At 37.6% G+C, this 57,671-nt stretch carries 46 protein-coding genes (2 of these 46 only partly in view); 29 read left to right on the top strand and 17 right to left on the bottom strand.

Translation table 11 applies throughout. From position 1 onward, the window contains the following. From O0V13_RS05955 to O0V13_RS05920, 8 genes are all read right to left on the bottom strand, one after another. A protein-coding gene (locus O0V13_RS05955) for an efflux RND transporter permease subunit (protein ID WP_268034077.1) crosses the window boundary here: on the bottom strand, positions 1–1,936 show its 5' portion. The gene continues 1,097 nt to the left of window position 1, outside the view; the window shows 1,936 of its 3,033 coding nt (coding positions 1–1,936); it begins with the start codon at positions 1,934–1,936; its stop codon lies off the left edge, out of view. A gap of 3 nt (positions 1,937–1,939) precedes the next feature. After that, entirely contained in the window at positions 1,940–2,989 is a 1,050-nt protein-coding gene (locus O0V13_RS05950) for an efflux RND transporter periplasmic adaptor subunit (protein WP_268034076.1), read from the bottom strand. A gap of 2 nt (positions 2,990–2,991) precedes the next feature. Continuing rightward, positions 2,992–4,344 carry a TolC family protein gene (locus O0V13_RS05945; protein ID WP_268034075.1) on the bottom strand — a complete coding sequence of 451 codons (1,353 nt, stop codon included), beginning with the start codon at positions 4,342–4,344 and terminating at the stop codon, positions 2,992–2,994. A gap of 54 nt (positions 4,345–4,398) precedes the next feature. Then, the gene (locus O0V13_RS05940) at positions 4,399–5,016 is read right to left on the bottom strand and encodes a TetR/AcrR family transcriptional regulator (RefSeq protein ID WP_268034074.1); all 618 of its coding nucleotides are present in this window, start codon (positions 5,014–5,016) and stop codon (positions 4,399–4,401) included. A gap of 132 nt (positions 5,017–5,148) precedes the next feature. Beyond that, positions 5,149–5,643, bottom strand: a complete 495-nt coding sequence (locus tag O0V13_RS05935; protein ID WP_268034073.1) for a hypothetical protein — start codon at positions 5,641–5,643, stop codon at positions 5,149–5,151. Positions 5,644–5,698: 55 nt separating this feature from the next. Then, positions 5,699–6,046: a hypothetical protein gene (locus O0V13_RS05930; protein WP_268034072.1), complete on the bottom strand. Its 348-nt coding sequence runs from the start codon at positions 6,044–6,046 to the stop codon at positions 5,699–5,701. A gap of 60 nt (positions 6,047–6,106) precedes the next feature. Next, on the bottom strand, positions 6,107–7,615 hold the full coding sequence (locus O0V13_RS05925; protein ID WP_268034071.1) for a glycoside hydrolase family 32 protein: 1,509 nt from the start codon (positions 7,613–7,615) through the stop codon (positions 6,107–6,109). Continuing rightward, positions 7,612–8,874: a glycosyltransferase gene (locus O0V13_RS05920; protein WP_268034070.1), complete on the bottom strand. Its 1,263-nt coding sequence runs from the start codon at positions 8,872–8,874 to the stop codon at positions 7,612–7,614. The genes O0V13_RS05925 and O0V13_RS05920 overlap by 4 nt, the downstream gene beginning before the upstream one ends. Positions 8,875–8,988: 114 nt before the next feature. On the opposite strand from O0V13_RS05920, the gene rfbA reads away from it, so the two are divergent. Next, positions 8,989–9,849 carry a glucose-1-phosphate thymidylyltransferase RfbA gene (gene rfbA / locus O0V13_RS05915; protein ID WP_268034069.1) on the top strand — a complete coding sequence of 287 codons (861 nt, stop codon included), beginning with the start codon at positions 8,989–8,991 and terminating at the stop codon, positions 9,847–9,849. A 62-nt stretch (positions 9,850–9,911) separates the two neighbouring features. Here the strand turns inward: rfbA and O0V13_RS05910 are convergent, their stop codons facing one another. The 3 genes from O0V13_RS05910 to O0V13_RS05900 form a co-directional block, all read right to left on the bottom strand. Continuing rightward, entirely contained in the window at positions 9,912–10,586 is a 675-nt protein-coding gene (locus tag O0V13_RS05910) for an ROK family protein (RefSeq protein ID WP_268034068.1), read from the bottom strand. A 150-nt stretch (positions 10,587–10,736) separates the two neighbouring features. Next, on the bottom strand, positions 10,737–11,354 hold the full coding sequence (locus O0V13_RS05905; protein WP_268034067.1) for an NADPH-dependent F420 reductase: 618 nt from the start codon (positions 11,352–11,354) through the stop codon (positions 10,737–10,739). 288 nt (positions 11,355–11,642) lie between these two features. Beyond that, complete coding sequence (locus O0V13_RS05900; protein ID WP_268034066.1) at positions 11,643–12,677, bottom strand: bestrophin family protein; 1,035 nt, start codon at positions 12,675–12,677, stop codon at positions 11,643–11,645. 126 nt (positions 12,678–12,803) lie between these two features. On the opposite strand from O0V13_RS05900, the gene O0V13_RS05895 reads away from it, so the two are divergent. Both O0V13_RS05895 and O0V13_RS05890 read left to right on the top strand, forming a co-directional pair. Then, complete coding sequence (locus O0V13_RS05895; protein ID WP_268034065.1) at positions 12,804–13,895, top strand: SGNH/GDSL hydrolase family protein; 1,092 nt, start codon at positions 12,804–12,806, stop codon at positions 13,893–13,895. Between the two features lie 209 nt (positions 13,896–14,104). Next, complete coding sequence (locus tag O0V13_RS05890; RefSeq protein ID WP_268034064.1) at positions 14,105–15,172, top strand: alkaline phosphatase; 1,068 nt, start codon at positions 14,105–14,107, stop codon at positions 15,170–15,172. An 81-nt stretch (positions 15,173–15,253) separates the two neighbouring features. Here the strand turns inward: O0V13_RS05890 and O0V13_RS05885 are convergent, their stop codons facing one another. Both O0V13_RS05885 and O0V13_RS05880 read right to left on the bottom strand, forming a co-directional pair. Next, on the bottom strand, positions 15,254–16,135 hold the full coding sequence (locus tag O0V13_RS05885) for an AraC family transcriptional regulator (RefSeq protein WP_268034063.1): 882 nt from the start codon (positions 16,133–16,135) through the stop codon (positions 15,254–15,256). Positions 16,136–16,192: 57 nt separating this feature from the next. Then, positions 16,193–16,513, bottom strand: a complete 321-nt coding sequence (locus O0V13_RS05880; RefSeq protein ID WP_268034062.1) for a DUF983 domain-containing protein — start codon at positions 16,511–16,513, stop codon at positions 16,193–16,195. A 312-nt stretch (positions 16,514–16,825) separates the two neighbouring features. On the opposite strand from O0V13_RS05880, the gene O0V13_RS05875 reads away from it, so the two are divergent. The 4 genes from O0V13_RS05875 to O0V13_RS05860 all read left to right on the top strand — a co-directional run bounded on the left by O0V13_RS05875 (position 16,826) and on the right by O0V13_RS05860 (position 23,017). Further along, positions 16,826–17,212, top strand: coding sequence for a hypothetical protein (locus O0V13_RS05875; RefSeq protein WP_268034061.1), 387 nt, complete (start codon positions 16,826–16,828; stop codon positions 17,210–17,212). Between the two features lie 215 nt (positions 17,213–17,427). Then, positions 17,428–18,246 carry a PAS domain S-box protein gene (locus O0V13_RS05870; protein WP_268034060.1) on the top strand — a complete coding sequence of 273 codons (819 nt, stop codon included), beginning with the start codon at positions 17,428–17,430 and terminating at the stop codon, positions 18,244–18,246. A gap of 114 nt (positions 18,247–18,360) precedes the next feature. After that, entirely contained in the window at positions 18,361–19,830 is a 1,470-nt protein-coding gene (locus O0V13_RS05865; RefSeq protein ID WP_268034059.1) for a BNR-4 repeat-containing protein, read from the top strand. Positions 19,831–19,906: 76 nt separating this feature from the next. Beyond that, entirely contained in the window at positions 19,907–23,017 is a 3,111-nt protein-coding gene (locus O0V13_RS05860; RefSeq protein ID WP_268034058.1) for a VPS10 domain-containing protein, read from the top strand. A 149-nt stretch (positions 23,018–23,166) separates the two neighbouring features. Here O0V13_RS05860 and O0V13_RS05855 read toward each other — a convergent pair whose 3' ends face one another. Next, on the bottom strand, positions 23,167–23,820 hold the full coding sequence (locus O0V13_RS05855) for a YiiX/YebB-like N1pC/P60 family cysteine hydrolase (RefSeq protein WP_268034057.1): 654 nt from the start codon (positions 23,818–23,820) through the stop codon (positions 23,167–23,169). Between the two features lie 176 nt (positions 23,821–23,996). Between O0V13_RS05855 and O0V13_RS05850 the strand changes: the two genes are divergently transcribed. The 3 genes from O0V13_RS05850 to O0V13_RS05840 all read left to right on the top strand — a co-directional run bounded on the left by O0V13_RS05850 (position 23,997) and on the right by O0V13_RS05840 (position 28,913). After that, a complete protein-coding gene (locus tag O0V13_RS05850) occupies positions 23,997–25,883 on the top strand; it encodes a sulfatase-like hydrolase/transferase (RefSeq protein WP_268034056.1) in 1,887 nt (628 codons plus the stop codon). 79 nt (positions 25,884–25,962) lie between these two features. Continuing rightward, the gene (locus tag O0V13_RS05845) at positions 25,963–27,453 is read left to right on the top strand and encodes an arylsulfatase (protein WP_268034055.1); all 1,491 of its coding nucleotides are present in this window, start codon (positions 25,963–25,965) and stop codon (positions 27,451–27,453) included. A gap of 104 nt (positions 27,454–27,557) precedes the next feature. After that, positions 27,558–28,913, top strand: coding sequence for an ATP-binding protein (locus O0V13_RS05840; RefSeq protein ID WP_268034054.1), 1,356 nt, complete (start codon positions 27,558–27,560; stop codon positions 28,911–28,913). Here the strand turns inward: O0V13_RS05840 and O0V13_RS05835 are convergent, their stop codons facing one another. After that, a complete protein-coding gene (locus tag O0V13_RS05835) occupies positions 28,914–29,270 on the bottom strand; it encodes a hypothetical protein (protein ID WP_268034053.1) in 357 nt (118 codons plus the stop codon). It abuts the gene before it with no gap. 161 nt (positions 29,271–29,431) lie between these two features. Here O0V13_RS05835 and O0V13_RS05830 point away from each other — a divergent pair, with 161 nt between their 5' ends. The 18 genes from O0V13_RS05830 (at position 29,432) to O0V13_RS05745 (ending at position 54,291) form a co-directional block, all read left to right on the top strand. Beyond that, complete coding sequence (locus O0V13_RS05830; protein WP_268034052.1) at positions 29,432–30,007, top strand: DUF4255 domain-containing protein; 576 nt, start codon at positions 29,432–29,434, stop codon at positions 30,005–30,007. A gap of 1 nt (position 30,008) precedes the next feature. Next, a complete protein-coding gene (locus O0V13_RS05825; RefSeq protein ID WP_268034051.1) occupies positions 30,009–30,980 on the top strand; it encodes a hypothetical protein in 972 nt (323 codons plus the stop codon). Positions 30,981–31,010: 30 nt separating this feature from the next. Then, positions 31,011–32,597, top strand: a complete 1,587-nt coding sequence (locus O0V13_RS05820) for a phage tail sheath family protein (protein WP_268034050.1) — start codon at positions 31,011–31,013, stop codon at positions 32,595–32,597. A gap of 46 nt (positions 32,598–32,643) precedes the next feature. After that, positions 32,644–33,096, top strand: coding sequence for a phage tail protein (locus O0V13_RS05815; protein ID WP_268034049.1), 453 nt, complete (start codon positions 32,644–32,646; stop codon positions 33,094–33,096). A gap of 5 nt (positions 33,097–33,101) precedes the next feature. Further along, positions 33,102–33,560, top strand: a complete 459-nt coding sequence (locus tag O0V13_RS05810; protein ID WP_268034048.1) for a phage tail protein — start codon at positions 33,102–33,104, stop codon at positions 33,558–33,560. Between the two features lies 1 nt (position 33,561). After that, the gene (locus tag O0V13_RS05805; protein ID WP_268034047.1) at positions 33,562–33,747 is read left to right on the top strand and encodes a DUF5908 family protein; all 186 of its coding nucleotides are present in this window, start codon (positions 33,562–33,564) and stop codon (positions 33,745–33,747) included. 2 nt (positions 33,748–33,749) lie between these two features. Next, the gene (locus O0V13_RS05800; RefSeq protein WP_268034046.1) at positions 33,750–34,412 is read left to right on the top strand and encodes a CIS tube protein; all 663 of its coding nucleotides are present in this window, start codon (positions 33,750–33,752) and stop codon (positions 34,410–34,412) included. A 7-nt stretch (positions 34,413–34,419) separates the two neighbouring features. After that, on the top strand, positions 34,420–36,219 hold the full coding sequence (locus O0V13_RS05795) for a phage baseplate assembly protein V (protein ID WP_268034045.1): 1,800 nt from the start codon (positions 34,420–34,422) through the stop codon (positions 36,217–36,219). Between the two features lie 7 nt (positions 36,220–36,226). Then, complete coding sequence (locus O0V13_RS05790) at positions 36,227–36,526, top strand: PAAR domain-containing protein (RefSeq protein ID WP_268034044.1); 300 nt, start codon at positions 36,227–36,229, stop codon at positions 36,524–36,526. A 1-nt stretch (position 36,527) separates the two neighbouring features. After that, positions 36,528–36,941 carry a GPW/gp25 family protein gene (locus O0V13_RS05785; protein ID WP_268034043.1) on the top strand — a complete coding sequence of 138 codons (414 nt, stop codon included), beginning with the start codon at positions 36,528–36,530 and terminating at the stop codon, positions 36,939–36,941. A 15-nt stretch (positions 36,942–36,956) separates the two neighbouring features. Next, complete coding sequence (locus tag O0V13_RS05780; RefSeq protein WP_268034042.1) at positions 36,957–40,574, top strand: hypothetical protein; 3,618 nt, start codon at positions 36,957–36,959, stop codon at positions 40,572–40,574. A 22-nt stretch (positions 40,575–40,596) separates the two neighbouring features. Then, a complete protein-coding gene (locus O0V13_RS05775; RefSeq protein WP_268034041.1) occupies positions 40,597–41,352 on the top strand; it encodes an adhesin in 756 nt (251 codons plus the stop codon). Positions 41,353–41,356: 4 nt separating this feature from the next. Then, positions 41,357–44,224: a hypothetical protein gene (locus tag O0V13_RS05770; RefSeq protein ID WP_268034040.1), complete on the top strand. Its 2,868-nt coding sequence runs from the start codon at positions 41,357–41,359 to the stop codon at positions 44,222–44,224. Next, positions 44,217–48,575, top strand: coding sequence for a contractile injection system tape measure protein (locus O0V13_RS05765; RefSeq protein WP_268034039.1), 4,359 nt, complete (start codon positions 44,217–44,219; stop codon positions 48,573–48,575). Before O0V13_RS05770 ends, O0V13_RS05765 begins: the two co-directional genes overlap by 8 nt. 1 nt (position 48,576) lies before the next feature. Next, positions 48,577–50,910: a glycosyl hydrolase family 18 protein gene (locus O0V13_RS05760; protein ID WP_268034038.1), complete on the top strand. Its 2,334-nt coding sequence runs from the start codon at positions 48,577–48,579 to the stop codon at positions 50,908–50,910. A gap of 28 nt (positions 50,911–50,938) precedes the next feature. Next, positions 50,939–53,119, top strand: coding sequence for an eCIS core domain-containing protein (locus O0V13_RS05755; RefSeq protein ID WP_268034037.1), 2,181 nt, complete (start codon positions 50,939–50,941; stop codon positions 53,117–53,119). Positions 53,120–53,128: 9 nt separating this feature from the next. Then, positions 53,129–54,004 carry an EndoU domain-containing protein gene (locus O0V13_RS05750; RefSeq protein ID WP_268034036.1) on the top strand — a complete coding sequence of 292 codons (876 nt, stop codon included), beginning with the start codon at positions 53,129–53,131 and terminating at the stop codon, positions 54,002–54,004. A gap of 68 nt (positions 54,005–54,072) precedes the next feature. Continuing rightward, positions 54,073–54,291, top strand: coding sequence for a DUF4287 domain-containing protein (locus O0V13_RS05745; protein WP_268034035.1), 219 nt, complete (start codon positions 54,073–54,075; stop codon positions 54,289–54,291). A 35-nt stretch (positions 54,292–54,326) separates the two neighbouring features. On the opposite strand, the gene O0V13_RS05740 is transcribed toward O0V13_RS05745, so the two are convergent. After that, positions 54,327–54,842 (bottom strand): DUF4943 family protein, encoded by a 516-nt coding sequence (locus O0V13_RS05740; protein WP_268034034.1) that lies wholly within the window; start codon positions 54,840–54,842, stop codon positions 54,327–54,329. Positions 54,843–55,074: 232 nt separating this feature from the next. On the opposite strand from O0V13_RS05740, the gene O0V13_RS05735 reads away from it, so the two are divergent. Beyond that, the gene (locus O0V13_RS05735) at positions 55,075–56,370 is read left to right on the top strand and encodes a serine hydrolase domain-containing protein (RefSeq protein ID WP_268034033.1); all 1,296 of its coding nucleotides are present in this window, start codon (positions 55,075–55,077) and stop codon (positions 56,368–56,370) included. Between the two features lie 6 nt (positions 56,371–56,376). Here O0V13_RS05735 and O0V13_RS05730 read toward each other — a convergent pair whose 3' ends face one another. Next, a protein-coding gene (locus tag O0V13_RS05730) for an alpha/beta hydrolase-fold protein (RefSeq protein ID WP_268034032.1) crosses the window boundary here: on the bottom strand, positions 56,377–57,671 show its 3' portion. It continues 541 nt past the right edge of the window; only the last 1,295 of its 1,836 coding nucleotides appear in the window; its start codon lies off the right edge, out of view; it ends in the stop codon at positions 56,377–56,379.

Genomic DNA, 57,671 nt, shown 5'->3' with positions numbered 1-57,671 from the left:
TAGCTCCCGGGTAGTTTGCAAACTTGGCCTGAAGCTGTGAAATGACATCCATTTTATCCGGTGGGGAAGTTTCGGGGTCTAGCTGGACATAAATCTGAGCATAGTCTGTACGTTCGTTCTCTGGATTTTCATTGTAATAGATTCGTGGATTCCCTTTACCGACATTGGTTGCGAAATTTTTCAACTGAGGCAATTCGATAATCTCTTTCTCTACTTCTTGGGTGACCAAATCCGTTGTCTTTAAGCTAGACTGAAGAGGAGTAGTGATGTTTACTAAAAACTGAGGTTTTTCTGAGGCTGGGAAAAGGCTAAATCCAATGATTGGAAATAGCATTAAGGAGGCTATGAAAATACCAAAGGCGATCAATAATGTTCTTTTTGGCATTTTTAGAGCTTTTTCCAATACAGGAGCATAGCTCATATGGATTCCTTTTTGGAAAATATCCAATACTTTGTTTCCATGTCCTGCGTGATCTTTGAGCAATCTAGAGGATAGGAATGGAATGATGGTCAAGGAGACTAACATGGAGGCCAAAACACTCATGATTACAGCAGTAGGAAGACTTCGGATAAAATCTCCTGATCCTTCAGGGAGGAACACCAATGGCAAAAAGGCGATGATCAAGGTAACGGTACATCCCACAACTGAAATAGAAATCTGTTTGGTTGCCTTTAGTGCCGCTTCCTGTTTGCTGTGTCCCTCTCTAATCCATCGCTCGATATTTTCAACTACCACAATACTATCATCCACCAAAAGACCAAGCGCTACCACCAACCCTACAATTGAAAGTTGGTTTAGACCGTAACCCAGCGCATTGAGTAAGACCAAGCCAATGGACAAGGAAAGTGGAATGGAGATCATCACAATCAGGGAAGCTCTATTTCCCAATGGAAGAAGCGTGATAAATACAAGGCCGATAGCTATGAGAAAATCAACTCCTAGGCCTCCCAAACGTCTATTTACATAATCACCCTGATCAAATGAGACAACAAAATCAATGTTCTGGGGCACTTCACTTTTGAATTCTTCCAAAGAGATCAAGTACTTTTCTTGTACCGAACTGATATTGTTTCCCTCTTTCATGGCTGCAGTCACAAATACAGATCGATAGCCGTTCAGCCTTGTCAAATGTTTGCTTTCATCAAAATCAGGATAAACTGAAGCTACATCTTTGAGAGCAACATTTTGGCCTGCAGCACTGAAAATAATAGTTTCACCGATTTCCTCGGCGCTGCTATAGTTTCCACTGGTTTTGATGTTGAAAGTTTTGGTTCCAGCATCGATGCTACCGCCTGGAATATTTGCCAATTCACTCTGAATATTTCCTATGATTGCATTGAGAGGAATTTTCATTTCCGCAATACGATCCAGTTTCAAATCAACTCTTACGATTTGATCCGGGATGCCGTGGATTTCAACTTTCTTGAGTTCAGTGATTTTTTCCAATTGATCCTGAAGCCTTTCCGCTTCTTCCATCAAGGCTTCTTCTGATGCATTTTCACTGATTAGGGCCAATTGGAGCACATTGACATCGGATGGGCTTACTTTGTTTACATCGATGGAATAGATATCCTCTGGTAGATCGGAGCGTAAAAGGTTGATTTCACGGACCAATTCCTGGTATTTTTCACTGACATCTTCCTCGTAATTGTATTCGACCATCATGACAGCTACTCCGTCTTTGATCTCAGTTTTGATTCGTTTGATGTCCTCGAGTTCATAGATGACTTTCTCCATGGGATCCACTACCAGTTCCTCCATATCTTCAGGACTGGCACCAGGATAAATGACGATAATGGGATACATGGGGGCTTCCAGCATAGGATCTTCCGATCTAGGCATACTGAAAAAGGTAGTAGTCCCCAAAGCCACAATCATCAAAAATATGATCAGCGTGAACTGATAGTTTTTGACTGAAAAATCTGAAATCTTCATAGCCTATTGAATTTGGATTGGAGAATTGTCAGATAAATAAGCAGAACCCGAAACGATCAATTGATCAAAGTTTTCCAAGCCAGAAAGTACTTGGACAGTTTGATTAGAGATTCTTCCTAATTGAACTGGAACTCGGCTTGCTTGATCATTTTTACCCACGACAAAGACATATCCTTGATCTCCTTGTGCATCAAATAGAGATGCGTAAGGGATTTCCCAGCCCTCTGATTGCTTAGATGGATATATTTCAGACCTTGCAAAAAGCCCGGAAGCCAAAACATTTTTTGGAGGGTTTTGGATTTGGATTTCCACCCACCAAGAACCAGAGTAGGGGTCAGCAGCTCTACTTTTACGAACGACCTCTCCGATGAAGGTTTGCTCAGAAGAAGTTTCTAAAAATACTTGAGAAGAGTCTCCCTCTTGAATCAATGCCCAATTGACATCATTGACATTTGCTTTGAAGATCCAGGGACTATCCTGTGCACCATTGATTTGGAATACAGGAGTTCCAGGTCCCACTTGCTGCCCATTATTGGCAAATTTTCTGAGAACATAGCCATTTTGATTGGCTCTGATTTGGGAATATTCCAGATTAAATTCTACAGAATTGTATTGTTCCTGAGCAATCTGTAGAGCTGTTTCACTGTTTTGAAATTGCTCTAAGGTTGCCACTGAGTCTGTATAAAGGCGATTAGCTCTGTCATGATCTCGTTTGGCTTTATCCAATGCTAGTTTTGCCTGATTGAGCCCTGCTTGAACTTCAGTCAAATCTAAAGAAGCTAAGAGTTGTCCTTTTCTAACTGGATCACCTTCTTGCACATAAGTTTTGGAAATAATACCTCCTGTTTTGAAGGAAAGGACTGTTTCGTCATTGGTGGTGAAGTTTCCACTTGCCGAAATAGGACTGGACAAATCCGATTTATTCAATTTTAAAACTGTAACCGGAACAGGGTTTCCTTTCTTTGGAATGCTGGTTTTTTCTTCACTGGAAGTACAGGAGATTCCAATCAAAAGGATAAAAAGAAATGGTAAAGTGTATGGGTATGTCTTCATGATCAGTAGTTATCAATCGTGAGTTGTCTTTCTAATTTAGTTTGGGAAATCAGCAAGCTGTAAGTGTTGATCGTTTGCTGTAGAGATGCCTGAGTGTATTGATTTCTGGCATCTATAAATTCAATTAAAGAATTGGCTCCTTCTCGGAATCCTCTATCCACCAATCGGAGGTAAGCTTCTGATGAACTCAATTTCTTTTCTGAGGATTTGAGAGCTGCTTGGCTACTGATGACGGCATTTTTTGCCATTCGTAGGTTCATGGAAAGCTTATTTTCCAATTGATTTTTCTGAAGATTACTTGCTTCCAAATTCAATTCAGATTGTCGGATTTGTTGTTGATTTCTTCCTCCGTGGAAAATTGGAAAGTTCAGATTCAGACCAAAAAATGCATAAGCAGAGCTTTGAGTGCTGAATTCAAAATTGAAAGCTTGACTACCTAAATCCGCAAATGTATTGATTCTCGGAACCCAATATCGTTTGCTTTGTAGGAGTGAGGTCTCCCGGATTTGTTGGTAGGTAGAAAATTGAATCAGTTCTGGACGAGTATCCAAATTGTCCTCAATCAAAAGTGCTTGTAAATGAGCTTGATCTATATCTTGTGATTCATAAATTACTTCTGAATCTAAAGGCTTATTGAGCAAGAAATTGAGATAATAAGATGCATTGAGCCTTCTGTTTTCAGCCTCTATCATCAATGCTCGGATGTTTTCCACTTCACTTTCTGCCCTTAGAACTGATGCTGGTAGCCCTTTTCCATTTTCCAGGAGTGACTGATTGTCTTTGAGGTTTCTTTGGACCAGTTCTTCCGAGCTTTCCAAGACCTCGATGGCCTTAAATGCTGTACAATAATTGTAATAGGCAGTTTTGATGTCCTCAATCAAGGTTGCTCGATAGATTTCCAAATCCAGTTCAGAAACGATTACCTGCTGTTCTCGAATTTCTTTTTGGAAATGCAGGTCAGGATTTACCACTGGGAGGGTAATTCGAAATCTTGCATCATAGAAATTATTGGGAAGAAACTGCTCGGAAACATTCTGAACCAGCGGGAATCGGTCCGAGGCTGTCAAATCATTCAATGTGGAATACACATCATTGAGCAGATCACCAATAGGGAGCTGGATACTTCTTCCACCTTTGGAAAGATTGTATGTTGCTCCAAAATCTACTGCAGGTAAGAAATACGATTTTGCGGTTTCCAAAGCGAGTAAGCTTTGCTCCAGAGAAATATTCTTCTCCTGCAAGCTGAGATTGTTCTCTATTCCTTCAGCAACATAAGTCTCCAACACATTTTGACTGAAAACGGAAAGGGGGAGGAGAGTGAAAAAAATAGAGGTTAAAATAAATTTTTGACTCATAATTATAACACCGTGATAAAATTAAACACTGTTTAATGACTGGTTAAAAAAATATTAGAGCTTGTCTAATATTTTAAATAGGGACTGTAGTCCTAGGTTTACTATTTGATCTTTGTCTTCAAAATCAATCACTTCGCATCTTTTACGGATATTCAAAGAAACCATCCCATGCACAGTTGACCAAATCATATAGGAGAGTGGCTCGACATCATGGCCTTTAAAGTATCCTTGATCAATGCATTGTAAAATCGTTTGCCGAAGTGTGTCAAATGCCCCGGCACCTTCTTTCCAATCACAATGTTCTTGGTCATAGATATGATCTATGGGAGCTTCTTTGATGAACATAAGATCATACATATCAGGGTTTTCCATAGCGAACCTTATATAAATACTTCCCATGGCTTTTAGCCTTTCCATTGGATTTTGGACTGAGCCAAGGACTTGCATTTTTTCTCCTAAAGCATGAAAACCTCCCTGATGTAAAGCATGGAAAATCTCATTTTTATCCCTGAAATAATGGTATATACTTCCAGGACTATATTCAATTAAATCTGCAATATTTCGAATAGAAGTTTTTTCAACACCTTTCTCCAAAAAAAGTTTTCTTGCTGCTTCGAGAATGGACGCTCTGAGTTCTTCTTTCTCTCTTTCTTTTCTATCAGCTATTCCCATGATAAATTTTGTGAACGGTCAAATTTAATTAAACACTGTTCAATAAAACAAATGGTTGTAAAAAAAATATATAAAAAGCTGAGAAATAATGGAATGGGTAAAAAAAAGAGGGGCAAGGCCCCCTCTTTAGAATTATGCAGTTAATTGAGATTCAATCAAACCTTTCCATTTTTTGGCCAGGACTCTTTCTCCTGCCAAATCGGAAAACATGTTTCCATCATATATTTCCAATGTTTTGGAAGGCTCTTTGGAATCCTTAGGGTGAAATTGAAGAGCTAGGTAATCCACAATGGTTCTTTTTTCTTTATTGACTTGAACATGGTGAAACTTCTCCTGTACGCTCACTTTATTATAATCTTCTAGATTTAGTACGGTTTGGGTTGGATAATGTCCATATCGGCAATACAGCAGCTTTTTATTTGTGCTGTCAATCCCAAGCTGATAATGGTTTCTCCAGCGTTCACTTTTTTCTGGATGTGTATGACTTTCTTCGCTGAGAGCTTCAAAATTCACATCCTGTTCATGTTTATAGTTTTTGATTTTATAGGAATGAATAGCAAATGGGGCTACAAAGCCACTGAAATAAAATGAGGACACGATCAGTGCCGCAGAATCAATAGTTATCATATATATACTTGTTAAATGGTTTAAATACTGTTTATCAAAAGATTAAACAGCCCATTTACCAGGTATAAAAAAATTGGATGAAAGTGATTTTGACATCAAAAAGCGCGTGGCTTTTTGGAGGAATTTGATTCCAAACAGATCCTAAAACTTGCTCTAGTGGATGAAATGACCAATTTGAATTCAATTTTCCAAAAGTATTCCAGTCAATTTTGAACTTAGGAATCTCCAACTCTGCATCTAAAACAAATGCCAAGGGATTGGAAATCGCAGTTGTCAGTGATTCATGCACTGAGGTTTCAATGTGATCTAATCCTTGTCCATTAACCGGATTAAAGGTAAGTAAAGCTACCAGACCAAAGATCCAGCTCAAGGAAAGAACAGAAATTGATAGCTTTTTATACATTTTAGAAAAGAAACCTTCTAGAATTTTCGTGATTATAAACGAAAATGTCAATAGGAAAGGTTATTTATTTTTTATGTCAAATACTTCAGACTTATCCAAGCCATGGAGATTCTCGATATTCTTCCAAGGAATTGAAGGAAAGGATATTACAGTCATGGTCAATTCTCCGTCATTGATAAATACTTCTGCGGAATGAGCGTCAAAGAAGACTCTTATACTTTTAGCTTCCCAATCCATTTTGGTTGATATTTTCTTCCCGAAGTCATCATTGAAATCAGTTATTCCTGATTGGGTCCTGTCTATGATAAACTCATCTCCATCTTTTGAGAAAGCCAGTTTTTCTCCCTTTTCATTGGTGACTTCAAATCCAAAATCTGTTGAATTGGATATTTCAGCATGAAATTCAAATGACTGAGAAGGCAAGGGAATTATTCCATCATTTGCTTGGATAGGGGCTGACCTGAGAGCTTTAAGCTCAGGAACTGGAATAGATTTCAACTTCAATCTACCATTTGCTTCAAATAGCTCTAATTCCCTTGGAATAGTCATCGCAGAGCGCCAGGATTCTGTTGGAACGACTTGAGCATATTGCCAATTGCTCATCCAGCCAATGAAAAGAGGATTGGTTCTATTCTCTGGTAAATTCGACCAAGTGACTCCAGCGTAATTGTCTGTCCCCCAATCTATCCATTGCTCTTGCTCCTCATCAGGAGTAAATGTTTTTCCATCAAAATCCCCAATAAAATATTGGGTTGCTGATCCTTTTTGTGGTCCACCAGGGTTGATGCTGACAAACAAAATCCACTTTTTATCTCCATTTGGAGCAGTCATCGGAATGAGGTCTGGACATTCCCAAACGCCTCCATGTGCGCCAATTGTTTGTCCAAACTCACTCAGCAAGCTCCAGTTTTTTAAATCAGAAGATTCATAAAATTGGATACGGTCTTTTACAGCCAAAGTCATCAACCAGACCTTTTCTCCATTGACATTGGTAATCCTACTGACTTTTGGATCTCTAAAATCGCGGATCCCTTGATTAGGTAAGACAGGGTTTCCATCATATTTGGTCCATGTTTTTCCTTTATCAGTAGAAAATGCAATTCCTTGACTTTGGTAGTCATCATTTCCGGCTCTCTCTGATTCCATATCATGATATGTGAAAATGGCAACTAATGGAGGGTTTTCTGTGGTTCCCAGTCCAGAACTGTTTTCTGCATCAAATACCGCACTTCCTGAGAAAATATAACCAAGAGAATCGGGGTAGAGTCCGATATTTTCATGATTCCAGCTGACCAAATCCTGCGAAGTAGCATGACCCCAATGCATGGGACCCCAAACAGTACTGTCTGGATAGTATTGATAAAAAAGATGATAGATTCCATCTTGATAAACCAAACCATTTGGGTCATTCATCCATCCAAAAGGAGGAGTGAAATGATAATCCGGGCGGTATTTCTCATTGGTTGATTCTGTGAAAGTGATTTCTTCTTTTTTATCGCATGAAAAGATCGAAGCGATTAAAAGAAGTGAGAAAAACAGTCTAAAATAAGCTTGAGAAAGATTTTTCATTGGGTAATGAGTTTTGTTAATTGGATGGGGTCTGTCTCGGATTTCATCTGAAGTGCTACTTGAGAAGCTTTTACTTTATAATTCGAATTTGTATAAAAATCCATTAAGTCAGATTCAAACTTCTCTTCTTTCATTTGATGAATGGAAGAGCCTAAGGGACCTAGGCCTCTTTCATTTATGAGTCTATTCCAGAAATATTGATCTATAATATGTGGTATTATGAATTGCACGCATCCAGACAGCGCTGCATAATGAGTGGTGCCAGACCCGCCATGGTGGATCATGCCATATAGCTGAGGCAAAACCCAGTCATAGGGTATTTGGTCTACATAAAAAATCGACTCTGGACTGTTTTCTACTTTACTCAAGCCACCCCAAGAAAGATTAATGATTGCTGGGATTTGATGAGCCACCAAGGCATCGATAATCATTTGGGAGTGCTCTTTAGGTTTGGGATTACTCATCGATCCAAAAGTGACCAAAATAGCCTTTGGATGATTGGCTAACCATTCTGTCAATTCCGGTGCTGGTTGATAGTCTTTTTGTTGATTTCGTTGATAAAAACCCACTAAATGAGCCGAATTGGGCCAATTTTTAGGTTTAGGAAACAATCTGGGAGAGATGGTGTATAGTGTTTCTAATTCTGTCTTTTCGAACTTTGCTAAGTTTTTGAATTCTTTTCCTGAACCTTTAAAATCCTCTAAATACTTTTTCCAATATTTCTTAAGAACCATATGTCTTGCTCTATTGACTAATCCGAAACTGTTGAAATTCCATTTTTCAGAAAACTTCCATTTAGCCAGGCCAATGTGAGAAAACTGATAGGTTGGATGTGTAATGCAAGGAATAGGAGTCAAAAGAAAATAGCGAGTGGGATCTACCAATGCAGCCAAATAGCAATACAATGCTTTAGAATGAAAGAGTACCTTATCAGGGGTAAATGTTTGGATGGCTTGTCTTTGTTGATCTTGGATGATTCCCTGAATTTTGAATGAATCTTTGACTAAATTGAAATAGCCTTTTAACTGACTCAATCCGCCGCCTCCACCCATGACTTTTTTTCCACTCTGACTTTCTAATAATTCAAGAAACCGCCTATCAAAACCCAAGAAGCCATATCCAAGTTTTTCAACTGTATCCTTGAATTGTTCAGGAAATAGGCAAAGGATATCATGACCGAATTGAGATAATAGTTCTGCTTGTGCTAAAAATGGCTCAATATCACCTCGGGTTCCTAATGAAATCAGAAGGATTTTCATGATAATTTTTCTTTCATTTCGGGTTATTGTAGCTTTAGGACTTAATCTAGTTTTTGTTTTTTGTAAATCCTTCTTTAGAAGAAGGATTTCTTGTAAGAATCTAATTCATATCCAATGAAGGGAATTATTTTGGCAGGTGGGTCTGGTACAAGGCTATATCCATTGACAATTTCTGTAAGCAAGCAGCTTATGCCTGTTTATGATAAACCCATGATATATTATCCGCTGTCCGTTTTGATGATGGCTGGAATTACTGAAATCTTGATCATTACCACCCCAGATGATTCCGAAGCTTTTCAAAAATTATTGGGTGATGGCTCACAAGTCGGATGTAAGTTTGAATACGCAGTTCAGCCATCTCCTGATGGATTAGCTCAGGCATTTATCATTGGTGAAGAGTTTATCGGTAATGATAAGGTGGCTTTGATTCTCGGAGATAATATCTTCTACGGTTCAGGTCTTCACAGAACCCTTTCTGAGAATACAGATCCTGAAGGAGGGGTTGTTTTTGCTTATCATGTCAATGATCCTGAGCGGTATGGTGTGGTAGAATTTGATGAAGATCAGAAAGCGATCAGCATTGAGGAAAAGCCAACTGAACCAAAGTCAAATTATGCAGTTCCTGGATTGTATTTTTATGACAATAGGGTAGTTGAAATTGCCAAAAATATCAAACCAAGCCCAAGAGGTGAGTTGGAGATCACCGATATCAACAATGAATATCTCAAAATGGGAGCTTTGCAAGTGGCTATCTTGAATAGGGGAACAGCTTGGTTGGATACAGGAACTCATCAGTCTTTACTTCAGGCAGCCCAATTCGTTGAGGTGATAGAAGAACGTCAAGGATTAAAAATAGGCTGTATTGAAGAGGTAGCTTACAGAAGTGGTTTTATTGGGAAAGAAAAACTTTTGGAAGCTGCTGATAAATTAGGAAAAAGCGGCTATGGTGTATACCTAAGAAGATTGATTGGTTAGAATTAATTCTGAACCATTAAAACATAAAAAAGGCTCAAATTTTGAATTTTGAGCCTTTTCTTTTATACATAATAGTCATCTTCCCAGAGCCTGAAACCTCCCTTGAAGGCATTTTGATTGGTCCCCAAACGGCAACCTTCTGGTACTTCTGTAAGTAATTTGGAGTTTCCTCCACCTAATACGATATCTTCAGGTTGAAAAGCATCAGCAAAGATCTCAATAGTCTTGAAAACGTGCTTTTCCCATCGTTTTTGACCATTATTGAATAGATAGGGCTTTCCAATATAGCTTTCGAATGTCGATTTTTTATAAGGAAGGTGTCCTCCCTCAATAGGAATAATTGTTTTATTGATGACAATAGAAGTTCCTAGGCCTGTTCCAAGTCCCAAAAACAATAGCTTTTTTCCTTCAAAACTTCCTAAAGCCTGCATAGCAGCATCATTGATAATTTTGATCGGGCAATTGAAAGCAGCCTGAAAATCGAAATTGGTCCATCCGGAACCCATATTTACAGGCTCATTGATGATTTTATTGTGTTTTACTACTCCTGGAAATCCAATGGTAATTGCATCGTATTCCCATTCGGAAGCATGTTCCTTTACCAAAGGAACCATTTGTTCAGGGGAAAAATCAGAACCTGAAGGGATTTTAATTCGCTCAGGCTGCCCAGTTGCTAAAATTTTCACATTGGAACCTCCAATATCAATTACGAGAATTTTTTTATTGAATTCTTTCATCCGAATGAAGTAGGTCTTTTACCAAAGACCGAAAATTGGTTTTAATCCATTAATAATTCGAAACTATAAAAATTAAGGCAAAAAGCCTTCGGCTCCTTGCCCTAAATCAGATAAAAGTATAAGAAATTAACTCTGAAGAAATGAAAAAACTTAGATCGAAACCAATTTAAAATGGTAATTCTGGTGTTCCTGTTTATTCCAGGAAATTTCATTTCTCAAATGATAAAATGCCTCTAATAAGGATGCATTGGAAATTTTCCCAACATCTACAGCATTGAAGCCTGACACTTCAATCAAACGTTTGACACGTAATTTCTCAGGAACATCATCCCCACAGAAATAAGTCTCTTTGATTACACCTAATACATCTGATTGTGGGTAATCCAGACCCAAATTATTGTAAGCTTTAAAGAGGTGAGCTTTTGGAGCAGCTTTTTTAATCAATTGTGTGTTTCCATTGCTTAGCTTTTTATCAAACTTGGCATTGGTACAGTCAATGATCATTTTACCTTCAGTATCTGTATTTTTTAGTGCTACCCATATTTCAGGTAAGTAGCCGTTTTCAGCACAGATGAGTATAAAGTCAGACTGAATGATTGCAGATTCATAAGGACAGATTCGATGATGTAATCTATTCATTATTTTCCATTCAGCTTCTTCAGTATCAAAATCAGGTCTAACGCCAAATACTACATTAAGTCCAGCATTGATAAACCTTTTGCCGAGGGCCTTCGCTAAAGATGTCCCTCCAAGAATTCCAATCTTCATAGTTTTTAAGTTTTATGAAAGAACTCGTGGGTGAAGGGAAGTAAATTAAAACTTCCAATAACTCACATAAAACATTGAAAACTAGAGTTTTGAATAGTTATTTCAAAATTTTATTTTGAAAATATTGTGGTTTTAATGCACGAACCATAAAACCTACTGCAAAGTCCAAAATTAATATTTTGAAATGCACTGATTGGAAAATGGAAATTTTTAAGGTTAAGCGAGAAATTGACTTTTGATTTGGTTTTTAGCTCTTTTGAGCAAATTATTGCACCATGAAATATATTTTTACATTAATATTCCATCCTTGGCATGGATAGCTGCAGGAAGGTCTTTTTCACCCATTATTTCTCTTAAATCAATTTCAATAGTCCTGCAAAGGGACATCATAGGAATGTCATTTGCCATGCCCTGAAAAGGGTTTTCAGAATAGTCACCTACGATTTCCATCATGACATAAATCCAACCTATCAATGTCGTGAGTGGAACAGAAAGCCAAAACCTCCAGTTTTCGATTTTTATTAGTTCGGGGATCATCCCAAAAGGCAATAGAAATATAAAAATGGCTACAAAATACCTGCTCATATTAGCATATTGACGAGGTAGTGGGAATTTTTTGATTCGCTCGTTTTTGCCCTGCAATTCATAGAAGGTTCTCAACACTTTCTCCATTTCCATATGCCTAAAGTCATTCAACAGGCCTTGTTCCCTTAACTTGACTAAGTCTCGAGATTGTTCATTGACTATTTGAGTCGCGGTATTTTGGGCCTTGACTAAAGCCTCATATTCATTGGGAGGTAGGAATTGTTTCAGATTGGTCCCAGTATCATCACCATGCAATATACCTACGCCGAAATTCCTTTGATAGTATTCTGCTGACTTACCTATATGCCCGGATTGGCTGACATGCTCCCAAGAAGTTGGGACTAATAGTTGACTTCTGTGTGCATATAGCCATCCGATATGTCTATATATCAATCGCTTTTTGATTTCCTTTAGTTGATTTTCCGATTGAGGATTATCCGTAAACTGATTTGTGACGAAACTGTCAACCATCATTCCCCAAGTTCTGCTGTCATTGACAATTCCACCCCAGATCTTTCTAGCTTCCCACATTCTATCATAGGCCTGATTGTTTTTGAAACCCACATAAAATGCCACTGCAGTACCGATCACGGAAATTGGAAGCCATGGAATAACCATATCCAATATCTTGTAATGATATCCTGCCGCTACAGCCCCTGTAAATGCCAAAAGCCATACAATATGATGGCCAGACATCCTCATCAGGGTCGAAAATTTGATATCTTTAGTAACTAACATAAATCGATCTCCTTAAAAATTAATTGAATTATTAAAGTAAATATTGTTTTCACTAATTCAAATTTGGGCTGATTTGTTCACCTTAATAATTGAGATACAACCTTTCTAATCGCTATATTCTATTCTATGAAATCTACCTTTTCTTTAGTTATCCTTCTTTTTTGTGTCAGTTTTTTCTCTTATTCCCAAGAATTCAAATGGTTTAAAGAAAGTCCCGAAATGATGGCTGCATTGGAGGGGAGAGGATGGGATGATATTGGTTTTAACCGGCTACCTGTTTCGGCTGAAGAGCAAGTAAGAAAACCTGTCTGGAATTTGTCGAGGCAAACTGCTGGATTGGTTTTAAGGTTTTCTACCAGTAGTGAAGAGATCAAAGTAAATTATGAAGTAACCGGAAACCTGAATATGTACCATATGCCAACTACGGGAGTTTCAGGATTGGACTTATATACCAAAGATGAAAATGGAAATTGGCTTTGGATCAAAGGGAATTACAATTTTGCTGATTCAGTCAAAGCAAGTTTCAAACTTGATAATCCCGATAAGGATACAAAAGAGTTTTATCTGTTTTTCCCTCTTTACAATGGGGTGAAAAGCATGGAAATAGGAGTGAAGGACCAAGCTGAATTTGCTTTCTTATCAAAAAGGGTTGAAAAACCAATTTTGGTTTATGGGACATCCATTGCTCAAGGGGCATGTGCATCACGACCAGGAATGGCTTGGACTGGGATTTTAGAACGAGATTTGGATTACCCTGTAATTAATTTGGCTTTTTCTGGTAATGGAAGAATGGAAAAGGAGGTAGTTGACTTGGTCAATGAGATAGATGCTGGCTTATTTGTAATTGACTGCTTGCCTAACCTTGGGCCTGGTCTTGGTCTAACTATGGATGTAATCCAGGAAAAATACTTATATGCAGTAAAGGCAATTCGTCAAAAGCATCCTGAAATTCCAATTCTCTTAACTGAGCATGCGGGATATTCTGATGGTTTGGTAAATGAAGAGAAGGCAGTTATTTATGAAGACCTAAATCTCATGTTAAAGGAAACCTATCAGCTCTTGGAAACCTCAGGAGTAAAGGGAGTTTATTATCTGACAAAAGAGGAGATCAATTTAAGTGTAGACGATTTTGTGGACGGAACTCACCCTAATGATCTGGGGATGTACCGATACGCTAAAGCTTATGAGAAGAAATTGAAGGAGATTATGAATAAATGATTTCAGAAATCAATTAATAATTATTTCTTAAAACCAAATCTAATGTTCTGAATGTGAGATGTTTAAGGGTGTGATTATCAGTTCAATTTCATTTTCAGGGTTCCTTTGGTATTAATATTATAAAAAGAATCCCTTTCAAACAGATAGTTTTGTTAATCGCTAGTCCAAAAATGGATCAAATTAGGTACCCTTTTAAATACTAATACAATATGAAATTCAGAATTCTTTTAATCTTACTTTTTTGCTCAACACTCGGAGTAAGCCAGGCTCAGAAAAAATCAAAACGCCCTAAAAACATCATTTTGATGGTCGGTGATGGAATGGGTGTAGCACAAATTTATGCCGGAATGACTGGTAATTTTGGTCATCTAAATCTGGAGGAATTTCCAGTGGTGGGCTTTCATAAGAACCAATCCAGTGATTCTTATGTCACTGATTCAGCCGCTGGGGCTACCGCTTTTTCCTGCGGTGTAAAATCATACAATGGAGCAATTGGTGTTGATCCAGAAGGGAATCCTGTTCCAACAATCCTAGAAATTGCCGAAGAAAATGGATTAGCCACAGGGTTGGTTGCTACTTGTGCCATTACTCATGCCACTCCAGCAAGTTTTATTGCTCATCAGGCAAATAGATCCATGGAGGAGGAGATTGCAATGGATTTCCTTTCAACAGATGTGGATGTTTTTATTGGGGGAGGAAGAAAATTCTTCATTGATAGAAAAGACAATTTGAATTTGGTTGATTCATTGAAAATGAGAGGCTATCAAATCGCCAATTCTATCGACGAAGTAGAAGCAGTTGAATCTGGAAAACTCGCAGCGTTTCTTGCTGATGTGCAGCAGCCAAAATATTCCGAAGGTAGAGGAGATCAATTGGTGAAGTCAACTGAAACAGCCTTGAATTTGTTGAAAACCAATAAGAAAGGCATGTTTCTGATGATCGAGGGTTCTCAAATTGATTGGGGAGGTCACTCTAATGATACCCAATACATCGTGGATGAAATGATTGATTTTGACAATGCAATTGGAAAGGTATTGGAGTTTGCCAAGAAAGATAAAAACACATTGGTGATCATAACAGCAGATCATGAAACTGGAGGATTCACGATTAATAAAGGAAGTACCGAAATGGGTGTGGTAGAAGGAAAATTTACCACTGGTAGCCATACGGGGGTGATGATTCCAGTGTTCGCTTATGGTCCTGGTTCTGAAGATTTTGCAGGGATCTACGAAAACAATGAGATTTTCAACAAAATGCTGAAGGCATATAAGTTTTAACAGAAAAATTAACCAAAATTTAAAAGCCATTGATCCTGAATCGATGGCTTTTTATTTGCCTCTCCAACATAAAATACACACTTAAATTACATTTTGAAGTTTTTTTCTGAATTGATCAGGAGTACATCCAGTTCCTTTTTTGAACCATCTGGAAAAATAGGATGGATCATCAAAACCTAAGCTTATTGCTATTTCCTGGATAGGGGATATATCATAACTCAGAACTCTTTTCGCTTCTAACATTACCCGATCCATGATCCAACTATGTGCTGAAATATTAAATTGACTTTGAGTTAATTCATTTAGTTTTTTGGCACCAATACCCAGTTCTCTTGCATAATAAGACACCTCATGGTGAAGTTTGAATGAAGATTCCAACAATTGTTCTGCCACTATAATTTCAGATTGGTTTGGGGGTATTAGAGCAGGTTTATGACCGCTTTTGATAAGTTCTCTAGAACAAACTATCAATAGTTCCAATACAGAAATTCGAGTCAATTCTCCACCAAGCCATTGTTGACGGGAAGATTCAAACTTTATTTTCTGAAAAACTTCCTTTACCTGAAGATCTAGATTTGAGTTCTCAGGAATCTGGATAAAAGGATTTTGAAATACTGGAAAATGAATGGAATTCCCGAAGGTTGAATAATTGGAAAGAAAAGTAGTGTTGAATAAAAGAATGTACCCATCGGTCTCCTCTGAGAGATTCCAATTATGCACTTGTCCCGGTCTTAAGCAAAAAAGCATTCCTGGATTTACCGGATAGTCTTCGAAATCAATTTGATGAGTTCCAATCCCTTTAGTGAAATAAACTATGAGGAAAAAATCATGTTTATGGGATTTTTGAATGAATTGATGTTTTTGACAATGGCTTAATAGATCACTATAGTAAAAAACCTCAGGCTCTTGGCTTTGCTTGTCAAAATCAGGGATGCTGTAAATAGGGAATTGCGACTTTTTCATTCAATAATTTATAAAGGATAAAAGAGGGGCAATTATCCATTCAATTACCTGTCAAGGCTAATTCTCCAATTCAATTTCTGGCTTATATTTCACGAAAATATAAATCCAGATTGTTCGACTTAAGCGATAAGTGAGAGGAAGTAAGAGAATGACAGTCAAAGCCAATAATGTCAGAAGTACTGTAAGACTATAATCTGGATAAATTAAAGTCAACGCTGTCCATACGATCAAAAAGAATGCAGTATTGATTGCATAGCTTATGAACATGGCCCCGAAATAAAACCCTGGCTCAGGTTCTGTTGATTGGTTGCAATGAGGGCAGTTTTTAACCATCTGATAGCCTTTTTTTGGATGAAAAGGATTTTGTGATTGAAACATATTTCCTTGATGACATTTGGGGCATTTTCCCTGAAAAATCAACGCTGGAACCTGGATAGCTTTCATAATTACATTTTTCACAAAGCTAGATCAAAATGAATAGATGAAATAGGACAAATGCGAATTTATCTAGGATAAAAATACTCAAATATGAAAATACCAGTGATTATAATAGGATAAATGTGGGTTACTTTGAGTTTTCCTCTGGAAACCTGTAAAGGTTCTGTTGGCTAAATTGAATTCTGATACTCGAAATGTATCGGGAATTAGGTTCTTTGCGTCCTCCACATAATTCATAAAAATACCTTATTCATGTTTCGATACTTAAAGAGTCTTTTGTTCCTTTTACTTGTTTGGCCTCTGCTATTTTTTACCTGTGGGAATGAGGATGAATATCCAACTTTTATGGAAGGGGCTTATTCTGGAATATTTATTCGAAATGGTGAAAGCAGCGAGGTGGAATTGAAATTTGAAAATGGGAAGTTTGAGGGGAATTCTGAAATTACAAAATTTCCTGCTATTTGCAATGGTACATATCAAGTTTCTGGGAACAAGATTGAATTTACAAACTCTTGCGCCTGGACTGCGGAATTTGATTGGAGTTTGATCCTGTCAGGTAGCTGGGGCCTTCAGAAAACTAATACCCAATTGACTTTAACACATTCGAATGGTGACCGATACATTTTGAATTCGAATTAAAATTGACCTTGAAAATATTGATAAATCTATATTAGTTGAACTTTTTTTATATGTTTTCAGCCTGGTTAATATTAGTAGATGTCTTTGAATTCAAAAACCTTGATTTTTTATTGATAAAAATATTTTAGTTGGAGGTAATTGATCCTGATTTTTTTCATATTTATCAATCAAAAGAATAAGGAAACCATTTAAATTCATCCTAAATCACATTTTTAATGACCATTTTGAAAAAGCTCAAACAACCTGAGATGATATGCTTTTTCTATTTAGTGTGGGGTATATTGTGGATTTTATTTAGTGATAAATTAGCTCTTAGATTTTTTGGTGATGATATTACAGGTCTTGCTAAATTTCAATTTTATAAGGGAATAAGTTATGTTGTAGTTACTGCTATTTTATTATATGTATTGATCAAAAATCTATTTATACATGTAAACAACAGAAATCAGGATTTAGAGTTGCTTTTCTCCAATCCCAATTTGGGAATAATAAAATTTGACAATACGGGAATAATCCAACAAGTAACTGGAAACATTGTAGGTATTTCAGGATATTCACCTCAAGAAATAATTGGAAAGCCCTTCGAATTTTTAGTTGCATATGAGTTCAAAGAAGAGTTGGAAATGGAACTCTCTAAAGTTTTTCAATCCAAGGGAACAGGCTTTATTTTTAAACTCTGCATCCAATCCAAATCCAAAGAAGATAGATGTATTCAGCTTTTTGGAATCAGAAGTCAAGAGTATAGGAGTGGGAGCTCCTCATTTGTGGCAGGTTTCCAAGACATCACTGAAAATGTGCGTTTTCTAGAAAAACTTGAGACACAGAATATGCAGATGAGGGAAATTGCTTTTGCCCAAAGTCATTTAGTGAGGGCGCCGTTGGCCAGAATCTTGGGAATTACTGAATTATTCGAGGAGGAAACCTTCTTGTCTAAAGAGGAAATGAAGGAGCTGACCAAGTTTTTAAAAGTTTCGGGAAATGAACTTGATACTGCGCTAAAGTCTATATCCAAGAAAATGGAAGGGGTTCAATAGGGGCTGATAGTTCAAATTTTTAAAGAGGCTTCTTTTTCACTTAAACAGATAAAATTGGACGGTTTGAAAAAATTGGATTGTCTTTTAGATCGAAAAATCCTTTTTTAAGGAAGCATGAGAAAAATATTCATTTTTAGTCTTGTCTTCATTTTTATCAGTGATTTCACTTACTGCCAGACAGTCAAGTTGATAAATAAATCAGACTCTGGATATAGGGGGATTTGGTATAGTAATCAGCCATCTAATGATGAATATGTTTTTAAATACAGTGGTGGGTTAGGGACTTATCCCGCCAACCATTATCCTTTCTCTATTTATGCTCCAGAAGTTGATAAGACTTTTTTTTGCTATGGAGGAACGGATTCCGAAGGGAAAACTTTGCTGCATATGGTTTCTTATTTTGACCATCAATCTGGTATGGTTCCAAAACCAACCATTGTAATGGATAAGAAGACGGATGATGCTCATGACAATCCGGTAATGAATATTGATTCTGAAGGGTATATCTGGATTTTTTCGACCTCCCATGGAGTCAGTAGACCTTCCTATATCAGCAGGAGTAAAAAACCATTTGATATTTCTGAATTTGAATTGGTTGATGCCAGTAAACTTGAAAATGGTGAGGAAGTTCCTTTGGATAACTTCTCTTACCTGCAGACTTATTTTGTTGATGGCGATGGGTTTTTAAACCTTTTTACGCATTATGATAGAGATGTAATCCCTGGCCAAAATTCTAAGCCGAGGAGAACAATTAGCTTCATGACAAGTGAAGATGGATTTCATTATTCCGGTTGGAAAGACATTGCCACAATTCAGGAGGGTCATTACCAGACGAGTGGAATTCAGGGGTCAAAAATTGCAAGTTCCTTTAATTTTCATCCTATTCTAGAAAAAGAAAGTGGGCTAAACTTCAGAACGAATTTGTATTATTTGGAAACGACTGATTTTGGTGATTCTTGGCAAACAGCCGGAGGAGAGGATTTGCTTCTTCCTCTCAAAGAAAAGGAAACCCCTGCATTAGTGGTTGATTATGAGTCTCAAGGTCTTTTGGTTTATATCAATGACTTGAATTTCGATGCCGAGGGAAATCCAGTGATTTTGTTTGTAACGAGTAAAGGCTACGAGTCAGGTCCAAAAAATGACCCTAGAACTTGGAGGACAGCAAGATTTACAGGAACAGAGTGGGAGATTCTACCCATGACCGAATCAGATAACAATTACGATATGGGTTCTTTATATATTGATAAAAAAGGAACTTGGAGAGTAATTGGACCTACCGCTAAAGGCCCACAAGTTTACAATACTGGAGGTGAAATGGAGCTGTGGACTAGTAAAAACCAAGGGGAAAGCTGGAAAGTGAAATCAATTACTCGGAATTCGGAATACAACCATACATACGCAAGAAGGCCTTTAAATACTCATCCTGAATTCTTTGCTTTTTGGGCAGATGGTCATGGGAGAGAGAAGTCAGTTTCCAGACTTTATTTCTGTGATTCCAAAGGAAAAGTCTATCAATTACCAATAAAAATGAATGGCGACTTTGCCAAGCCTCTACGAGTTAAACCCAAAAAATCTAAAAATTAATACCTTCTAAATCCAGTTGGATAGAAGCGTTTTTTATGATTTTGTTTACTAAAGAATAATTAACCAAAAACCACCGATGAATAAATTACTTGAATCCTTTTTCAAAAGGAAACTAAATCGAGCCTTGATGCTTGGAGTGGGAGTTTTGTTCTCCGTTCCCGCATATAGCTCTGAATGGAATGTGAAAACTGGGGATCCAGATTCACTTTATTTGAAATCCTTAAAATTTCGAAATGTTGGCCCCACACGTGGCGGTAGGGTTACTGCTGTTTCTGGAGTTGCCAAAAATCCTGGTACTTTTTACATGGGAAGTACTGGTGGAGGTGTTTGGAAAACAGATGACTATGGGATTACCTATTCCAATTTGAGTGATGGCTTTTTTGCCTCACCATCCATAGGAGCCATATCAGTTTATCAGGAAAACCCAGAAATAGTTTATGTGGGAACTGGTTCTGATGGCTTGAGATCCAATGTGATTGCAGGGAAAGGAGTTTATAAATCTGATGATTCAGGGAAATCTTGGAAGTCAATAGGTTTGGAGGACTCAGGCCTGATTGGTGCTGTTGAAATTCATCCATCTGATCCCAATACCGTATTGGTAGCAGCGATAGGTCAACCTTTTCAGCGAAATGAACAAAGAGGCGTTTTTAAAACTACAGATGGGGGAGAAAGCTGGAAAAAGGTGCTGTATCATTCTGATTCCGTAGGTGCCGTAGATTTGGAATTTGCTCCTGGCAATCCAGAAGTGATTTATACTGCATTGTGGAGAGCTGAAAGAAAACCTTGGACCGTGATCAGTGGAGCTGATGGAGTTGGAGGGATTTATAAATCCTCTGATGGAGGTGAAACATGGGTCAAAAAGTCTGAGGGACTTCCTGCTGGTCTGATTGGAAAAATTGATTTAGCTGTTTCTGACGCTGATCCAAATAGATTGTATGCTTTGGTAGAAGCACCTGGTGATGAAGGAGGTTTGTATAGATCGGATGACCAAGGTGAAACATTCTATTTTGTTAGTAACAAAGACGGGCTTTTGGACAGACCGTTCTATTACACCAATATTGAATCCAACCCTAAGAATGCGGATGTACTTTTCTCTATGTCTACCAGTTTTTACAAATCAACTGATGCTGGTAAAACATGGAAAACGATGAGAACCCCTCATGGGGACAACCATGATATGTGGATGCACCCTCAGGATACCTCGCTATTTATTCAAGCCAATGATGGAGGAGTTAATGTGACAACCAACGGAGGAAAATCCTGGTCTTCACAGCATAATCAGGCAACAGCTGAATTGTATCAAGTAGAAGTGGATGATCAATATCCGTATTGGCTGTATGCGGGACAACAGGATAACACGACGATTGCAGTTCCGAGTTTACCTCCTTATAGCGCTCCAGGTGGAGCATCTGGACTTTGGTTAGAGGTAGGTGGTTGTGAGACTGGACCTGTGGTACCAAAGCCTGGGGAGCCTAATATCGTGTTTGCCAATTGTAAGGGACGCTTTGGCGTTTATGATAAAAGAACGGGACAAGAGCAGCAATTTTATGTGGGCGCTTCCAATATCTATGGACATGATCCAGAGGATCTGACTTATCGCTTCCAGCGTGTTTCACCTGTTCATGTATCTCCGCATGATCCCAATACAGTGTATCATACTTCACAATATGTTCATAGAACCAAAGACAGTGGGATTACTTGGGAGCGGATTTCTCCGGATTTGACTGCCAATGAACCTGATAAACAGGTGATTTCAGGAAGTCCAATCACAAGAGATATTACCGGTGAGGAATATTACAGTACTATATATGAAATCAATGAATCCCCGATTGAGAAAGGGGTAATCTGGGTAGGAGCCAATGATGGTCCTATCCACGTGACCAAAAATGATGGAGCTTCTTGGGATGATGTGACTCCAAAGGGTTTACCTAAGGGAGGAAGAGTTGATTGTATTGATCCAAGTCCACATACCAAAGGAAAAGCCTATGCTTCAATTTTAAGATATCAATTGGGGGATTGGAAGCCATATATCTACAAAACAGAAGATTATGGAAAAAATTGGACACTTTTAACTGATGGTCAAAATGGAATTCCTGAAGATTTCCCGACCAGAACGGTTCGAGAAGATCCAGATAGAGAGGGAGTATTGTATGCAGGTACAGAATATGGTCTCTTTATTTCTTTGAATGATGGAGAAACTTGGGAATCATTCCAACAAAACCTTCCTGTGACCCCTATTACTGATATCAAAGTTTACCGTCAGGATTTGATTCTATCCACGATGGGAAGAGGTTTTTGGATCATGGATAATATCACACCGATACATCAAATTGCTGATGCAAAAAGTAGCAATGGACCTTTCTTGTATGAGCCAAAAGATGCGATCCGCTATTACTATAGAGGAAATAATGAAAGAAGCATTCCTCATTATCCTAGCGTTGCTTTGGCTGTAGATTATTTTGTTCCTGAAGGATATTCTGGTGAATTGACCCTTGAAATAGTTAATAAAAATGGCGAAGTGATCCGATCCTATACGAGTCAGCAGCAGGCCAGTAGCTCAGAAGAAAGTGATATGGCGACCAATTTTTACTTCCAGGACTTTCAGTCCAAATTGGATAGCACAGCAGGTCTTCACCGCTTTGAGTGGGATATGAAATATCCGGGTCCTTGGGATGATAATAAAAGAATCGCCTATCAAAGAGGTCCAATGGTAGAGCCTGGAGAGTTTACGGTTCGGTTGATTACTGATGGAAAAAGACAAGCACAAGGATTTTCTGTGAAAGCTGATCCAAGGCTTGAAGGAATTAGTCAAAGTGATTTGGAAAGTCAGGTAGCTCTGGTAAAACAAATCATAGAATTGGAGTCAGAAGTAAAAAAGGCATCCAAATTAATTGAGGATCAGCAAGGAAAATTGAAAGAAGATGAAAGCAAGAAGGCTCAATTGGAATTGGAAGGTCTTAAAGCAGTCCAAACCCAATTGGTAAATGCAGATCAGATTTATCCTCAGCCTATGTTGATAGCCCAACTTCAATATTTGAGAAGTATGCTAGAAAGGGCAGATCAACGTCCAGGAAAAGATGCTTATGATCGTTATGAAGAGCTTCATGCAAAATGGGATAAACTCAAAGCAGACCTGGCAAAAATTGGACTAGAGGGAACAGAGCTTGAAGGTATAACCAAAGACTAAATAGCTCAATTTACCTTTTTCAATAAAGTAAAAGTCCCTTTTCAATCTGATAAGGGACTTTTTTGTTGGACTTCAATTACCGTTTTGATTTTTTTGGAGAGCAGCTAAAAAAATGAGATGATTGAATTTTAAGGGGTTTCTTTATAAGCTCAAAGTTTCAAAATCCCGACAAACTCCAGCTTTTCATTTGCTGCCAGTCCATTTGGATTACAGCCCAATTTACCTTCCGGGACTTCAATTCCTTGTTTTGCATAAAAGTCCAACCAAAATTGGTCGATATTTCCTGTTTCAGGGTTTTTAAAAGTCATGGGTTCTAGCTTGAAGATTGAATCATGCCGAAAAGCTCTTTCAACAAAATCAGAGCAATACAGAGTAGAATCATTCAATACATAAGACCAATTGTAGGGTTTTCCCAATAATGTTTTTGAAGTTTTAATCGCTTGATCAATAGAGGATTGGTAAGTGTCATTTAATCTATAAATAGCGAACCGTTTGGAGTTGGAATTATTTCTGAAAACCAAACTGTCCAAAGGTTCTCTAACAGATCCACTTCGAGTATTTGCATGAATAATTAGCACACTGTCCTTTTTGATCTCGATAATTCCTACGTGATCAAAGGAAACGTTTTCTGACTTTTGGGTGACCCTGTTTATGGCACCAGAAAGGTTTTCTTCCTGAGCTCCAACAAAAATCAAATCTCCATTTCTTAGTTCTAAATTTAGATAAGGCACATTTTCTTGTGAAAATGCTGGATTGATTTTTAGGATTAATAAAAATAAAGTGACTTTGAGAAGTGTTTTCACAGGGGAGGCTTCGATCTGTTTGACTTCAAATTTAGGTTTATTTAAACCCGATTCCTGCTCTAAACGGGAAAACCTGATAATTTGAGTATTCTAAGATGGGCTTTGGTAGTTTGGGATAACTTGTAATTTTGACTTGATAGTTTTAATGTCAATATTTCATATCACCCAAATAGTCTATGAGCACTTTTCGGTTGCTTTTCTTCTTTTTCACCCTATTTATTCATTCCGCTTGGGCTCAGAAACCCAATGTTTTGTGGATTACAATTGAAGACACTTCGCCGCAATTTATTGGGAGTTATGGGAATAGTGACTCCAGAACACCAGTCATGGATCAATTGACTAAGGAGGGTGTGCAATTTACAAATGCCTTTTCCACCGGAACGGTTTGTTCCCCTAGCAGATCTGCAATCATCATTGGAATCAAAACCTATGAACTTGGGACAGGGAATCATAGAAGCAATTACAGTATTCCGTCTTGGTTGAAGGGTTTTCCTTATAATCTAAAACAAGCTGGCTATTATGTCACGAATAATAGCAAGACAGATTATAATGTTGCCAACGAAAAACAATTTATCTCTGAAGCATGGAATGAGAGTTCTGGTAAAGCTGGCTGGTGGAATAGGGAAGAAGGTCAGCCTTTTTTCTCTGTATTTAATTTTAATGAGTCTCATCAATCTAGAACGATGACACATCCCTATGATTGGTATGTCGAAAATGTCCTGGAAAAACTACCTAAACAAGACCGGATAGCCGAAGACGAATTCGAAATGCCTCCTTTTTACAGGGATAGTCCGGAGATGCGAAAACAAATGGCTAGAGTCTATAATAGCTTAAAATTGACCGATAATCGGATAGGTGAATTATTGGAAAAACTCAAAGAAGATGGACTCCTCGAAGAGACTATTATTTTCCTCTATGCTGACCATGGGGAGGGGATGCCTAGGGGAAAAACCAATGGAATTAATTTTGGTTACAGAGTTCCATTTACCATCTGGTTTCCCCCGAAGTACGAGCATTTATCCCCTTGGGGTGTGAAAACCCAGACAAATGAATTGGTCAGTTTTGAAGATTTAGCGCCGACGATGATTAGTCTGTCAGGAGGGGAGGTGCCTCACTATTTGAAAGGAAGAATTTTGATTGGGGAAAATAGATCTAAAGAAGCCAGCAAGCTATTTCTCTCCTCTGATCGATCGGATAACGGGATTGACTTGGTCCGTACAGTTACGGATGGAAGGTTTGTCTATTCTAGAAACTTCATGCCTTTCATGCCTGAAGCTCGATATATCCGGTATATGGAAATTGGGGAGATCAAGCAAATTATGAGAACGGATTTAGAAAACGGGCTTTTGAATCCAGTTCAAAAAAGTGTTTTTCTACCTAGAGAACCTGAGGTTTTATATGATATTGAAAACGATATTTGGGAGATTAATAATCTTGTAAATAATCCAGATTATCAGGATGTTTTGTCGGAAATGAGAAATGCGTTGGATGAGCATTTACTTGAAAGAAGGGATGTTTTGATGCTTCCGGAGGGAGAATTGGAAGAGATTTCTCAAACTACTTCACCTTATGAATTTAGAGAAAATGAAACTCGATACCCTTTTGAAGAGATATATGCTGCGGCCAAAATTTCAGGATACAGGTCTCCCGATATTTTGGCAAAGCAAATTGAGCTTTTGGAAAGCCAAAACCCCATCGTGAGGTATTGGGCAGCTATTGGATTGAAATCTCAATCTATGGAGGATTTAAAATCCAGTTTATCCCTATTAGAGAAAAAACTGGATGATAATTATCCATACGTTTCAGCAACCCTTGCCTCCATTGTCTATGAGATTAACCAAAGTAAAAATGCTGAAGGACTATTGAAAAGATCAATTTTAAGTGATGATAAGCATTTGTCTCTAATGGCTATCAATTACCTTTTATATTCCGATTTCAAATCTCCATTCGTTGATGCAGTCCGAGAAGTCTATGATAGAAATGGGGAGTATAATTCTGCCGCTGCGAGTAAGGATTTCCTTGGGAGCGTAGGTTTGATTCCAAATAACTTCGAAAACCGGTAGCTTTATTTCTGCATTTTAATTGTTCCTCAAGGAAGATTTAGGGAATATTTTATAAAAGAAAAATTATCAAAATTGGATTATGAATAGATCACCACTGAAATCAGTTTCAAGTCTTTTTGCAGTAGCAGCTCTTTGCTTTTTATTCTCAAATTGTTCTCAAAATCAGACTGATGAATCAGCTAAAATAAACTCTCCAAAACCCAATATCATTTACATTTTGGCTGATGATATGGGATATGCAGATATGGGGGCTTATGGTCAAGAAAAAATAGAAACTCCCAATCTCGACAAGCTGGCTGCCTCAGGAATCAAATTTATGAATCACTACACGGGTAGCACAGTTTGCGCTCCTTCCAGATCGGCTTTGCTGACAGGTCTTCATACAGGCCATACTCCAATCCGGGGAAATAAAGAATACCAGCCTGAGGGTCAGGAGGCAATGCCTGATTCAGTATTTACCATAGGCAAAATGATGAAAGAAGCTGGATATGCAACTGGAGCTTTCGGGAAATGGGGATTGGGGTTTGTAGGAACCACTGGCGATCCTAATAATCAGGGGATGGATTATTTCTTTGGTTATAATTGTCAGCGTCAGGCGCATCGCTATTACCCGGATTACTTGTGGGAAAATGATCAAAAAATCACTTTACCTGGGAATGGCTGGATGAATAAGGAAACTTACGCACAGGATGTAATTCAAGAAAAGACCTTGGCTTTTATTGATCAGCATCAGAATGAACCATTTTTTATGTACGTTCCTTTGGTTGCTCCACATGCCGAATTGGCTTCTCCTGATTCAGCTACGATCAATAAATACCGCCAAAGATTCGGTGATGAAAAGCCCCATGTTGGTGGAAAAGGTGCCGACTATGGAAATGATTTGGTGATCGGAATGTATCAATCCCAGCCCTATCCAAGGGCAACTTATGCTGCTATGGTAGAGCGGGTTGATTCCTATGTAGGGCAAATCATTGCCAAGCTGGAAGAAAAGGGATTGACTGATAATACCATTATCCTATTTGCGAGTGACAATGGACCACATCAGGAAGGGGGAAATGATCCGGACTTTTTCGATTCCAATGATGGATATAGAGGCTATAAAAGAGATTTGTACGAAGGTGGTATTCGAACTGCTTTTGTGGTAAAATGGCCAGGAAAAATCAAGCCTGGGAGTACTACAGATCACATTTCTGCATTTTGGGATGTTTTGCCAACTTTTGCGGAAATAATAGATTTTCAAAATTTACCTCAGATTGATGGAGTCTCTTTTTTGCCAACTCTCTTGGGTGAAAAAGAACAAAAAGAGCATGATTATTTGTATTGGGAATTTGTGGAGCAAGGAGGGAAGCAGGGAATAAGAAAAGGTGACTGGAAAGCGGTGAAGCTAGATGTGAAGAAGAATGAGAACTCACCGATTGAGTTATACAATCTTCAAACCGATCCGGGTGAAACTCAAAATGTAGCCGATCAAAACCCTGAAATTGTAAAAGAAATGGAAGAATTGATGAAGAATAGTCATCAAAGGAATTTGGTTTTTCCTCTTTTGGAGAGTGAAGTACAAGGAATGTAATCCCTAATTCAATTTTTTCATTTAATAGCTCAGACTTGGAACTTTATCAATTATATTGTTCCTTCTGACTTTTATTTTAAGTTTTTGACAACAATACTTTTAGAATGGAAAAAGATATCCAATCAAATTCCGAATGCCTGGATTTAGAGTTGGCTTGGTTTCAGGAGCTCTTGATGCTTCGGGGAAAAATTACTTTTGAGCAAAGTTTGGATGAGTCCAAATTTCAAGAAATTGGTCCTCCTGATTTTGGTAAATCATCATCAAACTATGCAAAACTAGTCAGGCAGTTTTCCATGGGATTTGAGGAAAGATTGATTTTAATTCTTGCCTTGATACCGCACATTAAGCCTCATTTGCTTGATATTTTATATGTGAAAAATCAAACCTATGATTCTCCTTTTACTGAGTTTGGAGGGGTAAAAGGTGAAAAACATAAAGGCTTTTTACCAACCGGTGAGACGGCGATTTTTCTATTGGCAGGATCAAATTTGGGTAAGAGGTTTACCCTTCAAAAAATTTTTGATTCCAAGCATTTCTTCGCTCAAGAAAAGATTTTGTATTTAGAATCTACTTCTCCAAATGAACCGTTTTTAAGTGGTCAATTGAAAATATCTAAAGAATACTTGAGTTTTTTGACCACAGGCGAGATTTTTAAACCTGATTTTGATCTCGGTTTTCCTGCTAAAAGAATAACTACAAGTCAAGAATGGTCGGATCTTGTTATTAATGATGAAGTACTTCAGGGAATCAGTGAAATCAAAAATTGGTTGATTCATGGCAAACGCTTAAAGGATGATTTCCAATTTGGAAGAAGAATCAAACCTGGATTCAGAGCATTATTTACTGGTCCTTCGGGGACAGGAAAGACTTTGACGGTTACCTTGTTAGGGAAGAGTTGCCAAATGGACGTATATCGGGTGGACCTTTCTATGGTGGTTTCTAAATACATTGGCGAAACAGAGAAAAACCTTTCAAGAGTTTTTGATCTCGCCGAAAACAAAAAATGGATCTTATTTTTTGACGAAGCAGATGCCTTATTTGGAAAAAGGAGTCAAACTTCTGATTCACATGATCGATATGCCAATCAGGAAGTTTCTTATTTACTTCAGAAAATCGAGGATTTCAATGGATTGGTAATCCTTTGCTCTAATTATAAGAATAACATTGACGAGGCATTTTTCCGGAGGTTCCAACTGGTCATTGATTTTAATTTGCCAGATTATAATCAAAGGATGAAAATTTGGAATTCTGCTTTAATGGATGAATTTGAATATGAGCAGGAAGTAGATATTAAAGAATTGGCAGAAAAGCATGAATTATCGGCCGCTACAATCGTAAATGTGCTTTATTTCTGCATTTTGAGAGCTTTGGAGAGGGAGGAGAACTTAATTAGAAATCAAGACCTAATGCATGCCATTCGATTGGAAAGAGTAAAAGAAGGAAAAAGTATCATGAGATGATCAACACTCTTCTTTTGTTTTTTTGATATTATACTCAATGATAATATCATCATTTTGAGATTCTTTTTGTTGTTGAAGCTTTTCGATGATTTTTCTTAAAGCCAAAATTTCCTCCTCTTTTAGTTCGATCTCTGAGTTTAACTCTAAGTTTAGGTTTCGGTTTTTGATTACTTCAAGCTCTAGTTGGTTTCCATTTTTTTCCAAATTTTCAATTTTTTCAAGCAATGTTTTCTTTTCCAAATCATGCTGATCTATCGAATTAGTTAAAAAAGCCTCCTTTCTTCGAAAAATTCTATTTGCAACACCAAATATTAGTAAAAGCAAAAAAAATATGATTAAAAACAATAATGTGTCCATAATCTATAAGTTATATGAATCTAAAATTAAATTAGTAGTATTTAAGGTTAAATATGCTTGTTTCAGTTAATTATTTTTTATAAATAGTAAAAAAAAGGTGATTTTTAATTCAAATTTACTTTTGAATTGTTTTAAATTTTTTCTTTTTAACCGATTTTTCTATGATAGATCTACTATTAGTTCATATTAGAGATTTGCTAAATCAGAATTTTAAAAACCATTATGGATTAAATGAAAATAAGGTTGTAGTTTCAAATTTATTGGACAATTCTGGCTCAAGTTTGGTAGAACTTGAAGACAGGATGGTCTGTTTTTTATTGAGTATAGAAGAGGAACCAGCTTTAAAAAATAAGTTTCCAAGAACTAAGGGGACCTCAACTTCATTTTTTGAAAAATCACCTTCCATGTACTTGTATTTACAATTAGTGATTTGTGCAAATTTTAAAAGTAAAAACTATTTAGAAGGGCTGAATTACCTTTCTCAGACCATTAGTTTTTTTAATAATAACAAAATTATTGATCCCAAATCCATTCCTGGATTATCCAATAAGGTGGATAAAATCACCTTTGAAATTTGTTCATTGTCCTACGATAGCCTCAGTCATGTTTGGTCTGCTATTGGTTCTAAAATATTGCCTGCAGCGATTTACAAGGTTGGCTTGGTGATCTTCGATGATACTCCAGTGAAAGGTATTATACCTGTGATCAAATCTGCTGATTCTGAGAGTGTTTCCTAATATGAATCAGTCTTTTACAAATATTGCAACTTTTCGATTTGTTCACGAATTCATGGATCCTGAAGTTGCTGACCTCTTTACAGTCCAATTATCTGGAGATTCTAGGCGCCTTCTTTCCAATCTTCAACTTTTGATCAAGCCATTTAATGGTGGATTTCATCTGTTATGTTCTGATTTGGAATTATTGCAAGATGAGCAATCTCTTTTAATGATTAGGTTATTTTTAAAAGACCCCTATTTCTATAATTATACAGATTTGGGTGGGGGGGGTAGACCTGATTTAAAGGTTTTTCATTTTTCAAATGCTGATAAATCATTTCTATCAGGAAGACTTTTTTCAGGAGATTATGTCACAATAAAGGACAGTCTAGATTTGATAGGTTCTGCAGCATTAGCTCCTGATTTAGAGAGTTTTGAAATTGATTTTTTGGATCCAACTGAAAGCGGTGACCTTAATACAATAATCAGTTCTCAAAAGGAGAGTGTCTTCTATACAAAAAATCAAAATGATAAAAGGGGATATTATTTTTCAGGTTCACTTTTAGAAAAAAAGGCATTTGGAATAGTATCCCTTGTAATTGGGAATTTATACAATGATTTTATCGAAAATGGGGATGTTTTAGAGTTTGAGATAAAATTCAAGACTCTACAGTCACATTGGAAGTACATACTTTCTGACCCTGTTTATGATAAGTTTTCCAATCTATCAGTTGTAGATCTTAAGGGAAATGAAATCCAATTTCAAATCGGTGACTTTGAAATTCAGCCCAATAAAATTGTCAGGAGCTTTGAGTCTCGTTCTTTAATTCCTTTTAAAAGCATCAATCAGGCAAGGTTTCAGTTGATAGACAAACCAAGTGAACCCAACCAATCTGAAAAAGTGGTGATTAAGGCCCTGCCGAGTGCTACACCCAACCAATTATTCATGACTCCATCTAAACCGGATATATTTTTCTCTCACATTTTTATTTAATCTATTTCTCACTTTAACAAACGTACAATTATGGCACAAACTCTTATGACACCCGGTGTTTACATTGAGGAAAAAAATGCTTTCCCGGGTTCCGTAGTTGAAGTTGCTACCGCTATCCCTGCTTTTATAGGGTATACGGAGAGGGCTTCAAGAAATGGGAAATCCTTAGTCAATATACCGACAAGGGTTACTTCTTTTGCTGAGTATTTGGAACTTTTCGGAGGAGCTTTTTCTCCAAAGTTTACTTTGGCTGATGCACAGGCTGGTGACAGGCATCTGATCACCATTGGTGGATCGGATAAGGCTATTAATTACAAGGACAATAACCTTGTTTACCTTTTTAATTGCATGAGGTTGTTTTTCTCCAATGGAGGAGGGACTTGCTATATCGTATCTGTCGGTACTTATTCCGGCAAAGATGGTATGGAAATCAAAAAGGATGATTTGTTGGGTACCGGTAAAGACGCCAATGACAAACCTATCGAAGGAGGTCTATTGAAACTGGTCAAGGAATTGGAACCAACGATGGTGGTTATTCCAGATGCTGTGGCATTGGGAGAGGATTCATATGAAGTCTATAAGCAAGTGTTAGCTCATTGTGCCAAAATGCAGAATAGAGTTGCCATACTTGATATTTATGATGGCTACAACAGTCGTGATGAAGGTGATGACAACGTAAAAATCTTCCGCGAAAAAATCGGCACTGAGTATTTGAGTTACGCTGCTGCTTATTACCCTTGGTTAGAAACCAATATTGTTCAAAAAGGGGAGGTTACTTTCAAAAATCTGGATGATTCGGTGGTCTTGTCAGATATCCTGACCGAACCAAGAGCTCAAGGTTTGATTGAAGCATTTCCAAAGTCTGAGGATGACTTCAAGGCTTTGATGAAAACTGAAAGACCTGAAATCTCTGATGAAGATCTAGCTGCTGCATTGCCTTCTTACATCAAGAACAAAGAGAATAATTTTCATTTAGGTCTTCTAGCTACAAGCCCGACTTATTCAGCTTTGTTGGATGAATTGAGAGCTGTGATGAATCTATTGCCTGCAGCTCCTGCGATGGCGGGTATTTTTACCATGGTAGACAATAGCCGTGGAGTATGGAAAGCACCAGCAAATGTTAGCTTGAATTCAGTAGTGAAGCCTGCTGTAAATATTACTCACGACCAACAGGAGGACTTGAATGTCAATGCTGTTTCAGGAAAATCTGTCAATGCAATCAGGACATTCCCTGGTGTTGGTACTTTAGTTTGGGGTGGTAGAACCTTGGATGGGAATAGCCTGGATTGGAGATATATCAATGTTCGTAGGACTATCATTATGCTAGAGCAATCAATAAAACTTGCATTGAGAGCTTATGTTTTTGAACCAAATGATGCAAATACTTGGGTGACTTTAAAAAGCTTGATTACCAACTTCCTAGTAGAAAAATGGAAGCAGGGTGCATTGGCAGGCTCTTCTCCAGAAGATGCTTTTGAAGTTTCAATCGGATTGGGTTCCACTATGACTGCTTTAGATATTCTAGAGGGTAGAATGTTGATCACTGTGAAGTTGGCAATTGTGAGACCAGCAGAATTCATTGTAGTGACTTTCGAGCAGCAAATGCAGAAATCTTAATCTTTTCATTTTTAATCATATTCCTAACATAAAAACATAAGAAATCATGGCAGGAGAAGCACAAGACAGTAATTGGCCATTACCCAAGTTTTACTTTTCGGTAGATTGGGGAAGTACCACTGACATACCTTTTCAAGAAGTAAGCGGGTTGGAAATCGAGGCTCAACCCATTGAATATAGACATGGAAATAGTCCTGTTTTTTCAACTATTAATATGCCTGGGATTGTCAAAAACAATCACGTAACGATGAAGAAGGGTGTTTTTGTAAATGACAATACCTTCTGGGATTGGTATAATAAGATCAAGATGAACACCATCGAAAGACAAAATGTGGTGATCAAATTGTTGGATGAATCAGGTTCACCGACGATGACTTGGACTTTGACCAATGCCTGGCCATCCAAAATCAGCTCTACAGATTTGAAATCTGATGCAAATGAAGTGGCTGTGGAATCTATTGAGATCTCGCACGAAGGCCTAACCATTGCTAACGGATAATCAGCATGGGTGACAATAGTTTCTTTCAAACTGGATATACTCCACCTACAGCATTTTATTTCAATGTGAAGTTTCCGGACTTTCCTGAGATGGACTGTAGTTTTCAGGAGGTGTCTGGTTTGAAAGTAACAGTAAAGGTTACAGAAAAAATGGAAGGGGGAGATAATTATTTTATTCATTATCTCCCTTCCCCTCCAAAGTATTCTAACCTGGTATTGAAGAGAGCCTTAATCCAAAGCTCTCAACTTGATTCTTGGTGTCGCGATGCCTTAGAGGATTTTAAATTTCAGCCTTTGGATTTACAGGTTATTCTTCTGGGATCGCAGGGAGAGCCTCTTTCTTCTTGGTCTGTTTATAAGGCGATTCCTCTTTCTTGGGAGTTGTCAACATTGGGTAGTACCAAGAATGAATTAGCAATAGAAACATTGACCCTGAAATACAAAAATTTTAGAAAAGACAATTGATATGGCTTTGATTATTAAGCAATTGGTGATTCGAGGTGAAGTAATAGATGATAACTCCTCTTTTAAAAAAGAGGAGGAAGTAAACTATGAAAAAATGAAACATCTATTGGAAGATATGAAAAGGGAAATCGAAAGCCAGTGCATGGAAAAGATTTCATCTGCAATAGGTAATACTTTAACCCGCTAAGCATGGACTCTGGAAAATTGACCAAAATGAAAGTGGTCGCTTATACCGACCCAGACTTTAGTGAGCAAAAAGGGGAATACAACTTATTGGTAAACCCAGAAAAATATTCAGATCGTTCTGAATTGAGATATTCGACTAATTCTTCACCCATTGGAGTTTCCTCGGAAACAGTACGGTTTAGAGGAGCTGGGACTAAATATTTCCGATTCAGTTTCTTTTTTGACAGTACCGGGGTGATCACTTTGGATCCTGTAGATAAGCAGATAGATGATTTAACTCAATTGGTGTTTACTTATAATGGGGATATCCATGAACCCAATTATGTCAAGTTGTTTTGGGGGACACAGACCCTTTTCCAAGGAAGATTAAAAGAGTGGGATATCAATTATTCCATGATGGACTTAGATGGAACACCTTTGAGGGCTGAGATCAATGCTCTTTTTATCGGTTCTATTTCAGTTAAGAAAAAAGTACTGGAGGAGGGTAAAAACTCTTCTGACCTTACCCATATCAGGATGGTCAAGGCTGGAGATACCTTACCTGCCATGTGTTATAGAATTTATGGAGATAGCAAATACTATCTCCAAATAGCAAATTTTAATTCTTTGGACAGTATTTATTCCCTTCAGCCAGGGGATCAATTGATTTTTCCTCCTTTGAACTAGATATTTTATGTCAAGCCTACTTCAAGAAAATGACGGCATAGTTTCTTATGAGATCAGTGTAGATGGATCTGTTCTTTCAGGAGAAATTGAAATAATTTCTATCCGAACTACCATGGAGGTGAATAGGATTACTTCTGCTACTATTAAAATTTCAGATGGTGGTAGTTTTGGCCTGGAAAAGGCACCATTTTCAAATAGCTCTTCCAATGATTTTGTTCCAGGCAATGAAATTGAAATCAAGCTTGGTTATAACAGCTCAGATGACACAGTGTTTTCAGGGGTGATCGTTGGTCAAAGAATGGTTGTAAGAAAGTCCACTTCCTACTTGTTGATCACTTGTAAGGATAAATCTTTTAAACTTACCAAATCAAGGGGGAATAATGTCATGGTTGATTCCACAGATGATTCATTATTTGAACAATTGATATCAGATGTGGGGTTGGAAATTGAATCAGATTCAGCCAGCCAGTTCAATTCACCTCTTTTTCAATACAATGTTTCTGATTGGGATTATTTAGTAATACGAGCTGAGGCCAACAACCTTTTTGTTTTTACAGATCAAAATAAGGTTAACGTCAAAAAATATGATTTGTCAAGTTCTCCAGCTTATAAAATTCAGTCGGATTTAATTGCAATAGATGTCGATTTGGATTTGAATGGAGAGCAAACTTATTCAGATTTCAATTTTACCTCATGGGATCATTCGAAGCAGCAATCTGTAGTAGAGAGTGGGAGCATGAATGATTCAGGTAGTCTTGGTAACTTAAAGTCCAATAGCCTTGCAGGAAATTTATCTGTACCCACCTTACAAAAATATACTTCTGCTCCTTTATCATCTGATGAATTAAAGGCCTTTTCTGATAGTTGGACAACCAAGTCATCTTTAAGTAAAATTCAAGGGAGAATTATTATTCCAGGGACAGCCAAGTTAAAAGCAGGCGATCTGGTTGAATTGGCAAATTTCGGAGATCGATTTGATGGCAATGCCTTTATTTCCAAAATAGAGCAGGAATGCGAAGATGGTAATTGGCTGACAGTTGTATATGTAGGGCTATCTTCTCGTTGGCATTCATCACTTCCTGATATTGAGGAGGAAGATGGAATAGGATTGCTTCCAGGCGGAAAAGGAACCTATTTGGCTAAAGTCAAACAGATTAATGATGATCCCAATACAGAATATAGAGTTCTGGTTGATTTGGGGGTTTTTCAAAATTCTTCCAGTTCAAATGAGCTTTGGGCAAGATTTGCAACCAACTATGCGACCAGTGATGCGGGATTTTTCTTTTTCCCTGAAGTAGATGATGAGGTATTGATCACATTCTTAAATGGTGATCCAAGATTTCCCGTCATCATCGGCAGTCTATATTCTTCCCTGTTAAAGCCCAAAGTGGAGCCAGATGCGGATAATTCAACCAAAGCCATCCACTCCAAGTCAGGTATAGCATTTACATTCAATGAAACAGACAAAATCCTGACGATTGAAACTCCTGGAGGAAACAGTGTGGTACTGGACGACAAAGATCAGCAGATCGTGCTAACAGATAGTAATTCAAACAAGGTAACCATGGATGGTAGTGGTATTGCACTTTCCAGTCCTTTTGATATTTCAATCAAAGCAGATGGCAAAGTGGATATTTCTGGTACATCAGGTATCAATCTTTCTTCTTCAGCAGGGGATGTAACCGGTGATGGTATGAATGTAACTCTCGAGGCTCAAGTGGGAATGAAAGCAGCTGGTAATGCCACTGCCGAATTATCAGCCTCAGGACAAACGACAGTAAAAGGAGCAATGGTCATGATAAACTAATAAAAATATGTCTTTAGCAGCCCGATTAACCGATATGCACACCTGTCCAATGCAGACTCCAGGAGTGCCACCAATTCCTCATGTAGGAGGGCCAATTATTGGACCTGGAGTACCTACAGTACTGATAGGAAAACTTCCGGCAGCTGTGATGGGGGATTCCTGTGTTTGTGTTGGTCCACCTGACTCCATCGTCAAAGGATCAGCAACTGTGATGATAGGAGGAAAACCTGCAGCTAGAATGGGGGATACCACCGCACATGGAGGATCAATAGTTTTGGGTTGTCCCACTGTAATGATAGGGGGATAAGATGGTAGATCCTACAAATACATTTTTAGGTAAAGGCTGGGCTTTTCCGCCATCTTTTGACCTGGATTCAAAACTAGTTGAAATGATAGCTGCTGAGCCTGATATCCGGCAAAGTATCCGGATCATTTTGGGAACTCAACCGACTGAGCGAATGATGGACCCCAAGTTTGGTTGTGATCTGATCAGCTATGTATTTGAGACCAATGATCCTACTTACCTGACTATGCTGAGAGATACGATAAAAGACGCGTTGCTTTTTTACGAGCCTAGGATCAAGGTACATGAGATCAAGTTTGGGAAAGAAAACTTACCTGATGGAATTTTGATGATCCACATTGACTATACAGTGATTATTACAAATTCAAGAAGTAACATGGTATACCCTTATTATTTCAAGGAAGGGACGAATATCTAAATTGAAAAGTATCCAATGAAAAACGGTATCAACCAGACAGAACGAAAACTCGACGCACTGGATCCCCAATTTGTGGTTCCGGATGAGAGATCTATGCTTGATTTGGTTCAGTTTACAATGGATTATGCCGAGTCGGTAGTTTATTATAACCTTCAAAATAAACCTGCGGGAAACTGGAAACCATTTTTACTCTATGATCCAGTATTTATAGTTGGTCTGATTGCCAGAACTGATTTAGATGCTTACAAAATGAGGCATGATGATTTGGTGATCAAGTTAAAAGGTGATAGCTCTAAAGGATCTTCGGTTCGAAAAGAAATTTCTATGAACCTTCTTTCTATGATTCGACAGCTATTCTATTGGGAAAGTCTCGTTAGAGATTGTAATTATGATGGCGCCCTTTCAAAAGAGATTATCAACAGTAAATATTTTCTTCTCCCATACATCAGCGAAGTGATTCCATTTCAGGAATCTTTTGGGTTCAAGGATTTTTTAGGGGCCAAACCCAATGCTTCCGAAGCAAAATCGGAGATTGATTTAAATGGAATCTTTAAGGATGCCTACAAGAATATTATGTTTATTGTGGATTTATCGGTTCGTCATTTTGAGCAATTGATGAATCAGGATTCCAAAGACCATAATCCTCATATTGGGCTGATTTTAGCTGTTTTACGTCTTTTCTCTGAAATCCAAAATGATCTGAATAGATTGACAAGGAGACATTTGAATTTTTATTATCAAAAAATTCTTGAACAATCTCCTCCGTCCACACATCCAATGGAGATTTTAGTTGGCCTTTTGCCCAAGCCAGCTTTAAATGAATTGCCCGTAAATTCTACTTTCAATCTAAATTTCCAGGATGGTAAAGCCATTCCTTTTAAGAATCAGTTTCTTACTGAATTATCACAGGGAAAGATTTCAGAAGTAAGATCCCTTTACAAAAGTAAGTTTTCCCCATTTTCAGGTGATATTACCGCTGCTCGAGTGCTTTTGAGTGAAATCTTTGATTCGACTTTGTTTCAAAATAAAGGAACAAATGAGGTTTCCTTTCTGGGTGAATCCCATTGGGACTTTCCAATGGTGATGGGAGAGGATCAAAGTCAAAAAGGTATCAACCAAAGGTCTATGCAATCAAGTTTGATTGGAATAATGGTGGCAAGCCCCACATTTTTGGTGGAGAATGGAGTGACCAATTTTGAGATAGCCTTTAATCTAAGTGCTACTTCTTGTATTGAATTCAGAGAAATTATGGCAGATCTTCTTCATGAAAAAGAGGCCGTATTAGGAATTCAACATGATCATTCTGAAATCGAGTTGAATAATTTTATTCAGAATTTTTTACATGAGTCATTTTCCATTTCAATCACAGGAAGCTCAGGTTGGTATACTCTGGATTATCATCATATTGAATTTTCACAAACTGAAAATAAACTTTTAGTGAAAATCCAGCCGGAAGGACCCGCAGAGATTCCTGTTCCTTACGACGGTGCGATCCATGGACAAATTCCGGATTTGAATTGGCCTTGCCTCCAGATTCAGTTGAATAATTCAGCTCATTATCCTCCCTATGCAGCCCTTCAACCTTTGGAAGTTTTGGAGGTAGAGATTTCTACCCATTCACGTGGAGTTCGATCAGGATTTGATTGTAGTAATCAGGTAGGGAAGATAGATACAGCTAATCCATTTCAACCCTTTGGTCCGATTCCACAGAAGGATTCTTTTTTGAGAATTAATAATCCACTGATATTCAATAAATACCTGTCAGAGCTTTCTTTAAAGGTTCATTGGTTAGGCTTGCCTGAAGGAAGAAATGGTTTTAAAAGTCACTATGCAGGGTATCCAGATAAAATTGATAATGATAGCTTTATAGCAGAGGTGTCTCTTCGACCAAATCACCATTATAGCTCTGATTCAAAGGACTTTAAGCCTCAAGTAGTCGATTTATTTCATTCTATAGAAAAAGTAGACGGTACCTATCTCTCCAAATCTCAATTCATAGAAATGGATTTGGATTTAGTGGATATGAATGATCTTGGAAGTCCTTCGGATATAAGCCTAAAAGATGGTACCAAAGGGGATCTGACCATTCGTTTGGTTGAACCGAACCCATTTGCTTTTGGGCATGAATCCTATCCACAGTTGTTCTCTGAAATTTCATTATTCAACAGCAAACATCCTCGTAGAGCCAAGGAATTACCTAAAACTCCATATACTCCTCTGATTGAAAATATCGAATTCAAATACAGTAATTACACGAAAGAGAATTTGTCTAGGCGAGGAAGTTTTTCTAGTGAAAGTATCAAATTATTCCATTTACAGCCATTTGGTTTTACTCAAGTTTATCCTGCTTCAGGAAAAGAGAAGTCATTTTTTGTTCCTCAGGAAGAAGGGAGAGGAAGTTTGTTGATAGGTTTAACAGATGTGGAAGAAGGACAAAATATCAATATAGGATTTAAGTTACATCCAGCATATTTCATTCATACTGTTACACAGGCACCTCAAGTTACCTGGGAATATCTAGAGAATAATTCGTGGGTTTCAATGAAAAATTTGGTTATGGAAGACTCCACGAAGGGAATGCTTCAATCTGGTTTGGTAAAAATCAAATTGCCTGGTCATTTGGATATGAATAGTTCCAGAATGCCAAAAGGAAAATTTTGGATCAGAGTTTCCAATTATGGAAGCAGAGACATCAACAGTAGACTGATAAGAGTTTTTACCAATGCAGTTTGGCTAACTCAAGAGATGCAAAGCCAACAAACCATCCTATCTGCCGATGAATTGAAAAGTACCTCTACTGTTGATTTTAAGGGTGTATTAAACCTGAATGGTGTTCTCGGCCCCTATGATATTAAATTTTCAAAAGTTAATAAAGATTTGGATCGTGACTCCATTCGTGTCAGTGAGTTATTGAGGCATAGAAACAGAGGAATCACAACTTGGGATTTGGAACGATTGGTATTAGAACATTTTCCCCAAATAGGACGGGTCCTGGTGTATGGCAGGAGTGATTTCCCGCTACATCTGGTGAAAAACTGTAATGTGCAGGTGGTAGTGATTCCCTATGCACCTAACTCAACACAATTTAGGTTAGAAGGCTTTTTGGCCCCATTTGAATTATTGAAAGAAATCAAGTCTTACCTCAAGCAATTTCTTTCTCCATTTTCTAAGCTAGAAGTAGCCAATCCTGTTTTTGAAAAATTGAAAATCAGAGCTTCAGTCAAGTTCATAGAGTCTCAGAAATCAGGCTATTACCGAAAAATGCTGGAAAGAGATCTAATAGAATTTCTTTCTCCAAACCCTGGAGATTTTCAAAAAGGAGAGGGTTTTATCAATTCGATTTATAAAATAGAAATACAAAACTTCATAGAGTCAAGAACCTATGTGGAGTATGTGACAGGACTTTCAGTACTCCAATTGGTAGAGGTATTGGGAAGTTTCAAAATAATAGATACAGCAAGTGACAAATACCAAATTGAGCGACTTAGAACGATTAGCCCTTATGCGATTCTTACTTCCTCGGAATCACATCAGCTAGAGATCATCTATGAAAATGAAATTCATGAGCCAGATAAAGCAAGTATTGGAGATTTATCAATTGACTCAGATTTTATCATCAATCAAATCAATTAGAGAAATTTGATTCATCAAGTTTATGGAAACTAAAACTGGAAATACGGTAGTCATTAACGATCGGGAGCAACTCAAAAAGTACTTCAGAAGTGGGATGCTTCCTACAGAAGTACATTTTGCCATTTTGATTGATTCTATGTTCAATAAGGTCGATGATGGAATCAATAAAAATGATACCGATGGCTTAATGATTTTTCCAGCAGGCGAGGAGGAAGTTCTTTTAAGTTTTTATGATTCCTTGAAGGAAAAAAATGCCAGTTGGGTATTGGTCAATGGCCAAGGGGAAGCAAAAGGAATCATTTTAAAAGAAAAGGGTAAAAATGACCCAACTATATTTTTTCAGGAAGGGGGTAATGTTGGGATCGGGACAGAGAACCCACAGCATAAACTCCAAGTGGAGGGGATGGTAGCTTCTCATGGAAGAGTGGGTGTTTATAAAAAAGGGCAAATTCCTGCAGATGGAAAATGGCATGATGTCTTGGGTGGGTTGACGGGATGTCAGGGGTTTGAGATTGTAGCCCATGCCGGACGTAAACAAAAAGGTAAATATGCCTTGCTGCATGCAACAGCGCTGAGCACCTTCGGAAACTCCAAACCAAAGATTAGCAAAACATCAGCACATTACGGCTTTTGGTGGAATAAAATTAACTGCAGATGGGTAGGCGAAACTTTCAATTACCGATTGCAATTGAGAACTGGTAGCAATTATGGAGGGGACTCTGTAATCACATATCGGATTGGAAAGCTTTGGGACGATGATTTTTTAAACGAAGAATAGCTTCATGGAAACATCTGGATCAATTTTTAAAAATAAAGCACTTCAAGCCTCTCAGGATTATAATTACCTGAAGCAAAATGGGTTGAAATTTGTTCAAGGCTATAGTGGAAACGAATGGACTGATTATAACTCTCACGATCCTGGAGTGACCATTTTGGAGCAATTTTGCTATGGAATCACAGACCTGGGTTACAAGATTGACTTTCCAATAGAAGACCTTTTGGTCGAAGATTCTGATGGAAGAATCAATTGGAAAAAGAACTCATTTTTCTCGCCAGCTTTGGTTTTTAGTTCCCATCCTTTCACGATTTTGGATTATCGGAAATTGCTGATTGATACTTTTCCAGAGATCCAAAATTGTTGGCTTTACTTAGTCAATGATGATGGGAAGGAGGAAAAAATAAATGGAATCTATAAAGTGGAAGTTCTACCTTCTTTGGCCTTCCAAAAAGAACTGGTGGATTCTGAAGACGCTTCTGAAAAGTTTATTCATAGACTTGAAAACTTCCTTGCCTTAAATCGAAATCTGGGAGAATCATTTGATCAGGTAATTTTATTAAAACCTTCACCAATTTATCTGCGAGTAAATGTAGAAGCGGCATCAGAAATTGACCCAGATCAGCTGATGGCAGAAATCTTATTTGGTTTGGATGTTCATTTTTACCACCCGGTGGCTTTTTCAAATTTTGAAGAACTCCAACAAGAAGGGAAAAGACCAGAGGAAATCTTTGCTGGTCCACGACTGTCAAGAGGCTTTATCAGAGACTCTGAGCTGAAAGATAGAAGTGATGTCGTCTATGCAGAAAAGCTCTTGCAACTTATATCGAGAATTCAGGGAGTGAATAAATGCTGGGGACTTAAGATCGACAAAGAGGGAATTGCTAAAAAAATACAGTTGCCTCTGCACACCTTTGCTTCCATAAATACTGAGTCAGAGGATTTTGATTCGGTATATGAAACTATCAGAATATATTCTAATGGAAATCTGCTAAGGTTTAATAAAATGAGGGTTTCTGATATTCTTTTGGATCTTTGGTCCAAGAAATTCAGAGTATATAAAGTTGATGTTTTCAGAGAAACCTATTGGAAAGAGTTTTTAAAAGGGAAATTTAGGAAAACAGGTGAGTATAAGTCAGTCCAACATTTATTTCCAAGAATATATGGCTTAGGGAAAGAAGGCATTTCTAAGCATGAATCTCCCGAAAGGCATGCTAAAGTCCGGCAATTAAAAGGATACCTTATGCTTATGGAAAAGCATTTGGCCAATTTTCTTGCTCAATTGTCCCATCTTCCTGATTTTTTTGATTCTGATGTTCAGCAGACTCAGAGTACTTACTTTTCTCAAGACTATGAGACCAAGGTTGGTCCAGATGAGTTGGAAATCAAAAGCAAATTAATTCCTGGTTTCGATAAAAATGGAATTAATCCTCAAACAGGCGAAAGTAGAATTTCTTGGCTCAAGCGGAAAAACAGAGTATTGGATCATTTGCTGGCCAGATTTGGTGAAGAGATACAAGAAAGCCCATTTCAACTTTCTCAGAAACTGAATCTTTTAGGGAATGAAGAAGAAATGCTTGCAGCTATTCTTTTACAGAAATCAAGATTTCTCCAGGCAATTTCTGAGTTGACATACGGAAAACAAAAAGCCGTTTTTGATTCCAGTTTAGGGGAATATTCCTCCTCTACCTTAGAACAAATTCTTCATTTGATACTTGGAATAAAACAAAAAGAAGAATCTCTAATTCCATCATTTTTGAAAAAGAGAAAATCTGATTTCACAAGTGACACTTCTTCAAGCTATGTGAGTGCAAAAAGGTCTTTTCAGGATTTAATGAAGGATTTCCGCCTTCTGTCAAAGAGTGAAAAGATGTTTCCTCAATTGGCTGATATTGAAGATTTTGAATATGCTTTGGGCAAAATTGGATTGAAAGATCTTTTTTCAAAAACAGTCGATCCGGATTCTTATTGGATCTCCAAGAAAAAATCAAGGTTTGGAAATATGGAAGTCATCTTCCAGAAATCCGATTTTCAATGGGTTGGTATTTGGGAGGGAAAGGATGAAAAGCAGGCCTATGAAGCAATCGCTCATCATATTCAAAATTTCAGGATTCTGAACGCCTATTCTGAAGGAATGATTTTGATTGATCATATCCTTTTAAAACCAATGTTGGAAGGTTCACAATTTGGATTTGTCCTTTTGGATGAATGGGGAAACCCAACTTTCAAATCTCCTTGGATAAACTCTGAAGAAGCAAGGAGAGAACAATTAGATAAATTTTACCAAGCCGCATTGTCAAAGGAATCCTATCAAATGAGATCCGGTAATCTCTCTTTGATGGGAGCAGATGATGAATTATTAGGAATTTATCAGAGCGAAGAAACAAAAGATCTCGAATCCATTTATCATTCCACTTCGAGTTTGTCACAATTGATGATGGGAGATGGAGAGATTTCAGGAATTCTCGCTCTTCAAGAAGTGGAAAAATTAAGATTGAAGGGAACTCTTTATGATAAAGATAAGGGAACCTATAGACAACGGACTGTCATATTTACCAGGAGATTAGAAGATGGTAGAGAAGTTCGTGAGGATTTCTTTGATTTGAAAGCTAGCTTGATCCTTCCCGATTGGCCAGCAAGATTTCAGGATAGCAATTTTAGGTTCTTTTTAGCAAACGAGATTAGAGAGCGTGTTCCATCTCATATGGAAGTTTCTATCTCCTGGCTCAACTTTTTCGATTTTCAAACATTCGAGAATCTTCATAAGCATTGGAAAGACCAAAAATCTAAAGCAAAAAGAAAAAAGAAATACGTGAATTCGGCTTACAGCCTATATGAGTTTTTGCATAAACTGAAAGGAGGTAAGAATGGATAGCAAGCCAGCTAATGTTGTGGAGGAAGCTTTGTTCTCATTTGCCTATTCAAATCGAACCCAAGCTAGCCGATGTAATTCAAAAATTCACCAACGCTTTATTTATTCCTTAGAAGATGAATTAGAGGAGGCTTTTAATGAGGTTGATAGCTCCGGATTACAACTGGAGCTGGGAAAAGTGGAGATAGATTTAGGACGAATCACCGAACGGGAACTAACTGAAGATCTTGGAGAATTAATCAAACCACTTTTGATCTTAGCGTTGAAAGAGGCAATAGATGAACAGATTGGGATGTCCGGTGCGCCACTCAGAAATACTACCCAGTCCCAAGGAGAGGAATTTATTCTTTTGGCCTTAAGGTCTTTTTTTAGAAATGGATATTTCCCGAGTTGGTTGGATTCCAAATTTGACCTGTTTTCACTTTTAGATCACGCTTTTATTTTCCAACCGGAACTACTTAGAAGTTTGATTTGGGAAGTTTCCAGAAAGAGTGAGAATGCTCGAAAAAGGATCTCTTTTCTGAAGAAAGGATATTTTGAGAAAATCATTGAGGTGCTCATTCCAGAGGAAGCAGAATGGCTCATCGGGTTTAGAAATACGTATTTGAATGTCCATCAAAAGGAAAAATCATTTCATGGATCAAGCGAAAACCTGGAACAGGCTGTCAATTTATTTATTCTCAATTTTATTGTCAGAAACTCAGACACCAAATTTAATCGCCTCAATTTTTCCAATCAGTTCTTAAGGACAGTTGCTGACCATTACAATCTTGATTTTCATGAATTTTTACTTCAGCTCAATCGCGTTATAAAAATCCATAAAGAAGAAAGTCAGCTTTACAGGAATTTTGATGAGGCTGTTACTTGGGTCATAGAAAAGAATCTAAATTCAGATGAGTTTATTGACTCTACAGGTCAGCAACTTTCTTGGGGAGATTTAATTACCTGGTTAAATAAAAAGCAAAACCCATCAATTTCAACTGATTTTCCGGAACTAGCGGAGGAGAAAAGAATTCAAACACTTCAGTTACTTTCAAAAAGTCCCCAATATCTCAGTGGCCTGACAAAATTAGGGCTTGATAATCTCTTACTACTATTATCCAAAGGAGAAACCTCAAAATGGTTGGGATTGATTAATGAATATTCTTCTTGGTACGCAAGAGTTTCGGGTAAACCTAAAATGAAGGAGGAGCATTTTTTAAAAGAACTAATACAGCATTCAAGTAAAGAGGAAGTTGCTTATTTTACGACTAATCCTTCCTTGGATAAGCTGTTTGATTTAATGATTAGTTTTACCTCTTTCAAGATCAACTCTTCAAGAGTCAACCTAGAGGAGTTAGTTGAGTTAGGTATAAGATTTTCAGTTCCACAGCCTTCTCTTCGATTCTTAAAAAAGATGGGTTTCAACCAAGTGAAGAATTCAACTAGCTCTAATCATTGGGCTAAAAATGAATACTTTGAATCCAAAAGGGACTTTTACTCTGAAAGTGAATCTATTGGCTCTTATTCTTTTCAGATTAAACAAAGATTGATTTTCGAATACCTGGCCGCAGGATCAGTGGGGGAGGTCTACTATTTTTTGACTAAGAATGATTTTAGTGAAATCCTAGAGGCTATGATCCAGTCTCAAAATGTTGGATTATTTGATTTTTTCAAGGCTTCTAATGGAAAGGTGTTGACTGGATCAAATTCTAGAATTTGGAAGCTTTTGAATCCTACTCAAACCCGAAACTTCCTAGCGTATGTTGCTCACTTTTCTGGAAATAAATTTAAATCTCTTCTTGAGATACATGAAAATCTATTAGAATCTGGCAAAATCAAGGAAGGAAATCGTCAAAGGCTCGACCAGAAATTTATTCAGGTTCTAATCCTGCAGGGTTTGTTTTCTCCAAATTCTCTAGTTCAAGACGATTCTAGCAATTCGATAGATTGGTCTGAATATTTATTGGAGCTTGGGAAATCATCAAATTTTTCTGACGTATTAGAAATCCAAAAATCAAGATGGTCAAGAGTAATTGAATTAGCGAATCAAATTCCAGATTTAAAGCTTCTCAAACCAGAGTTTCAAAAAAGTTTATTGGATCTATTTAAGCAATCTTGGAGTAGAAATGTCGGTTTTGGTTTTCTTGATTTCAAGTCAATTAATTCTTCCTTTTTCGCAAATAAAGGACGGAACTCAAAAGAAATCCTTGGGCAAAACCTTTCTCTGCTTTCATCTGAAAAAGCGTTAAAAAACTTGATTGCTAGTTTGGAAGGTTTTTCAAAATCTAAAGAGGAGGATTTGGTACAATGGATTAAATCAAAATCAGACGAGGTCTTATTACGTGATTTGAATACTATTCAAAAACTAGCCAGCTCAGGGTATAATCTGGGAATGGATAATAATGGATTGAAGGAAAGTTTTGAACGAATAGTGAGTTATTCCCAATTTGATGCTCTATCTATAGTGGAATTCCTCAAAAAAAATAAGGGGCAAAGCTTCTACATTTTACTTGAATTTCATAAGAATCTATCAGAACGGTCTTGGAAGGTATTCACTCAAAAATTAGGTTCTGATTTCAGGAGAGAGATCGAAACTGTTGAAATCTATTGGGATGTCCAATCTTACTTCAATGAGGAAATGAGGGAGGTTGATAGTAGTTCACAAAGCTTCCAAAACCTTTCTTCACTTTCAATAAATAACCTTCTCAATCTCATTAGGAAAGGCTATAAAAAGCCAGATATAAAGGGTCTAATTCAGGAGGAAAAGGAATTTTATCAAGGGCTCGACTATTTATCAAACTTACCTTCTGCTTACTTTTTTGATCCTATTTCATTGAGGATTTGGAATAAAGTAATTGAGGATTCAACTCTACAGTTTCATTCCAAGATTCTAGCCGGTCAACTTTTCAATCAGGAAGATTTCGGTAAAATTCTTTTGAATGTTTTGAGAAAAAATAGATCCAATCTGGGCCTATCCTCAATTGATTGGGAGAAAATAGTGCCTCTAACTGGATTGACTAAGGTTCAAAAAGATGCGCTGAGCCAGTTTTACGAGGATCTTATTGAAGAATCAAAACAGAAGCAGGACAAGTCAATTGATAGTTTGGTGGCAGTTTTGGGATTTTTTGAAAAGGAGGGGTTCCTTCCATGGTGGTCCAATTGGAGGACTGTAGAAGCACTTTTTGCTTCCACTGTTCACATGATTGCCTATGGAAATAAAGAGCGGTCATTTTTGCTTTTAGAATTTTTGGATAAAGGAGATTTGGACACATGGATCAATCATATACCTACAGTTCAATTTGAGAAACTAATCGATAAACTATCGATTGCTTCAAACTCCAATCAAGCTAAATCTGTGGTCAAAAAATCCAAGGAAATATTGAGACTGAATGCCTTAGAGAAATTGGATACGTTGCAGAAAGTAGATTCAAAGTTCAGAGAAAAGAACAAATTGAACTTGAGCAATTCTGAGTTGGAACGAGAGGTAAAAAGGGCGATTAGCTATTCTAAGGAAAATGAAATAATCCATAGCTGGTTTGAGAATGACCCCAAAATCCAAGATCAGATCAAAGGTCTACTGACATGGAGCAAGGAGTCTTATTTTGGCGACCTTAATCCTGGCAAATGGAAATTGTATGTCCTTGAGTTTGCATACGAGTATTATTTCCACCAAAAGATTGGATTCAATTCTGATTTTTTAAAGCATTTGATCCAATTTCTTTTGAGCCAAAAGTCCTCAGTCAAGTGGAAGTTCATTTTTGGAGTTGCGATGAAAAAGAGGAGCTTCCTAAAGCTACTTGACCAAAAGCAACTGCAAATTCTTCAAAATATGTTTCCTGAAAACTCTGATCTAATGCAAGAAGAACCCGAAGAAGGAGACCAAATCTTGGTTACAAACGCAGGATTGATTTTGTGTTGGCCTTTTCTCAAAGTATTGTTTTCCAGATTGAATGTGAGTGGTGGGAATACTATTCCTGAGGAAAATCAATCGAAAGCTGTTTCACTGCTTCAATATCTGGTTTTTGGATATTCTGACTTTCCAGAATATGAATTAGTCCTCAATAAGATGATGGTTGGGATGAAGCCAAGCAGTCATTTGGAGGAAGTGGAACTAAATCAAGAGGAAAAAGACATGTGTGAAAGTCTTTTGAAAGGTATGATTTCTAATTGGGAGAAATTGAAGAATAGTACCACGGATGGATTGAGAGAGACTTTTTTACAAAGGAATGGACGGCTTGAGATTGGTTCCGAAAGCAATAATTTAATGGTAGAATCCAAAGGGGTAGATGTATTAATGACATCAATTCCTTGGAGTTATTCGGTAGTTAAGCTGCCTTGGATGGAAAAATCATTGGAGGTGAAATGGAATTAATATGAAAAAGACTTTTATTATTTCTGTGATTTTTAAACCTAAGAGACTCCAGCTTATTTTTTGGTTCTTTTTGGTGCTGGGAGGTTTGAGGTTGATTTCAAACCCTGCTTTTTCTCAACAAACTAAAATTCCTCCTTCTGAATTGATTTTAAAGGATACCATCAATTATGGAGATAGTGTCCGAACGGGGATTTTAAACAAGATTATTCAACCTTTCAGATTTAAGGAGAATAGACTCCATCGAGAGCGAGAGAGAATGGTTGAATTGATTCGTTGGTTGACTGACCAAGGAGATCTCAGTATCGATTCCACAACTGTCAATGCAATCGTGGATGACCTACTCAATCTGACAAAAGAACTTGCCGCAACGCAGGACTCAACTGTTTTACTTCAGAATGAAATCAATCAAATGATTTTGGATCTGAATACTAAAGCCCCCAAACAATTGGTGGATTCAGTTCAGGTGCAATTGGGAAATGTGCTCCAAAAATTATTGGATGAAACCAATGCTCAAACTGCCAGTACTAAAAATGATATTCAGTCCAAACTGGCCGCGTTAAGACAGATTCAATATTCCTGCTCATTTGATTCCATCCCCATTCTACAGGCAACAGTAGGCGATACTTTATTGATCAGTTATAAAAAATGTTTGAATGCTTACACCAAGATTTTTGGATATCACCAGCCATCAATGAATTCAAAAATTGGTTTTTACAATTTTAACTACTTGACAGACATCATACTGAATGGTTATGAATTGGGAAGTAATGGTTTGGAATTGAATCCTAATTCTTTGAAAAGTCTATTAACCGGAGGGATTTTAGAGAATAATCAACCATTTCAGAAAGACATATCTTTATCTGTATTTAGTAGCTCATCCTCTGTTATTTCGAGTTTTCTTAGTCAGAGCAAAGCCCAGACTCAGCTTTTTTCAAGACTAAAAGGTTTGATTTCAACCTATAAGCTCAATGGTATTAATATATATTTTGAAGGGCTTCAGCCCAAAGATGTTTCTAGGTTCTCGGCTTTTATCACGGGGTTGAGAAAAGAGTTATCTACCATTGATTCTGATTTGATCTTGACGGTCAGTATTCCGCCAATTGCCAATTCCAAGGATTTATCCTTGGCAAGCTCTATTGATTTTTTGGCGATCAATTCATCGGTTGATTATTACTTGGTACAAACTCAAAAATTAAATATCACCAATACCCGTATTCCATTTTCATTAAGTCCATTATATCCGGATAAATCTAATTCTAGGGGATCTATTCAGAATACGTTTTCATTTTATTCCAATGGGAAAATACCTGTTAGTAAGTTAGTGATGACCTTGAGTTATCAGGGGATTACCTGGCCCATGCCTGATTTTGTACCTGGAAGCAGAGCGACAGACTTTGGTTCATTTATCAACTATGATGAGATTCAAAGTACTATAGTTTCCACCATAGGACAGCCTGAAGGGGCCATGCAGGGTTATGATGCAGAGCAAGCTTCATATTATTTGAATTATGGTACTTTGGGTAACCTAAAACAAGTCTGGTATGAGGATTCTCAAAGTCTAGTTGATAAATATGATTGGGCTTTAACCAATGGAATTGGAGGGGTGGCTATCAGGGGGATGGGGTATGATGCAGGGTATTCTGATTTGTGGGATGCCTTGGGAGCAAGTTTGATTGGGATTGATTCGGTAGTGGTAGCTTCAAAATCCATTGATACTTTAGGTACCAAGCTCACCTTATCTGATTATCTGTGGACCTATAAGCAAGATATCCAATGGGCAGGTCTAAATGATATTTACATAGGAGATCCTTATAAAAGTCCAGAAGCTGAATATTGTTTTTTTGAAAGCTATCCAGATACAGATAGTATAGCTCAACTGGCTAGGAGTGAGAATATTACCAGTTTTTGGGAAAACAGAAATGCTTTTGTCAAGTATGATTCCACACAGTACTATTCGGTAGCCTCAAATAAGGATTGTATTTGTATGATAGGTCGTTGGGACACCTATTCAAGAATTAATGGAATTATCACACTAGTATTGATTGGTTTGATGTTGATCGTCCTTATAGGTTTGCTTATAGGGATCAAAAACAATGGAGATGATTGGGAGTGGAGAGCACTATTTTCAGGGGTGTTAATTGGTATCGGTCTTTTGGCAGCTATAAGCTTATTTTTCTACCTCTTTTTTGATACTCAGGTAGGGTTTATAGGTGCTGGGAGCAATGAAGTAACAATTTGGGTTTTGATTTTGATTTTTGGAATTGGAATCCTTGCGGGATTATTAATCAATGGAATAAGGGTGGCCAGGAAGTATACCTCTCGCGATTTACCCTGATTCATGATCATTTTAAACAAAATATATCATGGGAAATTTTTCAAAATTGAGTAAGTCTGGTTCGACCAAGTCTGCTGAAGTCAATTCACATAAACCTCATATTCAGCTGAAAGACAATCGGCCTGAGACTAAAGTCCAAAATAAATTTTCTGAATTGGTAAACTCTTCTGTTTCAGATGATTCTATTCAGCGAGTTCAAAATGAAGAGGAAGAGCTTCAAATGAAAGAAATGGAAGAAGAAGAATTGCAAATGAAGGAGATGGATGAAGAGGAGCTCCAGATGAAATCCAAAGATTCGAATCCTGAAGCTCAAAATCCACTTCAAATTCCTGTTCAGCGAGTTGAAAATAATACCGGCTTGCCTGATCAACTTAAATCTGGAGTTGAAAACCTCTCAGGATATAGCCTGGATGATGTAAATGTTCATTATAATTCTGCCAAACCGGCTCAATTGAATGCCCATGCTTATGCCCAGGGGACAGATATTCATATAGGTCCGGGGCAGGAGCAACACCTTCCCCATGAAGCCTGGCATGTGGTGCAACAGAAACAAGGTCGAGTAAGACCTACCAAGCAATTGAAAGGAAAGGTAAATATCAATGATGATTCAGGATTAGAAAAGGAAGCTGATGTGATGGGGGCAAAAGCTTTGCAGATGAAATCTGATCACTCAGGTGAACTAATTACGAGTCAGACCGGCTCAGTAGTCCAAAGAAATGAGGATACCGAGATGACAGATAATAGAATGGATGACCTTGTTACTAGGACACTTCAAATCTTAAATGTACTGAAAACAGAAGGAAAAAATTGGGAACAAATTTATGGAGAGCAAGGAGGAGATCTAGCTCAGAAAGGGTTGAAAAAGGGAAAGGATAAGCTGATTGGTAAAAGTGAAAGTAACGGTCCTTCTATCCAGGAAAAATTAGTGAAAGAAGGATTGAAAAGGTGGTGGAAAAATTTGGATCTGAATGAGAAGGCAGAAATTCTAAAAGAGAGTGGAAGTTTTTCCAGCAAAATTATGGGGGGAATTTCAAGTCTTTTAGGAGGCAACTCATCTGAACAGGAGAGTGATAGAGAACAACAAGAGGAAAATAATGAGGACAAATTCTTGCTTGATTTGAAAACAAGGGATCTGAAAGAATTTTATGGAATTTACAAAAAGTACAGTGCGGTAAAAAATATGGTTAACGAACTTGATAGAAACTCAGATGATTTAGCCAAGGAGTTAGGAAATGATCTTGGTTCAAAAGTAGGAGAGATCAGATCTGAGATGGAGTTTAAGTCAAAATTTTCCAATCAAAAAGTCCACTATAAAGTAGCTTTATTGGAGTTGAAGTTTTTCAAGAATTTAATCAAAGACAACAACGAATACCAAAAAAGGTATTCGCGTGAAGTATATGTTCTAGAGAAAACTTTGGAACCAGGTCTCAATAGGCCCAGTACCATGATCCTTAACCCAGATTTATTTTCAAATAAAGAACGAATGGCTGAGTCAATTGAAAATTGTTCCATTCATTATTACAATCTTAGATTGGCCAGCATTGTCCGAAATTCAAGTAGTTCCCTCCTAACAAAAGCAATAAATGAAGTAGTTGGATTTGGTGAAAGGCTGATTGGAGGGGAAAGTACTTCTGAAAAAGTTTCAAGATTGCAAGTGGATTTGGTAGGAGGAATCCAAGAGGTCTGTAATAAATCCTGGTATTGGTTTACAAAAGGGATTTTCACTACGAAACCTAAAGGAGTAGAAAAGGTTGGTGAATTGCTTTCAGGTACCGACAGTGATTCTGAAAAGCTAACAGCAATTAAAAAGCATTTGATCAAACCTGAGAAGGATTTGGTTGTTACTGAAAACAGACTTTCAGAAGTTGATAAAGGTTTAAAATCCGGTGCATCCAGACTTCAAAAAGATGTGACAGTTGATAAGGCCCTATCAAAAACCAGAACGGTTAAAAATACTGAGAGGTATGGGGAGCAGAACTTGGATAATTCTTCGATGTTGGCGGAATTGGGAGCAGAGAAAGTTAAACTTGAAAAGAAGAAGAGTGATTTGAAGAAAGAGATAAAGGGGAGTGGCAGGCATCCTTTGACCCAGGTATTTTATAATGCTTTGAAAAATCTGAAACCCAATGATGTGATTAGTTTAGGAAAGACCATTTCGATTATGAATGAAATAGCTTCCGAATTAGATAATCCGACACATACAAAATAAGGTTATACGATGGGACATCACCATAGTAAATCACCAAAGGAAAATGTGAGGAATCAAAATTTGCCTGGCAAAAACAATCCTGCTTTTCAGTTTTCTGATCATCGTCCAGAGACAACTGTTCAGAGGCAATTTGCTCACTTAGTCAATTCAGGAAAACCTGTGGTTCAAGGAAAATTGCATCAGTTTCAAGCTGATTCAAATTCACCTGAAATAATACAACGTGCGAAATTGGGAACTGGGCAATTGGACTCCGCCAAGAAATATGTGAGTTGGTATTTTTCAGGAGGAAACCCATTATTGCGAAAAGGTGATGCTCTTCGTGAATTGTATAATCAAATTGGGATAGATAACGATTCCGATGAGGATCGTAGAACCAAGCCGAAATTAAAACAAGATGGAGTGATTGATGATCAGGATATAAAAGATTTAGAAAATTCTGTTGAGAAATATCTGGAAGGTGGAAAAGAGGCTATGCCACCTGAAAGGAAATTGCTTCCTAGCCAGACTTGGAAGCATATTTGGCGAGGAGATTTCAACTCAGGAAAAAAGAAGCCAACAGGTTATCATTGGAAGGGGAAAGGTGATGAATCTTGGCTAGAAGGAACAGGAGTAGAAGGTAGAAGCGTTTCTGGCTTTTATGAAGAACAAGTAAAAGTAAGAGATGATAAAGTGGAAGATATTAAAGCAGAAACTAATGCAAAAAAAGACGTTATAAAAGGAAGTGTAAAAGTTGAGAAATCCACTTTTTTCCCTGATACTTGGAGTGAAAGCGATGTGAAAGATGCCATTGAAACTAGGAGTGGTGCTGGTAAAATCACTACCAAAAGTGTTGATGCCATCACATTGGTGAAGAGCGGTGGAACAATTTTCCCTTCAATCGATTAATTCATTTTTTTTATGGACTCAAAATCATTTTTAGGGTAAACTATTAACAATTTATAGCCACCAACTTTATGTCATTTCAAGCCTATCTGGATAATATCCAAGCAAAAACAGGAAAGTCTCCATCGGATTTCAAAGAGATGGCCGAAGCCAAAGGTTTCACCGAAAATGGTAAAATCAAATCTGATGTGAAGGCCACTCAAATTACAAATTGGTTGAAGGAAGAGTTTGAATTAGGACATGGCCATGCCATGGCTATTTATGCCTTATTGAAGGGGAAAGAGTCTTAAGATTTCGACTTTGTGGATGATTAAAATTGAATGGATTAATGCCAACGAAAATCGGTTGTTTCCAATGGGTCTATTTGATTGAACTCTGAAAAATCTTTTTCCTTATTTGTTTCCCACCAGTTGAAGTAGGCGTTTCCAATTTCCTGTTGCACTAGATTAGTTTGTTCAACAAATTCTAAAGTTTCTTTTTCCTTAACTACAGGGTTTTGAGAGGGAAATGTACCCGTCAAATATTCACTCCCAAAAGATCTGGCCCGAATTGATTCGACTGTCCATAAAACATACATTCCAAGTGTACATTCTGATGTGATAGAAGAGGAGATAGGTTTCCTCGGAAAATTGGAAATACTTTGAGTATCATTTCTATAAGCCAAAAGCTTTGGAATATCATTTGCGTTGAATTCCGGAAGTTCCCAATTTTCATATTTTTCAGCCTTCAATAAAGAAACATAGTGATCAACACTCATTTGGGGAGATTCTGAATCGTCTTTACAGCTGAAGAACACAAAAATTGAAAGGAATAAGGCAAGGTTAAGTAGGGATTGCTTCATTTTATTTTTTGGGAAAAGTAAATTCCATTTATATGGAAAATATAATGAGAGTTTAATCCAGTAAAATCTTTTTTGAGGCTGATTTTTAATAAAAAGACGCTTAGGTTTTGATGAATGATACAAGGCTTTCAAAATAAGAATTACAAATTGTTTTGGGTTTTTTTTGAGAGGTTGAGTCGATTAGATTTTACCAATTATTTTGCAAAAGATTATGAATCACGATCCTTTTAGCATGAAAAAAATCTTCACTTCGCTTTTCTTGTTTGCTTTGGTAATTCAGCTTGGATTTGCACAGCGAGAGCTTGTGCAAGCTACTCCCACAAAAATGGGCTTTGATGAAAATTTCATCAATCAGAAAGTGGACTCAATTATGCAAATGGGAATCGATAGCCTGGCATTTCCAGGAGCTCAATTGTTGATCGCGAAAAACGATACAGTCATTTTTCATAAAGCTTATGGCTATCATACTTATGACAAGATTCAGCCTGTTGCATTGAATGATTTGTATGATTTGGCTTCAGTAACCAAGATTTCCGGACCATTACCTGCGCTTATGAAACTGGTGGATGAAGGGAAATTGAATCTGGATAAGCCATTTAGTACCTATTGGGAACCTTGGAGAAAGCGGAAAGACAAAAGGGACCTAACGCTTCGAGAGATTTTGGCCCATCAAGCCGGTTTGATGCCTTACATTGTTTTTTTGAATGAGGTGGTGAAGAAAAATGGAAAGGTCAAAAAGAGGTTTGTTCATGACTCCCCAAATAATCGATTTCAAGGACAAGTCTACGATGGGATCTTTATCAATGATCGCTTTGAGAAGAAAATGAGCCGAATTATCAATCGGTCTGAAGTTTCAGATGATAAAAAATACCTCTATTCGGGACTTACTTTTTTGATTTTCCCAAGCTTGATCGAGCAAATTACCGGAACTGATTACCAGACCTATTTGAAAGAGAACTTCTATGGTCCAATCGGGGCCCATACATTGGGGTATCTACCATTGAATAATAATATTACGAACCCGATCGTCCCAACAGAGGTAGATTCACTTTTCAGAAAAACCTTGGTAAAAGGCTGGGTGCATGATGAAAATGCCTCCTTAAAAGGTGGGGTTTCTGGAAATGCTGGTCTTTTTGCGACAGCAGACGATTTGGCTAAATTAATGCTCTTGTATCAAAACTATGGGAGTGTGGATGGAAAGCAGCTCATTTCTCCAGATGTCGTAAAAGAATTTACCGAAGTACAATATCCAGAGAACGGCAACCGTAGAGGTCTGGGATTTGATAAGCCACTCTTGAATAATTCAGAACTTCCTCTGTCAGAAGCTTATCCTTCGCCTTTGGCTAGTCCGGAAAGTTTTGGACACTCCGGATTCACCGGAACTTTTGTATGGGCCGATCCAGTCAAAAAGATCACTTATATATTCCTGTCTAATCGGGTTTACCCATCCAGATCTCACCAAAAGTTGTATGACTTAAATATTCGAACTGCTTTGATGGATGTTTTCTATAGAGCGGAAAAGCAATAAGGTGTATCAATCCATATTTTTCTTTTCCACGATCCAACCTTCGGATTTGGCCAATCCGGGAGGGTTGCCGGTAAAAAGTTTGCCCGCAACTTCATCTCCTTTCAATTGCCATTGATACCACTTTAGAGCAACTTTTGCAAACTCTCCACCATGGGGTTTTGAATAGGTACCTCCATGACCTACATCGAGATTACCTACAAAGATGGGGATATGATTAATTCGTTTGAAATCATCCATTCCATTTTCGTATGCGATATCAGATTTTCCTCCCAGTAAATAGAGGGTAGGGACTTTGATGTTAATTAATTGATCTTTGGTGACTTGAGGCATGGCAGGCATTCCGGCTCCGGGATTAGCCAAAACTCCACTGTTGAATACTCCAACGGTAGTGATCCTAGGGTCTCCTGCCACTTCAAGTGTCTGCAGTCCTCCACAGGACATCCCGCTCACTGCAATGTGTTGGGTATCAATCTTTTGGAAATAGGGACTGGTAGGATCATTATTTTGACTTATGGCCCAATCGATAGCGTCCAAAAGTTTTTGCGATTTGGACCGAACCTCAGTTTGCTTGGGCATAGTTCCAATAGCAACTACCAAGAAGCCATGAGAAGCTATTTCATTCAGGAAGTTGAGATGTTCCCAGGGGGAGTCGAAACACGCGCCATTGCCCCAGGCGATTACAGGAAGCTTATTGGCTCCACCAAAAGCTTCAATGTTTTGAGGTCTAAAAATGGTATGTGTAGGTAGACTAGTTTCGGATGTCATTAATGCTGGATACTCACCTGTACCTCCGTCTTCAATGATCTCGCTTTCCGTGCTATTCTGAAAAATCAGATGCTCTGAAAAGAATGGTAGGGCTTTAGTTTCTATGCGCTCGGCAATTCGATTGATATGATCACCTTCATAGCTTTCATAGAGGTGTTCGATCTGATAAGAATCCAAAATCTCATGCAGCTTTTTGGTAGCCGCACTGATGCCTGTGTCTTCTGTTCCGGCATCCATCCCAATGGCTTTGAGTCTTTTCAAGTTGGGGATATATTGATCGATTGTAGTGAGAGTCCGATTGGCTATTATCTTATTGATGATGTCTTGTCGAGGTGATCCGTCTTTGGCTGGGAGGTCCAGATAGAAAGGAGGATTTTGAGGATTTGGGGCAAAAGCGGCAGAGGTTGCCAAGGCCGCTATTTCAAAAAATGAGGCCGCTTGGATTTGATCTGGGGTGAATTTTTCCAGTTTGGAAATCAATTCAGGATTTGTAGTAGCTCCACCATCCATACAACATGGACTCAAAGCATAGATTG

The sequence above is a fragment of the Algoriphagus sp. PAP.12 genome, from assembly GCF_026652115.1.
Classification (GTDB): domain Bacteria; phylum Bacteroidota; class Bacteroidia; order Cytophagales; family Cyclobacteriaceae; genus Algoriphagus.
The sequence above is the reverse complement of the archived record's forward strand: the minus strand, read 5'-3'. Positions and strand labels throughout refer to the sequence as shown.

Coding starts and splice junctions, on each gene's coding strand:
- O0V13_RS05950 (WP_268034076.1), bottom strand. CDS start 2,989: ATGAAGACATACCCATACACTTTACCATTTCTTTTTATCCTTTTGATT.
- O0V13_RS05945 (WP_268034075.1), bottom strand. CDS start 4,344: ATGAGTCAAAAATTTATTTTAACCTCTATTTTTTTCACTCTCCTCCCC.
- O0V13_RS05940 (WP_268034074.1), bottom strand. CDS start 5,016: ATGGGAATAGCTGATAGAAAAGAAAGAGAGAAAGAAGAACTCAGAGCG.
- O0V13_RS05935 (WP_268034073.1), bottom strand. CDS start 5,643: ATGATAACTATTGATTCTGCGGCACTGATCGTGTCCTCATTTTATTTC.
- O0V13_RS05930 (WP_268034072.1), bottom strand. CDS start 6,046: ATGTATAAAAAGCTATCAATTTCTGTTCTTTCCTTGAGCTGGATCTTT.
- O0V13_RS05925 (WP_268034071.1), bottom strand. CDS start 7,615: ATGAAAAATCTTTCTCAAGCTTATTTTAGACTGTTTTTCTCACTTCTT.
- O0V13_RS05920 (WP_268034070.1), bottom strand. CDS start 8,874: ATGAAAATCCTTCTGATTTCATTAGGAACCCGAGGTGATATTGAGCCA.
- rfbA (WP_268034069.1), top strand. CDS start 8,989: ATGAAGGGAATTATTTTGGCAGGTGGGTCTGGTACAAGGCTATATCCA.
- O0V13_RS05910 (WP_268034068.1), bottom strand. CDS start 10,586: ATGAAAGAATTCAATAAAAAAATTCTCGTAATTGATATTGGAGGTTCC.
- O0V13_RS05905 (WP_268034067.1), bottom strand. CDS start 11,354: ATGAAGATTGGAATTCTTGGAGGGACATCTTTAGCGAAGGCCCTCGGC.
- O0V13_RS05900 (WP_268034066.1), bottom strand. CDS start 12,677: ATGTTAGTTACTAAAGATATCAAATTTTCGACCCTGATGAGGATGTCT.
- O0V13_RS05895 (WP_268034065.1), top strand. CDS start 12,804: ATGAAATCTACCTTTTCTTTAGTTATCCTTCTTTTTTGTGTCAGTTTT.
- O0V13_RS05890 (WP_268034064.1), top strand. CDS start 14,105: ATGAAATTCAGAATTCTTTTAATCTTACTTTTTTGCTCAACACTCGGA.
- O0V13_RS05885 (WP_268034063.1), bottom strand. CDS start 16,135: ATGAAAAAGTCGCAATTCCCTATTTACAGCATCCCTGATTTTGACAAG.
- O0V13_RS05880 (WP_268034062.1), bottom strand. CDS start 16,513: ATGTTTCAATCACAAAATCCTTTTCATCCAAAAAAAGGCTATCAGATG.
- O0V13_RS05875 (WP_268034061.1), top strand. CDS start 16,826: ATGTTTCGATACTTAAAGAGTCTTTTGTTCCTTTTACTTGTTTGGCCT.
- O0V13_RS05870 (WP_268034060.1), top strand. CDS start 17,428: ATGACCATTTTGAAAAAGCTCAAACAACCTGAGATGATATGCTTTTTC.
- O0V13_RS05865 (WP_268034059.1), top strand. CDS start 18,361: ATGAGAAAAATATTCATTTTTAGTCTTGTCTTCATTTTTATCAGTGAT.
- O0V13_RS05860 (WP_268034058.1), top strand. CDS start 19,907: ATGAATAAATTACTTGAATCCTTTTTCAAAAGGAAACTAAATCGAGCC.
- O0V13_RS05850 (WP_268034056.1), top strand. CDS start 23,997: ATGAGCACTTTTCGGTTGCTTTTCTTCTTTTTCACCCTATTTATTCAT.
- O0V13_RS05845 (WP_268034055.1), top strand. CDS start 25,963: ATGAATAGATCACCACTGAAATCAGTTTCAAGTCTTTTTGCAGTAGCA.
- O0V13_RS05840 (WP_268034054.1), top strand. CDS start 27,558: ATGGAAAAAGATATCCAATCAAATTCCGAATGCCTGGATTTAGAGTTG.
- O0V13_RS05835 (WP_268034053.1), bottom strand. CDS start 29,270: ATGGACACATTATTGTTTTTAATCATATTTTTTTTGCTTTTACTAATA.
- O0V13_RS05830 (WP_268034052.1), top strand. CDS start 29,432: ATGATAGATCTACTATTAGTTCATATTAGAGATTTGCTAAATCAGAAT.
- O0V13_RS05825 (WP_268034051.1), top strand. CDS start 30,009: ATGAATCAGTCTTTTACAAATATTGCAACTTTTCGATTTGTTCACGAA.
- O0V13_RS05820 (WP_268034050.1), top strand. CDS start 31,011: ATGGCACAAACTCTTATGACACCCGGTGTTTACATTGAGGAAAAAAAT.
- O0V13_RS05815 (WP_268034049.1), top strand. CDS start 32,644: ATGGCAGGAGAAGCACAAGACAGTAATTGGCCATTACCCAAGTTTTAC.
- O0V13_RS05810 (WP_268034048.1), top strand. CDS start 33,102: ATGGGTGACAATAGTTTCTTTCAAACTGGATATACTCCACCTACAGCA.
- O0V13_RS05805 (WP_268034047.1), top strand. CDS start 33,562: ATGGCTTTGATTATTAAGCAATTGGTGATTCGAGGTGAAGTAATAGAT.
- O0V13_RS05800 (WP_268034046.1), top strand. CDS start 33,750: ATGGACTCTGGAAAATTGACCAAAATGAAAGTGGTCGCTTATACCGAC.
- O0V13_RS05795 (WP_268034045.1), top strand. CDS start 34,420: ATGTCAAGCCTACTTCAAGAAAATGACGGCATAGTTTCTTATGAGATC.
- O0V13_RS05790 (WP_268034044.1), top strand. CDS start 36,227: ATGTCTTTAGCAGCCCGATTAACCGATATGCACACCTGTCCAATGCAG.
- O0V13_RS05785 (WP_268034043.1), top strand. CDS start 36,528: ATGGTAGATCCTACAAATACATTTTTAGGTAAAGGCTGGGCTTTTCCG.
- O0V13_RS05780 (WP_268034042.1), top strand. CDS start 36,957: ATGAAAAACGGTATCAACCAGACAGAACGAAAACTCGACGCACTGGAT.
- O0V13_RS05775 (WP_268034041.1), top strand. CDS start 40,597: ATGGAAACTAAAACTGGAAATACGGTAGTCATTAACGATCGGGAGCAA.
- O0V13_RS05770 (WP_268034040.1), top strand. CDS start 41,357: ATGGAAACATCTGGATCAATTTTTAAAAATAAAGCACTTCAAGCCTCT.
- O0V13_RS05765 (WP_268034039.1), top strand. CDS start 44,217: ATGGATAGCAAGCCAGCTAATGTTGTGGAGGAAGCTTTGTTCTCATTT.
- O0V13_RS05760 (WP_268034038.1), top strand. CDS start 48,577: ATGAAAAAGACTTTTATTATTTCTGTGATTTTTAAACCTAAGAGACTC.
- O0V13_RS05755 (WP_268034037.1), top strand. CDS start 50,939: ATGGGAAATTTTTCAAAATTGAGTAAGTCTGGTTCGACCAAGTCTGCT.
- O0V13_RS05750 (WP_268034036.1), top strand. CDS start 53,129: ATGGGACATCACCATAGTAAATCACCAAAGGAAAATGTGAGGAATCAA.
- O0V13_RS05745 (WP_268034035.1), top strand. CDS start 54,073: ATGTCATTTCAAGCCTATCTGGATAATATCCAAGCAAAAACAGGAAAG.
- O0V13_RS05740 (WP_268034034.1), bottom strand. CDS start 54,842: ATGAAGCAATCCCTACTTAACCTTGCCTTATTCCTTTCAATTTTTGTG.
- O0V13_RS05735 (WP_268034033.1), top strand. CDS start 55,075: ATGAAAAAAATCTTCACTTCGCTTTTCTTGTTTGCTTTGGTAATTCAG.